General features: G+C 70.1%; 50 protein-coding genes and 1 pseudogene (2 of these 51 running past the window's edge). 21 read left to right on the top strand and 30 right to left on the bottom strand.

Annotated elements, in window-relative coordinates; translation table 11 throughout:
• The 7 genes in view from HWX76_RS19590 to treY are tightly spaced (at most 33 nt apart) and all read left to right on the top strand, a layout consistent with a single transcriptional unit that may run on beyond the window.
• Positions 1 to 3,260, top strand: partial view of a maltotransferase domain-containing protein gene (locus HWX76_RS19590; RefSeq protein ID WP_176016208.1) — the 3' portion only. Its footprint begins 133 nt before the window's first position; the window shows 3,260 of its 3,393 coding nt (coding positions 134-3,393); the start codon falls outside the window, past its left edge; it ends in the stop codon at positions 3,258 to 3,260.
• On the top strand, positions 3,260 to 6,670 hold the full coding sequence (gene treS / locus HWX76_RS19585; RefSeq protein ID WP_176016251.1) for a maltose alpha-D-glucosyltransferase: 3,411 nt from the start codon (positions 3,260 to 3,262) through the stop codon (positions 6,668 to 6,670). The genes HWX76_RS19590 and treS overlap by 1 nt, the downstream gene beginning before the upstream one ends.
• A complete protein-coding gene (glgB, locus tag HWX76_RS19580; protein ID WP_176016207.1) occupies positions 6,667 to 8,874 on the top strand; it encodes a 1,4-alpha-glucan branching protein GlgB in 2,208 nt (735 codons plus the stop codon). The genes treS and glgB overlap by 4 nt, the downstream gene beginning before the upstream one ends.
• A 33-nt stretch (positions 8,875 to 8,907) precedes the next feature.
• The gene (gene glgX / locus HWX76_RS19575) at positions 8,908 to 11,022 is read left to right on the top strand and encodes a glycogen debranching protein GlgX (RefSeq protein WP_176016206.1); all 2,115 of its coding nucleotides are present in this window, start codon (positions 8,908 to 8,910) and stop codon (positions 11,020 to 11,022) included.
• Between the two features lie 9 nt (positions 11,023 to 11,031).
• Positions 11,032 to 12,903: a malto-oligosyltrehalose trehalohydrolase gene (gene treZ, locus HWX76_RS19570; protein ID WP_176016205.1), complete on the top strand. Its 1,872-nt coding sequence runs from the start codon at positions 11,032 to 11,034 to the stop codon at positions 12,901 to 12,903.
• Complete coding sequence (malQ, locus tag HWX76_RS19565) at positions 12,900 to 15,122, top strand: 4-alpha-glucanotransferase (protein WP_176016204.1); 2,223 nt, start codon at positions 12,900 to 12,902, stop codon at positions 15,120 to 15,122. The genes treZ and malQ overlap by 4 nt, the downstream gene beginning before the upstream one ends.
• A complete protein-coding gene (gene treY / locus HWX76_RS19560) occupies positions 15,119 to 17,884 on the top strand; it encodes a malto-oligosyltrehalose synthase (protein WP_176016203.1) in 2,766 nt (921 codons plus the stop codon). The genes malQ and treY overlap by 4 nt, the downstream gene beginning before the upstream one ends.
• A 155-nt stretch (positions 17,885 to 18,039) precedes the next feature.
• On the opposite strand, the gene HWX76_RS19555 is transcribed toward treY, so the two are convergent.
• A complete protein-coding gene (locus HWX76_RS19555) occupies positions 18,040 to 18,303 on the bottom strand; it encodes a hypothetical protein (RefSeq protein ID WP_176016202.1) in 264 nt (87 codons plus the stop codon).
• 116 nt (positions 18,304 to 18,419) lie between these two features.
• On the opposite strand from HWX76_RS19555, the gene HWX76_RS19550 reads away from it, so the two are divergent.
• On the top strand, positions 18,420 to 19,667 hold the full coding sequence (locus tag HWX76_RS19550) for a phosphatidylserine decarboxylase family protein (RefSeq protein WP_176016201.1): 1,248 nt from the start codon (positions 18,420 to 18,422) through the stop codon (positions 19,665 to 19,667).
• Between the two features lie 22 nt (positions 19,668 to 19,689).
• On the opposite strand, the gene HWX76_RS19545 is transcribed toward HWX76_RS19550, so the two are convergent.
• The 5 genes from HWX76_RS19545 to HWX76_RS19525 form a co-directional block, all read right to left on the bottom strand.
• Entirely contained in the window at positions 19,690 to 19,917 is a 228-nt protein-coding gene (locus HWX76_RS19545; protein WP_050014053.1) for a hypothetical protein, read from the bottom strand.
• Positions 19,918 to 20,184: 267 nt separating this feature from the next.
• Complete coding sequence (locus HWX76_RS19540; RefSeq protein ID WP_050013972.1) at positions 20,185 to 20,514, bottom strand: DUF1488 domain-containing protein; 330 nt, start codon at positions 20,512 to 20,514, stop codon at positions 20,185 to 20,187.
• Positions 20,515 to 20,518: 4 nt separating this feature from the next.
• The gene (locus tag HWX76_RS19535; RefSeq protein ID WP_050013973.1) at positions 20,519 to 21,067 is read right to left on the bottom strand and encodes a type 1 glutamine amidotransferase domain-containing protein; all 549 of its coding nucleotides are present in this window, start codon (positions 21,065 to 21,067) and stop codon (positions 20,519 to 20,521) included.
• 275 nt (positions 21,068 to 21,342) lie between these two features.
• On the bottom strand, positions 21,343 to 21,708 hold the full coding sequence (locus HWX76_RS19530) for a DUF3022 domain-containing protein (protein WP_050013974.1): 366 nt from the start codon (positions 21,706 to 21,708) through the stop codon (positions 21,343 to 21,345).
• A gap of 85 nt (positions 21,709 to 21,793) precedes the next feature.
• Entirely contained in the window at positions 21,794 to 22,270 is a 477-nt protein-coding gene (locus tag HWX76_RS19525; protein WP_176016200.1) for a hypothetical protein, read from the bottom strand.
• A gap of 158 nt (positions 22,271 to 22,428) precedes the next feature.
• On the opposite strand from HWX76_RS19525, the gene HWX76_RS19520 reads away from it, so the two are divergent.
• Positions 22,429 to 22,791, top strand: coding sequence for a DUF3175 domain-containing protein (locus HWX76_RS19520; protein WP_050013976.1), 363 nt, complete (start codon positions 22,429 to 22,431; stop codon positions 22,789 to 22,791).
• A 42-nt stretch (positions 22,792 to 22,833) separates the two neighbouring features.
• A complete protein-coding gene (locus HWX76_RS19515; protein WP_089490344.1) occupies positions 22,834 to 24,156 on the top strand; it encodes a cation:proton antiporter in 1,323 nt (440 codons plus the stop codon).
• 4 nt (positions 24,157 to 24,160) lie between these two features.
• Here the strand turns inward: HWX76_RS19515 and ligD are convergent, their stop codons facing one another.
• From ligD to HWX76_RS19455, 12 genes and pseudogenes are all read right to left on the bottom strand, one after another.
• A complete protein-coding gene (ligD, locus tag HWX76_RS19510; RefSeq protein WP_176016199.1) occupies positions 24,161 to 26,971 on the bottom strand; it encodes a DNA ligase D in 2,811 nt (936 codons plus the stop codon).
• A gap of 57 nt (positions 26,972 to 27,028) precedes the next feature.
• Positions 27,029 to 28,060: a Ku protein gene (locus tag HWX76_RS19505; RefSeq protein WP_089490342.1), complete on the bottom strand. Its 1,032-nt coding sequence runs from the start codon at positions 28,058 to 28,060 to the stop codon at positions 27,029 to 27,031.
• Positions 28,061 to 28,162: 102 nt separating this feature from the next.
• Positions 28,163 to 30,274, bottom strand: coding sequence for a catalase HPII (gene katE, locus HWX76_RS19500; protein ID WP_124638208.1), 2,112 nt, complete (start codon positions 30,272 to 30,274; stop codon positions 28,163 to 28,165).
• Positions 30,275 to 30,406: 132 nt separating this feature from the next.
• Positions 30,407 to 30,793 carry a DUF3022 domain-containing protein gene (locus tag HWX76_RS19495; protein ID WP_089490340.1) on the bottom strand — a complete coding sequence of 129 codons (387 nt, stop codon included), beginning with the start codon at positions 30,791 to 30,793 and terminating at the stop codon, positions 30,407 to 30,409.
• The gene (locus HWX76_RS19490; RefSeq protein ID WP_006498332.1) at positions 30,790 to 30,951 is read right to left on the bottom strand and encodes a DUF1328 family protein; all 162 of its coding nucleotides are present in this window, start codon (positions 30,949 to 30,951) and stop codon (positions 30,790 to 30,792) included. The genes HWX76_RS19495 and HWX76_RS19490 overlap by 4 nt, the downstream gene beginning before the upstream one ends.
• Positions 30,952 to 30,997: 46 nt before the next feature.
• On the bottom strand, positions 30,998 to 31,186 hold the full coding sequence (locus HWX76_RS19485; RefSeq protein ID WP_089490339.1) for a DUF3008 family protein: 189 nt from the start codon (positions 31,184 to 31,186) through the stop codon (positions 30,998 to 31,000).
• A 71-nt stretch (positions 31,187 to 31,257) separates the two neighbouring features.
• Positions 31,258 to 32,691, bottom strand: coding sequence for an RNA polymerase factor sigma-54 (locus HWX76_RS19480; protein WP_176016198.1), 1,434 nt, complete (start codon positions 32,689 to 32,691; stop codon positions 31,258 to 31,260).
• A 229-nt stretch (positions 32,692 to 32,920) separates the two neighbouring features.
• Positions 32,921 to 33,430 (bottom strand): annotated as a pseudogene (locus tag HWX76_RS19475) (DUF892 family protein).
• Positions 33,431 to 33,481: 51 nt separating this feature from the next.
• Positions 33,482 to 33,787 (bottom strand): hypothetical protein, encoded by a 306-nt coding sequence (locus HWX76_RS19470; RefSeq protein WP_089490337.1) that lies wholly within the window; start codon positions 33,785 to 33,787, stop codon positions 33,482 to 33,484.
• A gap of 53 nt (positions 33,788 to 33,840) precedes the next feature.
• Entirely contained in the window at positions 33,841 to 34,152 is a 312-nt protein-coding gene (locus HWX76_RS19465) for a hypothetical protein (RefSeq protein WP_089490336.1), read from the bottom strand.
• A complete protein-coding gene (locus HWX76_RS19460; protein ID WP_124555907.1) occupies positions 34,149 to 34,397 on the bottom strand; it encodes a hypothetical protein in 249 nt (82 codons plus the stop codon). The genes HWX76_RS19465 and HWX76_RS19460 overlap by 4 nt, the downstream gene beginning before the upstream one ends.
• Positions 34,398 to 34,589: 192 nt before the next feature.
• Entirely contained in the window at positions 34,590 to 34,895 is a 306-nt protein-coding gene (locus HWX76_RS19455) for a hypothetical protein (protein ID WP_027805702.1), read from the bottom strand.
• Between the two features lie 167 nt (positions 34,896 to 35,062).
• On the opposite strand from HWX76_RS19455, the gene HWX76_RS19450 reads away from it, so the two are divergent.
• The 3 genes from HWX76_RS19450 (at position 35,063) to HWX76_RS19440 (ending at position 36,410) form a co-directional block, all read left to right on the top strand.
• Positions 35,063 to 35,317 carry a hypothetical protein gene (locus HWX76_RS19450; protein ID WP_089490335.1) on the top strand — a complete coding sequence of 85 codons (255 nt, stop codon included), beginning with the start codon at positions 35,063 to 35,065 and terminating at the stop codon, positions 35,315 to 35,317.
• A gap of 87 nt (positions 35,318 to 35,404) precedes the next feature.
• A complete protein-coding gene (locus HWX76_RS19445) occupies positions 35,405 to 35,836 on the top strand; it encodes a CBS domain-containing protein (protein WP_050013987.1) in 432 nt (143 codons plus the stop codon).
• A 91-nt stretch (positions 35,837 to 35,927) separates the two neighbouring features.
• Entirely contained in the window at positions 35,928 to 36,410 is a 483-nt protein-coding gene (locus HWX76_RS19440) for a PRC-barrel domain-containing protein (RefSeq protein WP_124631014.1), read from the top strand.
• Positions 36,411 to 36,540: 130 nt separating this feature from the next.
• Here HWX76_RS19440 and HWX76_RS19435 read toward each other — a convergent pair whose 3' ends face one another.
• Positions 36,541 to 37,020: a response regulator gene (locus HWX76_RS19435; RefSeq protein WP_089490333.1), complete on the bottom strand. Its 480-nt coding sequence runs from the start codon at positions 37,018 to 37,020 to the stop codon at positions 36,541 to 36,543.
• Between the two features lie 233 nt (positions 37,021 to 37,253).
• Between HWX76_RS19435 and HWX76_RS19430 the strand changes: the two genes are divergently transcribed.
• Together HWX76_RS19430 and HWX76_RS19425 are read left to right on the top strand one after the other, a co-directional pair.
• The gene (locus tag HWX76_RS19430; protein WP_176016197.1) at positions 37,254 to 37,949 is read left to right on the top strand and encodes a UdgX family uracil-DNA binding protein; all 696 of its coding nucleotides are present in this window, start codon (positions 37,254 to 37,256) and stop codon (positions 37,947 to 37,949) included.
• The gene (locus HWX76_RS19425) at positions 37,946 to 39,250 is read left to right on the top strand and encodes a divalent metal cation transporter (RefSeq protein ID WP_176016196.1); all 1,305 of its coding nucleotides are present in this window, start codon (positions 37,946 to 37,948) and stop codon (positions 39,248 to 39,250) included. Before HWX76_RS19430 ends, HWX76_RS19425 begins: the two co-directional genes overlap by 4 nt.
• 94 nt (positions 39,251 to 39,344) lie before the next feature.
• On the opposite strand, the gene HWX76_RS19420 is transcribed toward HWX76_RS19425, so the two are convergent.
• The 7 genes from HWX76_RS19420 to HWX76_RS19390 form a co-directional block, all read right to left on the bottom strand.
• Positions 39,345 to 39,956 (bottom strand): DUF892 family protein, encoded by a 612-nt coding sequence (locus tag HWX76_RS19420; RefSeq protein ID WP_050013992.1) that lies wholly within the window; start codon positions 39,954 to 39,956, stop codon positions 39,345 to 39,347.
• Between the two features lie 58 nt (positions 39,957 to 40,014).
• On the bottom strand, positions 40,015 to 40,629 hold the full coding sequence (locus HWX76_RS19415) for a DUF4142 domain-containing protein (protein ID WP_124555912.1): 615 nt from the start codon (positions 40,627 to 40,629) through the stop codon (positions 40,015 to 40,017).
• A gap of 33 nt (positions 40,630 to 40,662) precedes the next feature.
• Positions 40,663 to 41,520, bottom strand: coding sequence for an SDR family oxidoreductase (locus HWX76_RS19410; protein ID WP_124638216.1), 858 nt, complete (start codon positions 41,518 to 41,520; stop codon positions 40,663 to 40,665).
• 128 nt (positions 41,521 to 41,648) lie between these two features.
• Positions 41,649 to 42,215 carry a hypothetical protein gene (locus HWX76_RS19405; RefSeq protein ID WP_050013995.1) on the bottom strand — a complete coding sequence of 189 codons (567 nt, stop codon included), beginning with the start codon at positions 42,213 to 42,215 and terminating at the stop codon, positions 41,649 to 41,651.
• 61 nt (positions 42,216 to 42,276) lie between these two features.
• A complete protein-coding gene (locus HWX76_RS19400) occupies positions 42,277 to 42,576 on the bottom strand; it encodes a DUF2795 domain-containing protein (protein WP_089490329.1) in 300 nt (99 codons plus the stop codon).
• Between the two features lie 27 nt (positions 42,577 to 42,603).
• Positions 42,604 to 43,632, bottom strand: coding sequence for an SDR family oxidoreductase (locus HWX76_RS19395; protein WP_050013996.1), 1,029 nt, complete (start codon positions 43,630 to 43,632; stop codon positions 42,604 to 42,606).
• A 30-nt stretch (positions 43,633 to 43,662) separates the two neighbouring features.
• Positions 43,663 to 44,064 (bottom strand): BON domain-containing protein, encoded by a 402-nt coding sequence (locus HWX76_RS19390; protein ID WP_176016195.1) that lies wholly within the window; start codon positions 44,062 to 44,064, stop codon positions 43,663 to 43,665.
• A gap of 244 nt (positions 44,065 to 44,308) precedes the next feature.
• Between HWX76_RS19390 and HWX76_RS19385 the strand changes: the two genes are divergently transcribed.
• Together HWX76_RS19385 and HWX76_RS19380 are read left to right on the top strand one after the other, a co-directional pair.
• Positions 44,309 to 45,628: a glycosyltransferase family 1 protein gene (locus HWX76_RS19385; protein WP_050013998.1), complete on the top strand. Its 1,320-nt coding sequence runs from the start codon at positions 44,309 to 44,311 to the stop codon at positions 45,626 to 45,628.
• A complete protein-coding gene (locus tag HWX76_RS19380; protein WP_089490328.1) occupies positions 45,628 to 46,674 on the top strand; it encodes a UDP-glucuronic acid decarboxylase family protein in 1,047 nt (348 codons plus the stop codon). Before HWX76_RS19385 ends, HWX76_RS19380 begins: the two co-directional genes overlap by 1 nt.
• 51 nt (positions 46,675 to 46,725) lie before the next feature.
• Here the strand turns inward: HWX76_RS19380 and HWX76_RS19375 are convergent, their stop codons facing one another.
• Positions 46,726 to 49,032, bottom strand: a complete 2,307-nt coding sequence (locus HWX76_RS19375; RefSeq protein WP_176016194.1) for an ATP-binding protein — start codon at positions 49,030 to 49,032, stop codon at positions 46,726 to 46,728.
• 131 nt (positions 49,033 to 49,163) lie between these two features.
• On the opposite strand from HWX76_RS19375, the gene HWX76_RS19370 reads away from it, so the two are divergent.
• Both HWX76_RS19370 and HWX76_RS19365 read left to right on the top strand, forming a co-directional pair.
• A complete protein-coding gene (locus HWX76_RS19370; protein WP_050014001.1) occupies positions 49,164 to 49,859 on the top strand; it encodes a PIG-L family deacetylase in 696 nt (231 codons plus the stop codon).
• Positions 49,838 to 50,761, top strand: a complete 924-nt coding sequence (locus HWX76_RS19365) for a glycosyltransferase (protein WP_176016193.1) — start codon at positions 49,838 to 49,840, stop codon at positions 50,759 to 50,761. Before HWX76_RS19370 ends, HWX76_RS19365 begins: the two co-directional genes overlap by 22 nt.
• A 17-nt stretch (positions 50,762 to 50,778) precedes the next feature.
• On the opposite strand, the gene HWX76_RS19360 is transcribed toward HWX76_RS19365, so the two are convergent.
• Positions 50,779 to 52,146 (bottom strand): sigma-54 dependent transcriptional regulator, encoded by a 1,368-nt coding sequence (locus HWX76_RS19360; protein ID WP_050014003.1) that lies wholly within the window; start codon positions 52,144 to 52,146, stop codon positions 50,779 to 50,781.
• Between the two features lie 344 nt (positions 52,147 to 52,490).
• Between HWX76_RS19360 and HWX76_RS19355 the strand changes: the two genes are divergently transcribed.
• Positions 52,491 to 53,528: a sigma-54 dependent transcriptional regulator gene (locus tag HWX76_RS19355; RefSeq protein WP_176016192.1), complete on the top strand. Its 1,038-nt coding sequence runs from the start codon at positions 52,491 to 52,493 to the stop codon at positions 53,526 to 53,528.
• A 24-nt stretch (positions 53,529 to 53,552) separates the two neighbouring features.
• Here HWX76_RS19355 and HWX76_RS19350 read toward each other — a convergent pair whose 3' ends face one another.
• Both HWX76_RS19350 and HWX76_RS19345 read right to left on the bottom strand, forming a co-directional pair.
• Positions 53,553 to 54,503, bottom strand: coding sequence for a glycosyltransferase family 4 protein (locus HWX76_RS19350; RefSeq protein ID WP_050014005.1), 951 nt, complete (start codon positions 54,501 to 54,503; stop codon positions 53,553 to 53,555).
• Positions 54,493 to 55,581 (bottom strand): glycosyltransferase family 9 protein, encoded by a 1,089-nt coding sequence (locus tag HWX76_RS19345; RefSeq protein ID WP_176016250.1) that lies wholly within the window; start codon positions 55,579 to 55,581, stop codon positions 54,493 to 54,495. Before HWX76_RS19345 ends, HWX76_RS19350 begins: the two co-directional genes overlap by 11 nt.
• A gap of 89 nt (positions 55,582 to 55,670) precedes the next feature.
• Here HWX76_RS19345 and HWX76_RS19340 point away from each other — a divergent pair, with 89 nt between their 5' ends.
• A protein-coding gene (locus HWX76_RS19340) for an RNA-guided endonuclease TnpB family protein (protein WP_176016191.1) crosses the window boundary here: on the top strand, positions 55,671 to 56,719 show its 5' portion. 4 nt of this gene lie beyond the right edge of the window; only the first 1,049 of its 1,053 coding nucleotides appear in the window; its start codon is at positions 55,671 to 55,673; its stop codon lies off the right edge, out of view.

The following is a 56,719-nucleotide window of genomic DNA, read 5'->3' as shown; positions in this document are numbered from 1 at the left end:
TCTGGGCCGCGAGCGTCGCCGGCTTTCCGCGCCACGTCGCCGACTTCCGGCGGCCGGCCCAGTCGTTCGCGACACGCGCGAGCGCGCTCGAAACCTTCTCGCGCCTCGCGCACCTGGCGAAGGGTCATGGGCTGCGCGTGCTGCTCGAAGTCGTCCCCGATCGCATCGCGCGCGAGAACCCGCTGCGCGCCGAGCATCCGGACTGGTACGTCGAGCGCGCGTACGACGACGCGTTGATCGACCCGCGCGGCGCCGCGCATGCGCTCGACATCGCGCATGCGAACCCCGGCGACGAAGCGGTGCGCGACGCGCTGTCGGCATGGTGGTGCGCGCATCTCGCGACGTTCGCCGACGCGGGCGCGGCCGGCTTCCTGATCGACGCGCCGCATCATCTGCCGGCCGACTGGTGGCCCGGCTGGCGCGCGGCGCTGCGCCGGGCGCGCCCGGACGTCGCGGTGCTCGCGGGCGTACCCGGCCATGCGCGCGACGCGCTCGCGCAGCTCGAAGCGGCCGGGTTCGACGCGGTGTTTTCATCGGTGCGCTGGTGGGACCTGCGCGCGCCGTGGTTCGCGGACGAACACCGGCTGCTGCGACGCATCGGCGCGCCGATCGCGTTTCCCGATGCGCCCGACGGCCCGCGTCTCGCCGACGACTGGCCAGACGCGCCGGACGACACCGTCGCCCGCGCGTATCGCCGCGCGCTGTGGACAGCGGCGGCCGTCGGCACCGGCTGGCTCGTGCCGATGGGTTTCGAGCGCGGCGTGACGGTGCCGCTGATGGCGCGCGACGCGGATGCCGCGCGCTACCGCGCCGCATTCGAGCACGCCCGTTTCGACCTGTCGGGCGCGCTCGCCGATGCGAACGCATGGCGCCGCGCGACGCCCGTCGCCGCGGCGCGCGGCGAGATCGTGCAACTGAGCGCGCCGGGCGCGGGCGCGACCGCGCTGCTGCGCGGCACCGGGCCGTCGCTCGAACACGACGACGCGGCATTGCTGATCGCATTGAATCCCGATCTCGACGCACCCGCCACGGTCGACCCCGCGACGATCCTGCCCGGCGTGCCGGGCGGCTTCACGCGCGTCGCCACGCAGGCCGGCGCGCACACGCAGCCGCCGGCCGCGCTCGAGTCGTTCACGCTCGCGCCCGGCGCGTATGCGTTGCTGCATGCATGGCGCGCGCCGCCCGTCACGACGCGCGCCGATGCCGCCCGCGAGCGCACCGCACTGTCGGCGGCGCTCGCGGCCGACCGGATCGCGATCGAGCGCGTCGAACCGTCGGTCGACGACGGCCGCTTCGCGATCAAGCGCGTGATCGGCGAGCCGCTCGTCGTGAGCGCATCGATCTTCGCCGACGGGCACGCGCATCTGGCGGCCGTGCTGCAGTGGCGCGCCGCGGGCGACGACGAATGGCGCGAAGTGCCGTTCGAAGCCGAGCCGAACGATCGCTGGCACGCGTGCGTCACGCTCGATCGGCTCGGTCGCCATGAATTCCGCGTGGTCGCATGGCGCGACGACTGGGCGTCGCTCGTCACCGACATCGCGAAGAAGCGCGCGGCCGGCCAGGACGTGACGCTGGAGGTGCGCGAAGCGCAACTGCTGCTCGCGACCGCGCTGAAGCTCGCCGAGCCGGCCGACCCGCGCGCGGTCACGCGGATGAAACAGTTCGTCGCGGAACTCAAGGACGCGTCGCCCGACGACCGCCTCGCGCTGATCGGCGGGCCCGCGCTCGCCGATGCATTCGCGGCGCTGCGCTACCGCCCGTTCGTCACGCACGACGCGACGATCTACCCGGTCGACGTCGAACGCCGCAAGGCGCGCTTCTCGAGCTGGTACGAGATGTTTCCGCGCTCGGCCAGCGACGATCCGCACCGGCACGGCACGTTCGACGACGTGATCGCGCATTTGCCGCGCATCCGCGACATGGGTTTCGACGTGCTGTATTTCCCGCCGATCCACCCGATCGGCACGTCCGCGCGCAAGGGCCGCAACAACAGCCTGACCGCCGGCCCCGACGACGTCGGCAGCCCGTACGCGATCGGCTCGCCCGACGGTGGCCACACGGCCGTGCATCCGCAGCTCGGCACGCTCGACTCGTTCCGTGTGCTGGTCGACGCCGCGCGCGGGCACGGGCTCGAGATCGCGCTCGATTTCGCGATCCAGTGCTCGCCCGATCACCCGTGGCTCGCCGCGCATCCCGGCTGGTTCGCGTGGCGGCCCGACGGCTCGCTGCGCTTCGCGGAAAATCCGCCGAAGCGCTACCAGGACATCGTGAACCCCGATTTCTACGCGCCGGACGCGCTGCCCGACCTGTGGCTCGCGCTGCGCGACGCGGTGCTGTTCTGGGTCGATGCGGGCGTGCGGATCTTCCGCGTCGACAACCCGCACACGAAGCCGCTGCCGTTCTGGGCGTGGATGATCGACGACGTGCGCGGCCGGCATCCGGACGTCGTGTTCCTGTCCGAAGCGTTCACGCGGCCGGGGATGATGTATCGCCTCGCGAAAGTCGGCTTCTCGCAGTCGTACACGTACTTCACGTGGCGCGAGTCGAAGCGCGACTTCATCGACTACTTGACCGAGCTGACGGCCGGGCCCGCGCGCGAATTCTTCCGGCCGAACTTCTTCGTCAACACGCCCGACATCAACCCGCGCCACCTGCAAAACGCGCCGCGCTCGCAGTTCGTGATCCGCGCGGCGCTCGCGGCGACGCTGGCCGGCTCGTGGGGCCTGTACTCGGGCTTCGAGCTCGGCGAATCGGCGCCGCTGCCGGACAGCGAGGAATACGCGGATGCCGAGAAATACGAGCTGCGCGCGCGCGACTGGAGCAAGGCCGCGCATATCGGCACGGAAATCGCGCGGCTGAACCGCGCGCGCCGCGATCACCCCGCACTGCAGACGCATCTCGGTCTCACGTTCGTCGACGCCGACAACGACTCGGTGCTCGTGTTCATGAAGGCGACGCCCGCGTTCGACAGCGTGGTAATCGTCGCGATCAGTCTCGACCCGTGGCATCCGCAGGCCGCGAACTTCACGCTCGATGCGGCGCTGTGGCGCGGCCTCGGGCTGGCCGACGGCGAACCGCTCGATGCGCTCGAACAGGACGCCGCGCACGCGCAAACCTGGCGCGGCCATCGCCAGTACGTGTCGCTCGATCCGCACGTGCGGCCGTACGCAATCTGGCGGCTCGCGCCGTCTCCGGGCGCCGCGCGGGCGGCCGCGCCCGAACCGGATCCCGCCCGCCGCCCTTCGGGAGCGCATGCATGATGAAACGCGAAGATTCCCTCGACGACGTGCGCCGCGCGCAATTCCCGTCGCTCGCGCCGGCCGGCACGCCGCGCCGGCGCCGCGCGCGCCGCCGCGAACCCGCGCTCTGTGCGGACGATCCGCTGTGGTACAAGGACGCGATCATCTACCAGGTGCACGTGAAGTCGTTCTTCGACTCGAACAACGACGGCATCGGCGATTTCCCCGGCCTGATCGCGAAGCTCGACTACATCGCCGAACTTGGCGTCGACACGATCTGGCTGCTGCCGTTCTATCCGTCGCCGCGCCGCGACGACGGCTACGACATCGCCGACTACCGCGACGTGCATCCCGACTACGGCACGCTGGCCGACGTGCGGCGCTTCATCCGCGAAGCGCATGCGCGCGGCATTCGCGTGATCGCCGAGCTCGTGATCAACCACACGTCGGACCAGCACCCGTGGTTCCAGCGCGCGCGCCGCGCGAAGCCGGGCTCCGCGCATCGCGACTACTACGTGTGGTCCGACACCGACACGAAATACGCGGGCACGCGGATCATCTTTCTGGATACCGAAACGTCGAACTGGACGCACGATCCGGTGGCCGGCCAGTACTACTGGCACCGCTTCTATTCGCACCAGCCGGACCTGAACTTCGACAACCCGGCCGTCGTGCGCGAGGTGATCCAGGTGATGCGCTTCTGGCTCGATCTCGGCATCGACGGGCTGCGGCTCGACGCGGTGCCGTACCTGGTCGAGCGCGAAGGCACCAACAACGAGAACCTGCCGGAGACGCACGCGATCCTGAAGCGGATCCGCGCGACGATCGACGCCGAGTATCCGAACCGGATGCTGCTCGCGGAAGCTAACCAGTGGCCGGAAGACGTGCAGGAATACTTCGGCAACGAGGACGAATGCCACATGGCGTTCCACTTCCCGCTGATGCCGCGCATCTACATGTCGATCGCAAGCGAGGATCGCTTCCCGATCCTCGACATCATGCGGCAGACGCCGGCGCTCGCGCCGAGCAACCAGTGGGCGGTGTTCCTGCGCAACCACGACGAGCTGACGCTCGAGATGGTCACCGATTCGGAACGCGACCTGCTGTGGCAAACCTATGCGAGCGACCGCCGCGCGCGGCTGAACCTCGGCATCCGGCGCCGGCTCGCGCCGCTGATGGAGCGCGACCGGCGCCGCATCGAGCTGATCAATTCGCTGCTGCTGTCGATGCCCGGCACGCCGGTGATCTACTACGGCGACGAGCTCGGGATGGGCGACAACATCCACCTCGGCGATCGCGACGGCGTGCGCACGCCGATGCAGTGGTCGTCGGACCGCAACGGCGGCTTCTCGCGCGCCGATCCCGAACTGCTGGTGCTGCCGCCGGTGATGGGCTCGCTGTACGGCTATGACGCGATCAACGTCGAGGCGCAGACGCGCGACCCGCATTCGCTGCTGAACTGGACGCGGCGCATCCTCGCGACGCGCCGCGCGTCGCAGGCGTTCGGGCGCGGCACGATCCGCTTCCTGCGCCCGGACAACCGCAAGGTGCTCGCGTACCTGCGCGAGCTGGACGGCCACGAGCCGGTGCTGTGCGTCGCGAACCTGTCGCGCGCGTCGCAGGCCGTCGAACTCGACCTGTCCGAATTCGCGGGCCGCGTGCCGATCGAGATGACGTCCGATTCGCCGTTCCCGCCGATCGGCCAGCTCCCGTATCTCCTCACCTTCCCGCCGTACGGGTTCCTGTGGTTCGTGCTCGCCGAGCATGGCCGCGAGCCGTCGTGGCGGCAGCCGCATGCGGAGCCGCTGCCCGAATACGTGACGCTCGTGATGCGGCGCGGCGATACGCGGCCGGACGTCTCGCAACTGCATGCGCTCGCGCACGACGCGCTCGCGTCGTGGCTCGCGCGGCGGCGCTGGTTCGCATCGAAGGATCGCAAGATCGGCGACGCGTGGCTGAACGTCGTCACCCCGATTCCGGACGAGCCGTTCCAGTACGCGGAGGCGTGGGTGTCCGCAAGCGACGGCCGCGTCGAACGCTACGTGGTGCCGCTCGCGGCCGCGTGGGGCGGCGAGACGTCCCATCCGCTGTTCGCGCAACTGGCGCTCGCGCGCGTGCGGCGCGGCCATACGGTCGGCTACCTGACCGACGCGTTCGCGCTGCCGGCGTTCGCGCGCGGCATGCTGCGCAAGCTGCGCGACGGCGCGACGGTGGCGATGTCCGACGGCGGCCGGCTCACCTTTCTGCCGGAAGACGCGCTCGCCGGGCTCGACCCGGGCGACGACGCGGAAGTGCGCTGGCTCGCGGCCGAGCAGAGCAACAGCTCGCTCGTGATCGGCGACGCGATCGTGCTGAAGCTGGTGCGCAAGGTCGCGCACGGCATTCATCCGGAAGCCGAAATGAGCCGGCACCTGACGCGCATCGGCTATGCGAACACCGCGACGCTGGCCGGCGAAGTCGTGCACGTCGATCCGGACGGCACGCCGCATACGGTCGCGATCCTGCAGCGCTATGTCGACAACCAGGGCGACGCGTGGACGCGTTCGTTCGATTTCCTGCGGCGCGCGATCGACGAGCTCGCGCTGCCGGCCGCTGACGAAGGCGAGGCCGCCGAAACGGACGAGGAGCCCGACGCGCTGCTCGGCTACGCGGCGTTCGCGGGCATCATCGGCACGCGGCTCGGCCAGTTGCACGTGGCGCTCGCGCAGCCGTCCGACGATCCGGCGTTCGCGCCGGAGCGCGCGACGCCCGATCACGTCGACGGCTGGTGCGTGGACGCGATCGCGTCGTTCGAGCGCGCGCTCGACGTGCTGCGCACGCGGCTCGAGGCGCTCGATCCGGCCACCCGTGCGTCGGCCGACGCGCTGCTCGCGTCGCGCGACGCGGCCGTCGAGGCGCTCGGCGAACTCGTGCCGCGCACGCTCGACGCGCAATGCACGCGGATTCACGGCGATTTCCATCTGGGCCAGGTGCTCGACGTGCAGGGCGACGCGCTGCTGATCGACTTCGAAGGCGAACCGGCGCGCGCGCTCGAACGGCGTCGCGCGAAATCGCATCCGCTGCGCGACGTGGCCGGCCTGCTGCGCTCGCTGTCGTACGTGAGCGCGACCGCGCAGTTCGCGATCGAAAAAGCGCCGCCGCAGGCGGCCGGCCGCAAGCGCGCGCTGTTCGACCGCTTCGGGCAGGCCGCGGCCGACCGCTTCGTCGAATGCTATCGCGCGGCCGCCGACCACGCGCCCGCGCGCTTCGTCGATCCGCACTACGCGGACCGCCTGCTGGCGCTGTTCCTGATCGACAAGGCGTCGTACGAGCTGTGCTACGAAGCCTCGAACCGGCCCGACTGGCTGAGCGTGCCGGTCGGCGGGCTCGCGGCGCTGGTCGACCGGCTGCTCGGCGACGGCGTGCTGCCCGACGACGGAGGACACCCATGACCGACATGCTGTTCGAACGCGCCGATATCGATGCGCTGCTCGCCGGCCGCCACCCCGACCCGTTCGCGTGCCTCGGCCCGCACGAACAGGCTGACCAGGTCGTCGTGCGGGCACTGCTGCCCGGCGCCGAGCGCGTGCGTGCGCTGTCGCCGGACGGCGCCGAACTCGGCGCGCTCGCGTGCGTCGATCGCGCCGGCTGCTTCGCGGGGACGATCGCGCGCGACGGCGGCTCGCCACACTATTTGCTCGCGATCGACTGGCCGAACGCGCATCAGGTGACCGACGACGCATACGCGTTCGGCACGCTGCTCGACGAAGCGGCGCTCGCGCGCTTCTCGGCCGGCGACCCGGAAGCCGTGCTCGACTGCCTCGGCGCGACACCGGTGCGCATCGACGATACCGACGGCGTGCGTTTCGCGGTGTGGGCGCCGAACGCGCAGCGCGTATCGGTGGTCGGCGATTTCAATGCATGGGACGGGCGCCGCCATCCGATGCGGCTGCGGCGACCGTCCGGCGTGTGGGAGCTGTTCGTGCCGGGCATCGGCCCGGGCGAACGCTACAAGTACGAACTGCGCGCACCCGACGGGCGCGTGCTGCCGCACAAGGCCGATCCGTGCGCGCGGGCGACCGAGGCGCCGCCGCGCACGGCGTCGGTGGTCGCGGACGTCGCGGCGCTCCACGCGTTCGCGTGGCACGACGACGGCTGGATGCACGCGCGGCCGCGCAACGATCGCTACCGCGTGCCGTGGTCGATCTACGAGGTGCATCCGGAATCGTGGCTGCGCATCCCCGAACAGATGGAACGCAGCGCGACGTGGGACGAACTCGCCGAGCGCCTGATTCCGTACGTGAAGGGGATGGGCTTCACGCACGTCGAGTTCATGCCGATCGCCGAATACCCGTTCGGCGGCTCGTGGGGCTACCAGCCGCTCGCGCAGTTCGCGCCGTCCGCGCGCTTCGGGCCGGTCGACGGCTTCGCGCGCTTCGTCGATCGCGCGCACGCGGCCGGCATCGGCGTGCTCGTCGACTGGGTGCCCGCGCATTTTCCGAACGATGCGCACGGGCTCGCGCAATTCGACGGCAGCGCGCTGTACGAGCATGCCGATCCGCGCGAGGGGATGCATCCCGACTGGAACACCTGCGTGTTCAACGTCGGGCGCACCGAGGTCAGCGCGTTCCTGGTCGCATCGGCGCTCGCGTGGGCGCGCCGCTATCACGTCGACGGCATCCGCGTCGACGCGGTCGCGTCGATGCTGTACCGCGACTATTCGCGCAAGGCAGGCGAATGGGTGCCGAACGTGTACGGCGGCCGCGAGAACCTCGAATCGGTCGCGTTCCTGCGCCGGCTGAACGACACGCTGCACGGCGACGCCGCGCCGGCCGGCGTCGTCACCGTCGCGGAGGAATCGACCGCGTGGCCGGGCGTCACCGCGCCGACCGCCGACGGCGGGCTCGGCTTCGACTTCAAGTGGAACATGGGCTGGATGCACGACACGCTCGCGTATCTGCACGAAGACCCGATCCACCGCCGCTATCACCACGACCGGATGACGTTCGGGCTCGTATACGCGTTCTCCGAACGCTTCGTGCTGCCGCTGTCGCACGACGAGGTCGTGCACGGCAAGGGCTCGCTCGTCGCGAAGATGCCCGGCGACGCGTGGCAGCGGCTCGCGACGCTGCGCGCGTATTTCGGCTTCATGTGGGCGCATCCCGGCAAGAAGCTGCTGTTCATGGGCAGCGAATTCGCGCAATGGGCGGAGTTCGCGCACGATGCGACGCCGCATTGGGACTTGCTCGACGCGCCCGCGCATCGCGGCGTGCAGCGGCTGGTGCGGGATCTCAATCGCGCGTATGCGGCCGAACCGGCGCTGCATGCGCTCGACTGCCACGCGGCCGGGTTCTCCTGGCTGATCGGCGACGACCGCGACAACAGCGTGTTCGCGTTCGCGCGCCGTGACGATGCGGGGCATCTGGTCGTCGCCGTCTGCAACTTCACGCCCGTGCCGCGCGCCGGTTATCGGCTCGGGCTGCCCGCGCCCGGTCATTGGCGGGAACTGATGAATACCGATGCCGCGTCGTACGGCGGCACCAACGCCGGCAACGACGGCGCCGTATGGGCCGAGGCCGTGCCCGCGCACGGCGAGGCGTGGTCGGCGAGCTTGCGCCTGCCGCCTCTCGCCACGCTGTGGTTGACCCCCGCCTGATCACTCACCTCCCCGACACGGAGATCAACCCCCATGCCGACCGCCCTGCCCGACCGTCTCGAACCCGGCCGCAGCTATCCGCTCGGCGCAACCTGGGACGGCCTCGGGACCAACTTCGCGGTGTTTTCCGCGCACGCGCACCGGATTCAGCTGTGCGTGTTCGATCCGACCGGCCGCAAGGAACTCGCGCGCCTCGATCTGCCCGAATGCACCGACGAGGTGTGGCACGGCTATCTGCCGAACGCGCATCCGGGCACCGTGTACGGGTTCCGCGCGGACGGCCCGTACCAGCCGCAGCACGGCCACCGCTTCAATCCGACCAAGCTGCTGCTCGACCCGTACGCGCGCAAGCTGGTCGGCCAGTTCCGCTGGTCGGACGCGCTGTTCGGCTATCGCGTGCATTCGAACCGGGCCGACCTGTCGATGGACCGCCGCGATTCGGCGCCCGCGATGCCGAAAGCCGTGGTCGTCGACGAAGCGTTCGACTGGAGCACCGACCGCCGACCGAACGTGCCGTGGCGCAGCACCGTGATCTACGAGACCCACGTGCGCGGCGCGTCGATGCGCCGCGCCGGGCTGCGCCCGCCGGAGCGCGGCACGTTCGCGTCGCTCGCGCATCCGGCGTTCGTCGATCACCTGCTGTCGATCGGCGTGACGACGGTCGAGCTGCTGCCGATCCATGCGTTCCTGCAGCAGCGCGAGCTCGTGAAACGCGGGCTGCGCAACTACTGGGGCTACGACACGGCCGCGTTCTTCGCGCCGGAGCCGTCGTATCTGACGACGCGGCGGCTCGACGAAATGCGCATCGCGGTGCGCCAGTTGCACGCGGCCGGCATCGAAGTCGTGCTCGACGTCGTCTACAACCACACGTGCGAAGGCAACCAGCTCGGGCCCACGCTGTCGTGGCGCGGCCTCGACAACGCGAGCTATTACCGGCTGCTGCCCGACGATCCGCGTTACCACGTCGACGAAACCGGCTGCGGCAACACGCTGAACCTGTCGCATCCGCGCGTCGTGCAGATGGTGATGGATTCGCTGCGCTACTGGGCGACCGCGTTCAACGTCGACGGCTTCCGCTTCGATCTCGGCGTGACGCTCGGCCGCGAGGATCACGGCTTCGAACCCGGCGCGGGATTCTTCGACGCGTTGCGGCAGGACCCGGTGCTCGCGCAGCGCAAGCTGATCACCGAGCCGTGGGATCTCGGCCCCGGCGGCTATCAGCTCGGCCGCCACCCGCCCGGCTTCGCCGAATGGAACGACCGGTTTCGCGACACCGTGCGGCGCTTCTGGCGCGGCGACGCGGGGCAGCGCCCGGAACTGGCCGCGCGCCTGTCGGGCTCGGCCGACCTGTTCAATCACGCGCGGCGCCGCACGTGGGCGTCGGTCAATTTCGTCACCGCGCACGACGGCTTCACGCTGGCCGACCTCGTGTCGTATGCGGGCAAGCACAACGACGCGAACGGCGAGGACAACCGCGACGGCCGCGACGACAACTGCAGCGCGAACTGGGGCGTCGAAGGGCCGACCGACGACGCGAAGATCCGCGACGTGCGCTCGCGCGTCGCGCGCTCGATGCTCGCGACGCTGTTTACCGCGCTCGGCACGCCGATGCTCGTGGCCGGCGACGAATTCGGCCGCACGCAGCGCGGCAACAACAACGCGTATTGCCAGGATAACGAACTGTCGTGGCTCGACTGGGACCTGGCGCACAGCGACGAAGGCGTACAGACGACGCGCTTCGTGTCGCGGCTCGCCGCGCTGCGGCGCATGTATCCGGTGATGTCGTCGCCGCGCTATCCGAACGGCGACCGCGACGGCGCGCCCGGCATGCGCGAGATCGGCTGGTTCGACGAACGCGGCGACGCGCTGACCGTCCCCGCGTGGGAAGACGGCGAACGCCGCGCGCTGACGATGCGGCGCGTCGGCACCGGCCGCACCGGACGCACCGAGGCGTTGCTCGTGATGCTGAACGCATCGGCCGAGACCATCACGTTCCTGCCGCCCGCGCCCGTGCTCGATTACCGGATCCTGCTCGACACCGCGACGCCCGACTCGGGCCCGCGCTCGTGGCCGGACGCCGGGCTCGACGTCGCCGCGCATGCGGCCGTGATCGCGGTCGCGGCCGTGCCACCCGACCTGTCTTCGTGAGGAGCCGCCATGACGTCCCGTTCCGCCCATTCGCCCGGCACGCACGCATACGCGTCGTCGTTCGGCGCGACCTGCCTCGATGCGGACCGCACGCGCTTCCGGCTGTGGGCGCCCGCGAGCCGCACGGCCGCCGTCGAACTGCAGGACGCGGGCGGCCGCGCGCTGCCGATGGCGCCGGCCGGCGACGGCTGGTTCGAGACGATCGCGCCGTGCGGCCCCGGCACGCTGTACCGCTACCTGCTCGACGACGCGCTCGCGGTGGCCGATCCCGCGTCGCGCTTCCAGCCGTATGACGTGCTGGGCCCGAGCCAGGTCGTCGATCCGGCCGCGTACCGCTGGCGTCACGACGCGTGGCGCGGCCGTCCGTGGCGCGAGACGGTGCTCTACGAGCTGCATGTCGGCGCATGCGGCGGCTACGCGGCCGTCGAGCGGCGGCTGCCGGCGATCGCCGAACTCGGCGTGACCGCGGTCGAGCTGATGCCCGTCAATGCGTTCCCCGGCGCGCGCAACTGGGGCTACGACGGCGTGCTGCCGTTCGCGCCCGACGCGTCGTACGGGCGGCCCGAGGAACTGAAATCGCTGATCGACACCGCGCACGGGCTCGGGCTGCAAGTGTTCCTCGACGTCGTGTACAACCACTTCGGCCCCGAAGGCAACCTGCTGCCGCGCTACGCGCCCGACTTCTTCCGCGCGGACCGGCAGACCGCGTGGGGGCCGGCGATCGACTTCTCCCGCCCGCAGACGAGCGCGTTCTTCATCGACAACGCGCTGTACTGGCTCGACGAATACCGTTTCGACGGGCTGCGCATCGACGCCGCGCACGCGATCGACGACGACGCGTGGCTGCGCGAACTCGCGCGCCGCGTGCGCGCGCACACGGGCGACGCGCGCCACGTGCATCTCGTGCTGGAGAACGAGCGCAATACCGCGAGCCTGCTCGGCCCCGGCGGCTTCGACGCGCAATGGAACGACGACTTCCACAACAGCGCGCACGTGCTGCTGACCGGCGAGCGCGACGGTTACTACCGCGCATACGCGGATGCGCCGCTGCGTCATTTCGCGCGCACGCTCGGCGAAGGCTTCGCGTATCAGGGCGAACCGTCGCCGCTGCACGACGGCGCCGCGCGCGGCGAGCCGAGCGCGCACCTGCCGCCGACCGCGTTCGTCGCGTTCCTGCAGAACCACGACCAGATCGGCAACCGCGCGTTCGGCGAACGGCTGCGCGCGCTCGCGAACGACGACGCGGTGCGCGCGGCCACCGCGCTGATGCTGCTCGCGCCGTCGATTCCGCTGCTGTTCATGGGCGAGGAAGACGGCAGCACGCAGCCGTTCCAGTTCTTCACCGACTATCGCGGCGCGCTCGCCGACGCGGTGCGCGAAGGGCGGCGCCGCGAATTCGCCGCGTTTCCCGCATTCGCCGACGCCGCGCATCGCGACGCGATTCCCGACCCGAACGACATCGCGACGTTCGTGCGCTCGTCGTCGCACCATCCGCCCGACGAGTCGTGGCCCGACGCGGCCGCGTGGCGGCGCTTCTACCGCAGCGCGCTGGCCGTGCGCGCGGCGCTCGTGACGCCGCACCTGGCCGATGCGCGCGCGCTCGGCGTCGACCTGCTCGCGGGCGACGGCGACCCGCCCGCGCTGGTCGCGCGCTGGCGCCTCGGCGACGGCAGCACGCTGACGATCGCGCTGAATCTCGGCTCGCACGACGCGACGCTGCCCGCGCTGCCGGTCGGCAAGATCGTGTTCGAGACGCCGCCGCGTGCGCGCGACCGGCTGCCCGGCGGGCACGTGCCGCCGCGCGCGTGCATCGCGTGGCGCGACGGCGCGGTCAACCACGATGCGCGGCAGCACCGCGCGAACGGACGGAGCCCGTCATGACGACCGACGTCCCGATCGCCGCGCTCGCCCGGGCGGCCGGCCTGGAACCCGACTGGACCGACTCGGGCGGCGTCGCGCGACGCGTGGACGACGATGCGCTCGTCGCGCTCGTCGATGCGCTCGGCTGGCCGTGCGGCACCGCGATCCAGCGGGTCGACAGCGCGGCGGCGCTCGCCGATGCGAACGCGGCGCCGCCGCGCGTCGTGACCGGTGACGCCGGCCTGCCGGTGACGCTGCCCGCGACCGTCGCGGCGCCGGGCGCGCGCTTCCGGATCTCGCTCGAAACCGGCGGGCACGTGGATGGCCGCGTGGGCGGCACGGGCGAACCCGGCACGCTGCCGCCGCTCGCGATGCCCGGCTATCACGCGCTCGACATCGGCGAGCAGCGTATCGGGCTCGCGATCGCGCCGCCGCGGGCGCGACCGTTCGACGCGTTCGCCCGCGCCCACGACGCGGGCCACCGCTGGGGCATCGCGGCCCAGCTCTACAGCCTGCGCCGCACCGGCGACGACGGCGCGGGCGACTACACGGCGCTCGCGCGACTGGCCGCACAGGCCGCGCGCCACGGCGCGCAGGCGGTGGCGATCAGCCCGACGCACGCCGGCTATCCGGCGCTCCCCGCGCACGACAGCCCGTATTCGCCGTCGTCGCGACGCTGGCACAACGTCGCGTATCTCGACTGCGATGCGGTGCCGGGCGCCGATGTCGCGCGTCGGGCACCCGACGGCCCGGCCGATGCCGCGCTGATCGACTGGCCGCGCGTGCTGCCGGCGAAGCTGCGCCGTCTGCGTGCGTGCTTCGACGCATGGCGCGCCAGCGACGACCCGTCGCGCGATACGTTCCAGCGTTTTCGTGCGGCGGGCGGCGCGGCGCTCGACGCGCATGCGCGCTTCGATGCGCTGCAGGCATTCTGCATCGAGCACGGGATCGGCGCGGACTGGCGGCAGTGGCCCGCGCAATGGCGCATGCCGGGATCGGCGGAAGTCGACGCGTTCGCGCACGCGCATACCGACACGATCGCGTTCCACACGTTCCTGCAATGGTGCGCGTCGCGCGCGCTCGGCGACGCGCAGCACGCGGCGCGCGGCGCGGGGATGGCGACCGGTCTGATCGCCGATCTCGCGGTCGGCTCCGATCGGGCCGGCAGCGACGCGTGGGCGCACGGCACGACGCTGCTGCGCGGCGTGTCGCTCGGCGCGCCGCCCGACCTGTTCAATGCGGCCGGCCAGGCGTGGGGCGTGACGACGTGGACGCCCGACGCGCTGCGCGCGGACGGCTTCATGCCGTTCATCGAACTGCTGCGCGCGGCGTTCGCGCACGCGGGGGGCATCCGCATCGATCACGTGCTCGGTTTCGCGCGGATGTGGATCGTGCCGGACGGCGGCTCGCCGCGCAGCGGCGCGTACCTGCGCTATCCGCTCGACGATCTGGTGCGGCTTGTCGCGCTGGAAGCGGCGCGTCATCGCGCGATCGCGATCGGCGAGGATCTGGGCACCGTGCCGGCCGGGTTGCGCGAACGGCTCGGCGCGCAGGGTGTCGCGGGCATGCGCGTGCTGTGGTTCGAGCGCGATGCGAATGGCGCGTTCCGGCCGCCGTCCGCGTGGGATCGCGACGCGATCGCGATGACGTCGACGCACGATTTGCCGACCGTGGCCGGCTGGTGGCGCGGCGTCGATCTCGGGTGGCGGCGCGTCGCGGCCGAGGCCGAGGCCGCTAAGCGACGCGACGAAGCGCAATCGCGAGACGTCGCCGCTCCGGCGCCGGACGATGCGAGCGCGCACGATTCGGACGAGATCGTGCAAAGCATGGCGTTCGGACACGACACCGTACAGCGCCCCGATTCGAATCGCGCGACGCCCCCGCCGCCGCCCGACCTGCTCGCCGCGCATGCGGAACGCGCGACCGAGCGCGCGGCGCTGTGGCACGCGCTGCAGCACGCCGGCTGCGCGCCGGCCGGCGCCGCGGTGCCGCCGGCCGACATGCCGCCGGTGAACGCGATCCTGGCCTACGTCGCGAGCAGCCCGTCGCCGCTCGCGCTGCTGCCGCTCGAGGATCTGCTCGCGCTCGACGCGCAGCCGAACCTGCCGGGGCCGCCGTGCGGCCATCCGAACTGGCGGCAGCGGCTGCCGCGCCCGATCGACACGCTGTTCGACGCCGACGTACGCACGCGCATCGCCGCGGTCGTGCAGGCGCGCCGCGCGCGGAGGCACGGCCCATGACCCCACGCGCGACGCTGCGACTGCAGCTGCATGCGGGCTTCACGTTCGACGACGCGGCCGCGCACGCCGACTACTTCGCGCGGCTCGGCGTCAGCCACCTGTACCTGTCGCCGGTATCGACGGCCGAGCCCGGCTCGCTGCACGGCTACGACACCGTCGACCACGGCGCGCTCAGCGCGGAACGCGGCGGCGAAGCCGGTTTCATGCGGCTCGTCGACGCGCTGCGCGCACGCGGCCTCGGCATCATCATCGATATCGTGCCGAACCACATGGGCGTCGGCGGGTCGTCGAACGGCTGGTGGAACGACGTGCTCGAATGGGGGTCGGCGAGCCCGTACGCGCGCTATTTCGACATCGACTGGCATCCGCCCGACCCGGCGCTCGACGGCAAGGTGCTGTTGCCGTGCCTCGGCGCGCCGTACGGCGACGCGCTCGCGGCCGGCGACATCACGCTGCGCGCCGATCCGGCCGCGGGCCGCTTCTATATCGCATGCCCGGGGCGGCGGCTGCCGGTCGCCGCCGCCACCTACGCGGAGATCCTGCGCATCGCGAATCGCGCGGACCTGAACGCGCTCGCCGAGCGCTTCGACGTCGCGCCGATCCGCGACAGCGCGCGGCTGGCCGCCGCCCATGCGGCGCTGCGCGACCATGCGGCCGCGCACGGCCCGCATGCGCTCGATGCGGTATTGCGCGGCGCCGATCCGCGCCGCGCACGCTCGCGCGCGTGCCTGCATCACTTGCTCGAACGCCAGCACTACCGGCTCGCGTGGTGGCGCACGGCCGCCGACGAGCTGAACTGGCGGCGCTTCTTCGACATCGCGACGCTCGCGGCCGTGCGCGTCGAAGACGAGGCGGTATTCGACGCCGTGCATGCGCTGCCGCTGCGCCTGCATGCGGCCGGGCTCGTCGACGGCGTGCGCGTCGATCACGTCGACGGCCTCGCCGATCCGCGCGCGTATTGCCGTCGGCTGCACGCACGGCTCGCCGCGCAGCGCGACGCGCGGCCCTATATCGTCGTCGAGAAGATCCTCGCGCCCCGCGAAGCACTGCGCACCGACTGGGCCGTCGACGGCACCACCGGCTACGACTTCATGAACGACGTTGGCGCGCTGCTGCACGACCCGGCCGGCGCCGAACCGCTCGCCGCGCACTGGGCGGCCGTATCGGGTTCCGCGCGCACGTTCGCGCAGGAAGCGCTCGACGGCAAGCGGCGCGTGCTGATGCGCCAGCTCGCCGGCGAGCATGCGCGCGTCGCGCGGCTGCTGCACGGGATTGCGCGGGCGTCGCCCGCGACGCGCGACATCAGCCTGATCGCGATCCGGCGCGTGCTCGGCGAACTCGCGATACGGCTGCCCGTGTACCGGATGTATCCGGCGCGGGGCGCCGAACCGGCCGACGTCGACCGCCGCGTGCTCGCGCACGCGTACAACGGTGCTTACGCGACGGTCGATCCGACCGACCGCTTCGCGCTCGAGCGCGTCGCCGCGTGGCTCGGCTTGCCGGTCGTGCGCGTGCCGCGCGTGGACGCCGATGCGCTGGTCGCCGCGCGTGTCGCGTTCGCGCAGCTCACCGCGCCGCTGGCCGCGAAGGGCGTCGAGGATACGGCCAACTATCGCTACGGCCGGCTGCTGTCGCGCAACGAGGTGGGCGCCGATGCCGGCGACTTCAGCCTGTCGCGCGGCGCGTTCCATGCACGCAACCGGCGCCGCGCGCGCACCGCGCCGCACGGGCTCGTCGCGACGGCCACGCACGATCACAAGCGCGGCGAGGACGCGCGGGCGCGGCTCGCGGTGCTGAGCGAGGTGCCCGATGCGTGGCGCGCGGTGTCGCTCGACTGGTCGGCGCTGAATCAGCCGCATCGCGGCGGCGCGCACCGCGACCTCGCGTGGACGCCCGGGCCGGCCGCCGAGGCGATGCTGGTCCAGACGCTCGTCGGCTGCTGGCCGCCTGCGCTCGCCCCCGACGACGCGGCCGGCCTCGACGCGCTCGCGACGCGCGTCGTGCAATGGCAGACGAAGGCGCTGCGCGAAGCGAAGCAGTACACCGACTGGCTCGCGCCCGAGCCGGACTACGAGCAAAGCTGCGAAGCGTTCGTCCGCGCGATCCTGACGCCGCGCGGCGCGGGCGATTTTGCGCATCGGCTGCATGCGTTCGTCGCACGGATCGCGCCGGCCGGCGTCGTCAACAGCCTGACGCAAACGGCGCTGCGAATCGCGTCGCCCGGCGTACCCGATCTCTATCAAGGTAGCGAGTCATGGGATCACTCGCTCGTCGATCCGGATAACCGGCGCGACGTGCCGTTCGCGACGCTGGCGACCGAAGCGGTCGACGGGCCGGTTGCGTCGTATCTATCGACATGGCCCGATGCGCGCGTGAAGCGTGCGCTGATCGAGCGGATGCTGGCGCTGCGTGCGCAATGGCCGACGACATTTGCGGACGGCGCATACGTTCCGTTGCGGGTGCGTGGCACGCTCGCGCGGCACGCGGTGGCGTTCGCGCGCTGCGATGACGCGGCGACCGTGGTGGTGATCGCGACTCGGCTCGCGTGGCGGTTGCTCGGCGAAGCGCCTGCGTTGCCGCGGGTGGAGCCTGCGCAATGGGGCGATACGGCGGTCGTGCTGCCGCGCGCCGTCGAAGGGCCGTGGGTCGACGGGTTGAATGCGGGGGACGCGCTCGATGCGCCGGAAGGGGTGCTGGCGCTCGATCGCTGTCTGGCCGAGTTGCCTGTGGCGGTGCTGGTCGCGGGGCGGAATGGTGGTTGAAGCCGACGCCCGGTTCGTGCCAGCCGTGAGTCACCGAAATCGATTTTGTGCAAAACGTGCCGTAAATAATCGATTTTGCACACGCGTCATCGAATTTCAACCGAAACGCCCGATCGTAAGCGTCTTTGTGCAGTCGACGACGGGCGTCGGCAACCTCACGACCACTCTTCCGGCGGCATCTCGCCGCTATCGTCTTCCCACAGCGGTTTCCCCGCCTCCGCTCCACGGCTCGGCGTCACCGGCCCATTTCCGCTTGCACGACCGCCGTCGCGCTCACCGCGCCGCGTGCCGTCGCGCGGGGCCGCCGCATGCGGTCGTGCGCGCACCCGCGTCGGCGTCACGGTCCGCTGGCCGTCGCGGCGACGCTCGTCCGTCGATCCCGCATCGTTCGTCTGTCGTGCGTTCGAAGCCGTATCCATTTTTCTCTCCTGAGTCATCGAAAAAACCGGTCGCCCGAACGCAGCAATTTCGGTGCCGCGCGCCGGGCAAGCGTCTTGCTCCATCGCTTCGCCCCCTAACCGTTCCGGAGGTGACGATGACGAATCGCAACGCGCCGCCCGCCACACGCCGCCGCCTCGGCGGATGGATGGCCACCGAGGAATCGCACATGGCCGCGTTCCGCGAAAAAATGGCGAACGAAGCGCGCGCGCATGCCGGCGACCGGCTGCGCACGCCGGCCGTCCAGGAACTCGCGCGGCTGTTCGACGACAACGCGGTGCTGCGCATGAGCCTGACGCGCGCGATCGACGAAGCGCTCGAAGCGGGATACCGGCTCGGCTACGCATCGATCGGCGAGCTGATGACGGTGCTCGACCATCTGATGACCTACACGCCGCCGTTCAGCGAGGAAAGCCTGATCGTGTGCCCGCTGAACGCATTCCTCGACTGGCCGATGTGCATGCCGTCGGGTCACGCGGTGTTTCGCGACGCGTCGGTCAATGCGCAGTTGAAGCGCGTATTGAATGCGTGGTGCGACTTCCTCGGCGGCCCGCATTCGCGCGCGCATCTCGACACGTCGCCGCCCGACGGCTGGTTCTGCGACGAAGCGCGCAAGCGCCTCGGGCTGTCGCAGTTCCAGTATCGCGAAGACCAGCCGCACTGGGGCTTCGATTCGTGGAACGACTTCTTCACGCGGCGCTTTCGCGACGGCGCGCGGCCCGTCGCGGCGCCCGACGATCCGCACGTGATCGTCAGCGCGTGCGAAGCGTCGCCGTATCACACCGAAACGAACGTGAAGCTGCGCGACACGTTCTGGATCAAGTCGCAGCCGTACTCGCTGCGCGACCTCTTCACGCCCGCGTGGCTGTCGCTCGCCGAGCGCTTCGTCGGCGGCGACGTCTACCAGGCCTACCTCAGCGCGTACAACTACCATCGCTGGCATGCGCCGGTGCGCGGGGTAGTCACCCACGCGTATCGGGTGGACGGCGCCTATTACTCGGTCGCCGAAGCCGAAGGCCCGGACCCGGCCGGGCTCAACGACTCGCAGGGCTACATGACGGCGGTCGCCGCGCGCGCGGTGGTCGCGATCTCGAGCGACGATCCCGGCATCGGCACGGTGGCTGCCGTGTTCGTCGGGATGGGCGACGTGTCGTCGTGCGTGATCGAGGTCATGCCGGGGCAGCGCGTCGACAAGGGCGACGAGATCGGCTATTTCCAGTTCGGCGGCTCGACCTACTGTCTGCTGTTCGAGGCCGGCGTGATCGACCGCTTCCTGTACGCGCCGCCGTTCGAAGGCCAGCCGCCGGTCGTGCAGGTCAATGCGCCCGTCGCGATCGCGCGGTGAGCGCCGCGCGCGGCCCGGTGCGTCACGCTTCCGTGGCGTCGAACCGGGCCCCGTCCTGCCGCTGCACGCAGCGCAGGACCGACAGGCCGTCGGCAGTCAGCGCGGGCCGGTGTTGGCCGGACGCAGCGTCGCGCTCCATCACGATCAGGTGTTGTTCGACGAGCGCGACGATGTCGTCGCGGTCGATCTGGATCTGTTCCGGCGCGTGATGCGCCAGAAACAGCGCGGCAAATTCGTGTGCGGTCAGCATGCTCGTTTCCCCGTTGGCGGCGATGCGCGACGCGACACCGGCGTCGCATCGGCAGCGGCGCGAATCGTACGCCGGCGACGTTACGGGCATGCAGGGAACGTGCCAATCGGTGTTATTCGAGTGGTGGCCGTGCGATGCACGCGCCGCGCGATGCGGCACCGCACGGCGCGTTCGAGCCGCTGCAAAGTTTTCAACGGCATGTAAGGGCGGCGGGCCGCACGCGGACGGCGTAAAAGCGGGCGCAACACCTGGGGACTGCGCCGCCGCTCACGACCCCCGCGGGCCAAACAACCCAGCCCGCGCACGCCCGGCCGGCGCACGGAAATACCCGCTGTGCAGCACCACGTCGTGGTTGCCGCTCGCCAGCACGTCCGCGCACGCGGCTTCGATACGCGCACGACCGCGCTCGAACGCGTCGCGCAAATCGGCCTCCAGCGCGGAGCGCGCGCCGAAATGATCTTCCAGCGCCTCCACCGTAATCGCGCAGGCGTGCGGCACCCCGTCGACGTCGACGACGAAGCGCAACTGCAGCGCCGCGCCGTCGAACGTGGGCGGTTCGTCGGTCAGCGTCACGCGGCGTGGGGAATCGGCCGGCATCGGCTCAGGCCCTCCGCGACGCGAGGCGCTCGATCAGCGCGCCGTTGAACGCGGGCAGATCGGCCGGCTTGCGGCTCGTGATCAGGTTGCCGTCGCGCACGACTTCCTCGTCCACCCACTTGCCGCCCGCGTGACGGATGTCGTCCTGCAGGCTCGGCCAGCTCGTCATCGTCTTGCCTTCGACGAGCCCGGCCGATACCAGCAGCCAGCCGCCGTGGCAGATCGCGGCGATCGGCTTGCCGGCGCCGACGGCCGCCGTCACGAATTCGCGCGCGGCCGGCACCATCCGGATCGCATCGCCGTTGATGACGCCGCCCGGCAGCACGACCGCGTCGTAGTCGCCTTCGCGCGCATCGTCGAACGTGCGGTCGACCTTCACGCGCTCGCCCTTGTCGACGTGCCGGAAACCCTGGATCTCGCCGCGCTGCTGCGAAATCACGTCAACCTGCGCGCCTTCGGCCGCAAGCGCGCGCTGCGGTTCGACGAGCTCGGCTTCCTCGAAGCCGTCGACCGCCAGAATCGCTACCTTGCAATGATCCAGCCTGCCGCTCATGAATGCCTCCGTGGATGGGATGGGGATAGAGACAGGTCGGCACATGTCGTGCCGTTGCCTGTCGCGCAGCAATCGCCGTTCCGGCCGCGGAAGCCGCTGCCCATGTGCGTCGTCACGCCGTGCGTAGCGCGGCACAAAGGGGAACGACCCGCCATCGATGGCGGCCACCCGCGAACGGGCGGGATCGGCCGCTGCACGTCGCCGCGCCCGGCTGCAAAGATTTCAACGGGATGTAACGCAACGCCGCGGCGACGCCGCACGTCGATCCGATGCGATTACTGCAGATGACGGGCGGCGTCGAGCATCGCGTCGGTCAGTTCCACCGTCAGCGTCAGGTTTTCGCCGGTATCGGGCAATTGCTCGAGCGTCTGCTGCACGGCGTCGTGCAGCATCGCGTGCACGCGCATCCGCGCGCCTTCGTCGAGATCCGCGTAGCGTTCCATCGTCGAGCATTCGAGCGCGAGCACGACCGAATGCCGGGCCGCCTCGGGCGGCGCCTCGACGGCGTTCGCCCACGCTGCGTGGAACATGACCCTGCCCGTTTCGACGTCCACGTGGACCGTCGTGTCGAGATCGTCCATGTCGCTTGCCTCGCCGTCGATCTCGTCGTGCTCCAGGAAAATCCGGGAATTCGATTGCATGATGTCCTCCTGCGTGGTGGCGGTGCGCCCGTCCCGGGAAACCGCGCCGCCATCGCGCCGTGCCGGCCGCGCCGGCACGACACCGTCAATAACCGCTGGACCCGCCGCCCGTGCCGCCGGCCCCGCCGCCGCCCGTGCCCGTCGAGCCGGCCGAACCGCCGTTGCCGGCGCCCGTGCCGCTCGTTCCACCCGAGCCGCCCATACCGCCCGACCCGCCGGCGCCGCCAGAGCCGCCGCCGACACCGCCGCCCGCGGCGCCGCTACCGCCCTGGCCCGCGCCGTTCGGGCCGCCGCCCGGCTTCACATGGCCGGCCACCCCGCTATGCGAACGCATCCCGTGCTTCGCGCCATGCCGTTGCGTACCCGCCGGCGGAGGCGGCGCGGCCGTATTGCCGTTGGCGCTCGGCGTCGACATGTCCATCGACGGATTCGGCGCGCCAGTGCCCTCGTCCGAGCGCTGCGAATTCTGCGCCCACGCGGGCGGCGCCGCCGCGACGATCGCGACGGCCGCGCCGGCCAGCACGCGCCGCGCGACAAACTTCGATTCGAATGCTGATTTCATGGCGTTTTCTCCCTATGGGTGATCGCGTGATGGAAATTCCTGCTCCGACGTCTCAGCAAGGCCCATGCCGTCACTGGCCACGTTCGCGACGCGGCACGGGATTTGCGGCGCCTCTGTCCACACGACCTTTCTGTCACCTCATACGGAGCCCCTGCCTGATGCCTTCCGCTTCCGCCTCTGCTTCCCATGCGCACGGCAAGCGCCACACGCGCCGCCCGGGCCGCGCGCGCAGCGCCGACCCGGCCCACCGCAAGCGCTGGTCCGGCGAAGTCACGCAAAAAAGCGATGCGCTCGACATCGAGCCCGACATCTTCAAATCCGACGATCCGGCCGCGATCGCGGCGTCGCTGAAGCACTCGGCCGAGCACAGCCGTCGCCGCAAGGCGTCGCCGTTCCAGTCGGCGATGTCGATGCTGAACTTCTACGTGAACCGCGCGGGCCGCAACCTGCCGAAGACGCGCCGTACGACGCTCGAACGCGCGAAGCGGAAACTGCGCGAAGCCTTCGGCCGCAAGCCGTGACGGCTGGCGCGCCGCCCGTCTCCCTCCCTGCGATTCACACGCATGCACGAAACCCTCTGGTACCTGATCATCGGCGCCGTGCTGCTCGGCATGGGCGTCGTGACGTCGGCGCTGCGCCACCTGCCATGCAGCTCGGCCATGATTTACCTGGTGCTCGGCGTCGCGCTCGGCCCGGCCGGCGCCGGCCTGCTGCATCTCGACCTCGAACGCGACGGGCCGCTGCTGCGCGAGATCGTCGAAGTCGCGCTGCTGGTGTCGCTGTTCGCGATCGGGCTGCGGCTGCGCGTGCCGCTGTCCGACAAGCTGTGGCTCGTGCCGTGCCGTCTCGGGCTGCTCGCGATGATCGTCACCGTGCCGCTGCTCGCCGCATGCGCGGTGCTCGCGCTGGCCCTCGGCTGGGGCCCCGCGCTGCTGCTCGCGGCGATCCTCGCGCCGACCGACCCGGTGCTCGCGCACGACGTGCAGGTGCACGATCCGGGCGATCGCGACCTGGTGCGCTTCGCGTTGTCCGGCGAAGGCGGGATGAACGACGGCATCGCGCTGCCGTTCGCGCTCGCGGGGCTCGCGCTGTGCGGCGCACCGGGCGCCACGCACGGCATCCCGCCGCTGTCCGGCACGTTCGCGCTCGTCGCGCTGTGGGGCATCGCCGGTGCGGCCGCGATCGGCGGCGGGCTCGGCTGGGTCACGACGAAGACGATCGGGTGGCTGCGCACGCGCCACGGCCAGGCGCTCGGCCTCGAAGGCTTCTTCGCGCTCGCGCTGATCGTGCTGTCGTTCGGCGCCGCGCAGCTCGCGCACACGTTCGGCTTCATCGCGACGTTCGCGGCCGGCGTCGCGATGCGATGGGTCGAGCATCGCGCGAGCGGCGACCGGCCACCGCGCGAAGTGATCGGCCAGATCGACTCGGAAGACGTGGTCGCCACCGAGAAGCATCCGGACAAAGCGCATGCGTTCATGGCCGAATCGGTGCTCGGCTTCACGATCGAGCTCGAACGGATCGCCGAAGCGATCGTGATGACGATGATCGGCAGCGTGCTCGCGACGTTGCCCGGCCCGCTGCTCACGTGGGGCGCCATCGCGCTGGCCGCCGCGCTGTTCGTCGTCGTGCGTCCGCTCGCGGTGCTGGTCACGCTCACCGGCTCGCGCGCGACGCATGCGCAGCGGCGGCTGATGGCGTGGTTCGGCATTCGCGGGATCGGTTCGTTCTACTACCTGCTGTTCGCGCTCGAGCACGGGCCGTCCGACGTGGTGCGCCCCCTCGCGGCGCCGGTGCTGGCCGTGGTATCGGCTTCGGTGGTCGCGCACGGGATCTCCGCGACGCCGCTGATGAACTGGTATTACCGGCTGCAGCAGCATCGGCGCTGACGCTTCACGCACCGGCGTCGAGCCGCGCCCGCATCGCCGCGGTGATGCGCTGGCGCGTCCTCGCATAGCCTTCCCACGGGTCGCGCTTCAGCGTGTCCAGCCGCTCGTGCAGCGTATCGATCGTCCATTGCGCGCCGCCCGTCGTGTCGGGTACCTCGTCCCAGTCGAGCGGCACCGACACGCCCATGCCGGGCCGCGCCCGCACCGAATACGCGGCGATCGTGCTCGCGCCGCGCCCGTTGCGCAGATAGTCGACGAAGATCTTGCCGCGCCGGTGGCGCGGCCCCATCGTCGCGGTGAAACGGTCGGGCAGCGTGCCGGCGACGTGCTGCGCGACCGCGCGCGAAAAGTCCTTCACGTCGTCCCAGCCCGCATGCCGCGTGAGCGGCACGACGACGTGCAGCCCCTTGCCGCCGCTCGTCTTGCAGAACGACACGAGCCCCAGTTCGTCGAGCAGCCCGCGCACGAGTTGCGCGGCGTCGATCATCGTGCGCCACGGCAGCGCCGGGTCGGGATCGAGGTCGAACACGATGCGGTCCGGCCGCTCGATGTTCGACGCGTGCGCGTTCCACGTGTGCAGCTCGACCGTGCCCATCTGCGCGGCGCCGAGCAGCGCATCGACGCTGTCGATCGACAGCAGCGGCCCGTGGCCGGGATCGAGCCCTTCGTGCTGCGTGACGAACGGGATCTCGCGGCGCTCCGCGTGCTTCTGGAAGAACAGCTCGCCGGCGATGTCGCCCGGCGCGCGCACGAGCGATACGGGCCGGCCTTTCAGGTCGGCGAGCAGCCACGGCGCGACCCACTGCCAGTAACGCGCGAGATCGATCTTGCGCGTGCCGCTTTGCGGGTCGAGCACGCGCTCGGGATGCGTGATGCGCACGCGGCCGAGCGTGTCGGGGCCGGACGCGTCGCCTTCGGCGCGGGCGGCTGCACGAGAACGTGACGGGCGCTTGCGATCGGCGGTGTCGTGAGCGGCAGGCGATGCGCGCTTGCGTGTGTCGTCGTGCGGGGTCTGGCGTTGATCCATCGTCACCTCCGTTTCCGTGTGTTTCGGCATTTCGCGGACGATCTGCTCCGCCGGCTTGTCGTCGCGCAGCGCGATGAACGCGGCCTGTCGCACGATCCCGTCGCCGGTCCATTCCGCGAATTCGCATTCGGCGACGAGCGTCGGCTCGACCCAGTGCACGCGCGTGCGCGTGCGTTCGCGCGGCGGCGCATCGAACGGCATCGTGTCGCGTTCGTGCTTGCGCAGGATCGCGGCGAGACGGTCGAGCATCCGCGCGTCGAAGCCGGTGCCGACGCGGCCGACGTAGCGCAGCGGCGTCGGCCCGCGCCGCCGCTTGCCGGCCGGCGCCGGTTCGTGCACGCCGAGCAGCAGCGCGCCGAAGCCGTGCCGGCTGCCGGACGGCTCCGTAAAGCCGCCGATCACGAACTCCTGCCGACGTCGGCATTTGAGCTTGATCCACGCAGGCGAACGACCGGCGCGGTAGCGCGAGTCCGCACGCTTGCCGATCAGCCCTTCGAGGCCGGTGTCGCACGCGCTCGCGATCAGCGACGCGACGTCCTCGCCGAGATCGGGCGAAAAGCGCACGCGCGCCGGGTCGCTGTTCGCGAGCAGCGGTTCGAGCAGCGCGCGACGCGCGGTGAGCCGCGCGTCGCGCAGGTCGTAGCCGTCGAGATAAGGCAGATCGAATACGAAGAAGGTGACCGTGTCCGAGCGGTCCGCGCCGAACGCGTTCTGCAGCGCCTGGAAATCGGGCAAGCCGTTCTCGCCGAGCACGACGGCCTCGCCGTCGAGCCATGCGTCGTCGACGTCGAGCGCCGCGAGCGCGTCGCGCTGCGCGCGCAGCTTCGCGGTCCAGTCGCGGCCTTCGCGCGTCGTCAGCGTGACGCGCCGGCGAGCGCCCTTCCCCGCGATGCGCGCGAGGATCCGATAGCCGTCGAACTTCAGTTCGTAGCACCAGCCGCCGTGGGTCGGCGGCGCGTCGACCAGCGTCGCGAGTTGCGGGCCGACGCGCTCCGGCAGCGGCGCACGCACCGCGCCTTCGACCTGCGACGGATCGGCGGGGCGGGGGCTTTCGTGGCTTTCATGGCTGGCGTCACTGGCGTGGCGCGCGTCATGTCCATCGCCGGCGTCACCCGTCGATCGACCGCGCCGAGCCGCGCGCTTGCGCGCCGCGCCGTTCGACGCGCCGGCGTGCACACTCCCCGGCCGCTCGCCGACGACGTCGAATTCATCGGCGCTGCGGGCGTCGTCGTCGCGCTCCTTGATCAGCAGCCACTGCTCCTGGCGCCCTTCCTGCCGCCCGCTGCGCACGAGCGCCCAGCCGCCGTGCAGCTTCTCGCCGTCGAGCCGGAACGACAGCTTGCCGGCCCGATAGCCTTCGCGTGCCCGCGCAACGCCGCCGTCCGGCGTCCACGTGCCCTCGTCCCAGACGACGACCGACCCCGCACCGTAATGCCCGGCCGGAATCTCGCCTTCGAACGACGCGTATTCGAGCGGATGGTCCTCGACGTGCACCGCGAGCCGCTTCACCTGCGGATCGAAGCTCGGCCCCTTCGGCACGGCCCACGACTTCAGCGTGCCGTCGAGTTCGAGCCGGAAGTCGTAGTGCAGCCGGCGCGCGTGGTGCTCCTGGATCACGAAGCGCAGCGGATGGCTTGCGCGCGCGGCAGGCTTCGCCTTCGGCTTCGTGCCCGCTTTCGTGTCGCCCTTCGCATCGGCCTTCGTGCGCCGCTTCCCGTGCGCGCCTTCGGGCTCGGGCGTTGCGCCGAAATGGCGCTTGCGGCGATACGGATCGAGCTTGCCGGCCATCGCGTCACCTCGTCGGAATCGGAGTCGAAATCGAAATCGGAGTCGGCGTGATCGGCGTCACGCCGCGTGCTTGCGGCGCGCGGCGGTCTTCTTCGCCGCATGGTCGCTCGCGGCGCCGCGTTTCGCGGCGGTCTTCTTCGCCGCGGTTTGGGTTGCCGCGGTTTTCGTCGTCGTGCCTTTCGATGCGGATTTCGAAGGCGGCTTGCGGCGCGCGCCGCCCCGCGACGATGACGATGACGCCTCGTCCTCCCCTTCGTCGCGCGCTCCACGCAGATCCGCCGCCCGCGCACCGGCGCCGCCCTTCAGGCTGCGCTTCAGCAACTCGGTGAGATCGACGACGTTGCTCGCCGCGCGGCCGGTCTGCGCGGGCCGATCCTCGATCTCCTCGATCTTGCCCGCACGCACCTTGCGCTCGACCAGTTCGAGGATGTCGTCGCGAAACGTGTCGTGATATTCGTCGGGCGTCCAGGTGCCGGACATGTCGTCGATCAGCTTCTTCGCCATCCCGAGCTCGCGCGCGGTGACGCCCGCGCCCTTCGCGTCGGCGGCCGGCACCGACAGTTCGTCGAGCGGCCGCAGTTCTTCCTGCCAGCGCAGCGTGTCGAGCGCGAGTATCGGCCCGACCGGAATCAGCGCGCCCAGATGCTGGCGGTCGCGCATCACCACGAGCGCGATACCGATCTTGCCGCTGTCCTTCAGCGCGTCGCGCAGCAGCGTATAGACCTTCTCGCCCTTGCGGTCCGGCACCAGGTAGTACGGCGTGTCGAGATAGAGGAACGACACGGCGTCCTCGTCGACGAAGGTCAGGATGTCGACGGTCTGCGTCGATTCCGGGTTCGCCGCGCGGATCTCGTCGTCGGTGAGCACGACGTAGCGCTCCTTCTCGTACTCGTAGCCGCGCACGATGTCCTCGCGCGTGACTTCCTTGCCGGTGCGCTTGTTGATCTGCCGATAGCCGATCGGGTCCATCGAGCGCTTGTCGAGCATCCGGAACGACGGCTTCACGGTGCGCGTCGCCGGAAACAGCTGCACGGGCACGTGCACGAGCCCGAAGCTGATCGCGCCTTTCCATATCATCCGCGGTGCCATGCGTGTTCCTCCTTGCCGAATGCGCGCCCGCCCGAAGGCAGGCGCGCGGTACGGCGCAAACCGCTGTCGGCCGCTTCTGGCCGCTTCTGGCCGCTTTCGGCCCTATGCCGGCAGCTCCGCCGCCTGCTGTTCGCGCGCCCAGACGCGATGCTGGCCGAGGTGATCCGACAGCGTGTTCAGGACCTTGTCCATATCGACGGGCTGCCCGACGCACACGCCCTCGGCCGGGTCCGGCAGGTGCGCGGCGCTCAGCAGTTGCCGCCCGGAGCCGACGGCCGCGATCGGCTTCAGGTGCTTGAACGCCTCGCGCACGAAATGGCGGGCCTCGGCGCTATGCGCGAGATCGCGGCCATCGCCGTCGCCGCCGCCGCCGCACACGAATACCGCGTCGAACATCACCGACGGCATGCCGACCAGTGTCGCCTCCGGCACGATGCCGCCGATCGGCGCGAGCGTCGGCGCGACGATCGTCGGCACCGCGTGCGCGGCGAGCAACGCGTCGCGCACCTGCTCGACCAGCACCTGATTCACGCCGGGCGTCGCGATCAGCGCGATCTTGCGCGAGCGGATGCCGGGCTTCGCGCGGCCGATCAGGCTCAGCGCCGGCGAACGCTGCGCGACGACCGGCGTCGCGCCCGCCTGCGGCGCAGGCAGCCCGAGCCGTTCGGCGACCTGCGCGGCGAGCCCCGCGTCGAAGCGCGCGATGATCTCGTTGACCACGCGCTCGCGAATGTGCGGCTGCGTCACCTTGCCGAGCTCGAAGCAGTACGCGTCGCGGATATGCCGCTGCTCGATGTCGGTCATGCTCTGGTAGAACAGCGCGGCCTGCGAGAAATGGTCGGCAAACGATTCGCTGCGCACGCGCACCTTGTGGCCTTCGAGCGGCTCGGGCACGGTCTCGAACCCGCCGCCGGACGGCGCCGGCGGCGTCTCGCGCGGCCAGCCGCCGCTCGTCGAATTCGGCTCGTACGACGCTTGCCCGACGTTGATCGCCTGCCGATGCATCGCGTCGCGCTGGTTGTTCGCGAACGGGCACACCGGCCGGTTGATCGGAATCTCGTGGAAGTTCGGACCGCCGAGCCGGCTCAGCTGCGTGTCCGTGTACGAGAACAGCCGCCCCTGCAGCAGCGGGTCGTTCGTGAAATCGATGCCCGGCACCACGTGGCCCGGATGAAACGCGACCTGCTCGGTCTCCGCGAAAAAGTTGTCGGGGTTGCGGTTCAGCGTCATCCGGCCGATCGGCCGCACCGGCACGAGCTCTTCCGGCACGAGCTTGGTCGGATCCAGCAGGTCGAAGTCGAATTTGTCGGCATCGGCCGGGTCGATCATCTGCACGCCGAGTTCGAACGCCGGATAGTCGCCGCGCTCGATCGCGGTCCACAGGTCGCGCCGGTTGAAATCCGGGTCGTGGCCGGCGATCCGCTGCGCCTCGTCCCACAGCAGCGAATACGCGCCGCTCACGGGCCGCCAGTGGAATTTCACGAAACGCTCGACGCCGGCCGCGTTCACGAAGCGGAACGTGTGCACGCCGAAGCCGTCCATCGCGCGATAGCTGGCCGGCAGCGCACGGTCCGACATCAGCCACAGCACCATGTGCGTCGTTTCCGGCACCAGCGACACGAAATCCCAAAAGGTGTCGTGCGCGGACGCGCCGGTCGGCATCTCGTTCGGCGCCTCGGGCTTCACCGCATGCACGAAGTCGGGAAACTTGATCGCGTCCTGGATGAAGAACACCGGCATGTTGTTGCCGACGAGGTCGTAGTTGCCTTCCTCGGTATAGAACTTCACCGCGAAGCCGCGCACGTCGCGCACGGTGTCGGACGAGCCGCGCGGCCCCTGCACGGTCGAGAAGCGCACGTAGACCGGCGTTTCGGCGGCCGGGTCCTGCAGGAACGCGGCCTTCGTGTAGTCGGCCATCGGTTCGTACACGCGGAACACGCCATGCGCGGCCGAGCCGCGCGCATGCACCACCCGCTCCGGAATGCGCTCGTGATCGAAATGCGTGATCTTTTCGCGCATGATGAAGTCTTCGAGCAGCGACGGCCCGCGCGCGCCGCCGCGCAGCGTGTTCTGGTTATCGGCGATCCGCACGCCCTGGTTGGTCCGCAGCGCCTCGCCGTCGGGCCGCGCACGGTGCTCGTCGAGCTGACGCGACTTCGCGCTGTCGTGCGGTTGCGTCGGGGGCGTCTTGCCGGCGGATGGGGGAGTCGTCATCGTCAGGTATCCTCTTGGAATTCGGTAGGAAGCCGCTGCCGCACGGCGCCGCGCCGCGCCGCGGCGCGCGCGTGCGGACGGCAGGGAAAGCCGGCCCGGCGTGCCGCGAACGGCCGCGGGCCGGTGGCGGCGTCAGGGCGCGCGCAGCGCCGCGTCGAATTCCGCGGCCGTCACGTCGAGCGCGACGTTGCATTCGATCGCGGCGTCCTCGACGCGCGGCTTGTGCTCGTCCACCGCGCGCCGCGCACGATCGCACAGCTGCGTGCGCACGCGCAGCCGGTCGGCCGTGCCGAGCGTCGCGTAGCGTTCGATCACGTCCGCGTCGAACCGCATGTCGACCGTGCAGCGCCACTCGCGCGCGTCCTCGTCGGACGGCACGCGCACCCACGACACGTGGATCGTCAGCCGCCCGGACGCGTCGTCCGCATGCACGACGACGGTCGACTGCGACGGAAAACCGATCGCGAACGCGTGCTCGAGTTCCGCGACGCGCTGCGACCGGTCGGGCGTGACCGTCATCGGCGCACGACCCCCAGCAGCAACGTGACCAGGAAGATCACGACGAAGATGTAGAACAGGATCTTCGCGATCTCGGCCGCACCGGCCGCGATGCCGCCGAAGCCGAACACGGCGGCAATGATCGCGATGACGAAGAAGATGATGGCGTATCGAAGCATGGAACCCTCCTGGATGACTGCAGTCGTCACTAAACGTCGGCGCCGATCACGCATCGTGCTTGTGTTTCGGTTTGCCGTGCGTGGATGTGGAAGCCATTTTCTCGAGCTCTTTCTCGCTCATCGACTTGGCCATCGATTTCGACGGCGGCTTCAGGTCCTTCATTTTCGTGTCACCGCGCTTGGCCGACAGCGCGGCCCCGGCGGCGCGCTGCTGAGCCTGGGATTTGGCTGGCATGGTTGCGCTCCTCTCGTTGGCGCGCGAGCCGACTCGACGCGCGGCACGCGCGGGTTGGAACAATGAGGCCGTCACGCGGCGTCGCGACGCCGCAGGTCGGCCGGCGGAATCTTCATCGCCTGGCGATACTTGGTCACCGTGCGACGCGCAAGAAGAATGCCGCGGCCCGCGAGGTTCTCCGCGAGCGCGACGTCGGACAGGGGGTCGGTATGCCGCTCGGCCGCGATCATGTCGCGGATCAGCACCTTCGCGGCCGACGCCGAACACACGCCCTTGCCGGCCGCCTCGAGCTTGCGCGGGAAGAAATGCTTGAACTCGAACGTGCCGTGCGGCGTGGCCATGTACTTGTTGCCGGTCGCGCGCGAGACGGTCGATTCGTGCAGGTCGAGCTCTTCCGCGATGTCGCGCAGCACCAGCGGCTTCATCGCGATCTCGCCGTAGCGGAAGAAATCGCGCTGACGCGCGACGATGCATTCGCCCACGCGCTGGATCGTGTCGAAGCGCTTCTGCACGTTGCGGATCAGCCAGCGCGCTTCCTGCAACTGCTGGCCGAGCGGCGAATCGCGTTCGCCGCTCGACTGCGCGAACAGCGTCGCATAGCGCTCGTGCAAGCGGGCGCGCGGCAGCACGGCTGGATTGATCGTCACGATCCATTCGTCGCGCACCTGGCGCACGATCACGTCGGGCACCACGTAGTCGCCGCGCGTGCTGCCGTAGTGATTGCCGGGGCGCGGATCGAGCCCGCGCACCAGCGCGCAGGCCGCCTGCAGCGTGTGCGCGTTGCAGCCGAGGCGCCGCTGGATCTCGGCCGTCTCGCGGCGCGCGAGCCGCTCCAGATGCTCGCGTGCGAGCGCCTTCGCTTCCGCGAGCGCCGGCGTGCCGGCCGGAATCGCGTCGAGCTGCAGCACCAGGCACTCGGACAACGAGCGGGCCGCGATGCCCGGCCGGTCGAGCATCTGCACGAGCCGCAGCGCGACCGCCAGATCCTGCTCCGACAGCAGCAACGCCGGATCGGCGGCGACCAGCAGTTCGGCCAGCTCCTGACGCAGATAGCCGTCGTCGTCCAGCGCATCGATCACGAGGCGCGCGGCTTCGCGGTCGCGCCGGTTGAGCGGATAGAGTCGCAGCGCATCGTGCAGCTGCTGATGCAGCGACGGCTCGGCGGCCATCCATTCGCCCGGCGACAGGCCGTCCGCGTCGTCGCCCTGACGGCTCGTGCCGCGCGGCGCGGGCGCGGCCGTAAACGGCACCTCGCCGTCCGGCGGCCGGATGTCGTCGCGCTCGGGCGCCGCGTCGGGCGCCGCCGCTTCGGGCGGCTGCTCGGGGGTCGCCGCCGCAGTTTCGTCGTCGCTCTGGCCGTCTTCCAGAAACGGGTTCATGTCGAGCGCCTGGCGCAATTCCTGTTGAAACTCGAGCGAGGACAACTGAAGCAGTCGCAGCGACTGCTGGAGCCTCGGCGTAAGTGCCAGATGCTGTCGCATCTGCAGCGCAAGCGAGACGGGCATCGAAAGCCTCCTGACGTGGGGTTCGCGGGTTCGCGGTATGTCTTCTCCCGGACGTCATGCAGCTTCCATGCCAGTCGCGCGAAGCGCGCTGCGACGCGGCTCTCGCCGGTTCGCGCCCCGTTTCGCCGCGTGCGAGAGCCGCTTTTTTACAAGCCGGGGGCAAGTTAGGGGGCACGTATTTCGCTCGCGGGAGACGACGCACGCCGGAAGCGGCTCGGCGGCCGCGCGGCTATCGTTTCGCGTCGATGCGGTCGACCGCCGAACGGTCGAGAAACGCGGTCGTCAACTCGGGCAGATGGCGCAGCAGCCACGCAGCCATGTCGCGCTCCTGCTGCAGGATCCGCTCGCAACACGCGCGGATTTCGTCTTCGCCCGCAGCTTGCGCGGCCGCGACGAGCGCCGTGTAGGCGGCGGTCTCGAGCTGCGAGAACGCGTAAGCGGCGAGCGCCGTCTTCACGACTTCGTCGTCCGCGAGCATGCCGCTCGCGACCTGCCCGTACGCGGCGACGCGCGCGGCGAGATCCTTGGTCGCCTACGGCGACGTGCCGAGCCGCATCAGGCACGCTTCGACGAGCGCCTGCTGGCCGAGCGTGGCGTCGAGATGCAGCCGCAGCCGGTCCTGCAGTTGAGGATAGTGGTCGACCCGCTTCATCTGCGCATCGATCATCGTCTCGGCCTGGCGCTCCATCGCGTACGCATCGCGCAGCCAGTCCTCCAGGTGCTCATGCTGATTCGCCATCGCGTTCCTCCGGCCGCATCGCGGTGCGGCATGCCGTGACGCGGCGTGTCGTCAGTACTGCATCGGCGGCGGCGTGCCCGGCAGCGGCCGGTCGCTCTGCGTGCCGTTCGGGCCCGGCGGCGGCACGTCTGCCGGTACGTCGACGGTCGTGCCCGGCGGCATCGTGTTGCCCGGCGACGGACGCGTGTCGTAGCGCGTGTTCGCGTCCGGCATCGTCGTGGTCGACTGCGCGCCGCGCCCGTCGGGCGGCGCGGGCGGCGCCGCATGCGTGCCGTACGGGCCGCTGGCCGGTTGCGTGCATGCGCCCAGCGCGCACGCCGCGGCGAACGCACAGGCTATCGTCTGGATCGTGTTCATCGAGTCCTCCTCCCTGGAATCGACGGCTCCGGGCTACACCGTGGCGGCACGGCTCAGAGCCGGTTGAAATGGAAATCGCCCGCGTACGCGGTCGGTGCGCGGCGCGCCATCATCGTGTCGAATTCGGCCGCGACGCGCGTGAGCGTGCCGCGTTGCCGGTCGATGTCGGCCCGTTCGAGCGCGCCGAACGCATCGGCGTCGAACGTCACGGTCAGCGACGCCGGATGGCCGTCGACGCGAAAGCCGATATGCAATGCGCCGGCCGGGTGCTCCTCGACGTGGAACGGCATCGCGCGCGCCTCGAAATGGCGGCCGAGCGTTTCGGCGAGGTCGCGCAGCATGCCGGGTTTCACGCGGATGCTCATTGCAGTCCCTCCCTTCGTCTCGGCGGCATCGCGCCCGCCGGCCGTGCACGCACCGGGGGCTCCGGCGACGGCGGATCGCGTTCCGGCGGCGCATGCCCCGGCGGATCGCCCTCCGGTTCCCGGTACGGTTCGGGCATGTCCGGCGGCACGTCGTCGGGATCGGGCGGCGCAGGGTCCGGCTCGATGTCGGGCAACGGCGGTTCGGGCCGTTGCAGCCACTGCGCAGATTCGTGTGTCATCGGCATTCATTCCCTCGTTGCGGGTTCGGGTCGGGATCGGCGCGACGCGCCGCGTACCGAAGATTCGCAAGCCGCGTGCCATCCGTTCGGGTGGCCGCACGCGGGGGGTCCGGCGGGGATCGATACGCAGTCGCGCGGTCCGGCGCGGCTCGCCGTGCCTTCGCTACACCGCTCGCTGCAAATCTTGCAAGCACGCCGCTACGCGTCGTACGCGGCCATCACGAGCCACAGCTCGCGGCCGTCGTCGCGCACGCGCGCAGCAAGCGCATACGGATCCGACGGCTCGCACGCGCGCTGCAGCGCGAAGCGCGCGGGTTCGGTCGCGCCGAACGTCTCGTCGCCGAGCGGCCGCACGTCGGCCTTGCCTTCGAACATCCGGCGCTCGGGCCGGTAGATCAGCGGTTCGTGTTTCCACGTATCGAAATGGCTTTTCACCGAATCGAATCCGCCGCCGCATACATTGATTTCGTAGCGCACCCCTGGTCGTCGTTTCGGAATCGTCATCGTGCCTCCCGCTCGATGTGCGCGCAGCAGACACCCTGTTGCGCCGTGTCGTCATGGTCGTCGTCGTGGTCGTCGCTGTCGCAGCGGCAAGTCGCGTGCCGTGCGTGCGGAGCGGGAACGCGGGTTGCGCCAGAGGCGGCTCCTCGTCACCCATACGGAGCACCGCCATGAAGGATTCGACCCGGCACGGCCAAGACGCACCGGCGCGCGAGCGGCAGCCCGACCCGCACCCCCCGCTGAAGGACCAGGACCACACGCGCACGCGCCATTCGGAGCGCCATATCGACAAGCAGCTCGAGGACACGTTTCCGGCCAGCGACCCGCCCGCGACCGGCGGCGTCACGCGCATCGAGCCCGACACGCCGCCCGGCACGCACGACGGCGGGCCGTGGGAGGACAAGCGCAAACGCGACGACAAGTGACGAGACGAGCCGCGTGCACGGCACGCGGTTTGCTGGATCGCAACAGCCGCATCGGCACATTGCTTCAACACCCGCAAGGAGAATTTCATGCATCGCGTCAACGAAATCATGTCGCAGGACGTCGTGCGGATCGCCCCGACCGACTCGATCCGTCACGCCGCCCAACTGATGGAGCGCTACGACATCGGCGCGCTGCCCGTGTGCGACAACAACCGGCTGATCGGGATGGTGACGGACCGCGACCTCGCAGTGCGCGCGATCTCGGCCGGCAAGCCGCCGGAGACGCGAATCCACGAGGTCGCATCCGGCCCGATCGAATGGTGCTTCGACGACGATCCGCTGGACGAGATCCAGCACTACATGGCCGACGCGCAACTGCGCCGGCTGCCCGTCGTCGATCACGACAAGCGACTGGTCGGCATGCTGTCGCTCGCCGACATCGCGACGCGCACGGCCAGCCCCGAGCGCGACGACGTCGCGAACACGCTGGAAGGCGTGTCGCAACCGAAGCAGACGTGACGGAGCGATTCCCGCTTCGCCTCGACAACCCGCGCGACCCGCAGGGCCCGCCCCCGGGCACGGTCGCGCCCCACGCAGCCAGGAGGAAACCATGCAGACTTCCGATCAAGGTCAGACCCGCATCATCGGCAAGGGCGCCGCGACGGCGGCCGGCCCCGGCCCCGACGTGATGGCGGCCGATACGCTGGAAGGCGACAAGGTCTACACGACCGACGGCGACGATGTCGGCAAGATCAAGGACATCATGCTCGACGTGCGCTCGGGCCGCATCGCGTACGCGGTGCTGTCGAGCGGCGGCATCCTCGGCATCGGCGACAAGCTGCACGCGATCCCGTGGAACGCGCTGACGCTGGACACCGAACGCAAGTGCTTCCTGCTGTCGGTTTCGTCCGAGCGGATTCGCAATGCGCCGGGGTTCGACAAGGACCACTGGCCGGCGATGGCCGACCCGCAATGGGCCGAGCCGCTGCACGAGTTCTACGGGAGCACGCCGTACTGGAGTGCCGGCGACGAACTCGGGCTGACCGACCCGACCGAGGATCTCGACGATCCGCGCACGCGCGGCCGTCACTGACCGTCCCGTGACGCGCGTCGGTTCGCCGGCGCCTGCGTTCCGCATTCGTTCGACACGCCCCGCTCGCGCGGGGCGTTTTTTTGTCCTCGCGCCGCGGCGCGGGCGGCGCGTCCGGCACCCGCCAGCCTTTTTACAAGGAGCGTGTAACGTCCTCGTCCGGCGTCACGGCGCCGCCGCTCGCCGATTCGAGGTAGCCCAGCAGCCGGTGCGGCGTCAGCGGCTTCGCGCAGTGCGCGTCGAAGCCGGCTTCCTTCGCCCGTTCGCAATCGCGCCGCGACGCGAGCCCGCTGCACGCGACCAGCAGCATGTCCGACGTTTGCGGATCGCCGCGCAGCCGCGCCGCGAGCTGCAACCCGTCGAGGCCCGGCATCGCGATGTCGAGCACGACCGCGAATGGCTGCCAGTCGCGCGCGACGTCGCACACGGCGAACGGATCGTCGGCGACGCGGCACTCGAAGCCGCGCGCCTCCAGCAGCAGGCGCAGCGCATCCGCCGCATCGCGATAGTCGTCGACGACCAGCACGCGGCGCGGACGGCGCGGCACGCTGTCGGGTGCGCGCCACAGCAGCACGTCGTCGGCGGCCGGATCGTCGCCGGGGTCGGGTTGCATCGTGCTTCTCCTGTCGTTGGACCGGCTTGCCCCGCAAGGCGCGCGCCCATACCGACTGCATGCGGCATGCCGGTTGCTGCATCTTTCGCATCGTCGACCCAGGAGTCCTTCATGCGCGCGATGCGGCTTCAAGCGTCCGGTTTGCGTCCCTCTGCGCGTGCGACCGCGCGCGCGCCGGCATGTTCCGCGCGATCGCGGCGCGCCGCTGTTTCGGCCTGCGCCGGAGGCGCCGCATGACCCGCAAGGCACCCGACCGTCCGAAGTCGACGTCGACGCCGAAACCGACGCCGACGGCGACGCCAACCGACGACGATGCGCCGGCCACGCTCGACGCGTGCCGCCGCTGCGCGCTGTGGGAACACGCGACGCAACCGGTGCCGGGTGCCGGCCCCGTCGACGCGCCGATCATGCTGGTCGGCGAGCAGCCGGGCGACCAGGAGGACCGCACGGGCCTGCCGTTCGTCGGCGCGGCCGGCCGCATGCTCGACCGCGCACTCGACGACGCCGGGATCGAACGCTCGCACGTCTACCTGACGAACGCGGTCAAGCATTTCAAATGGGAACCGCGCGGCAAGCGGCGGCTGCACAAGACGCCGGCGCAGCGCGAAGTGGCCGCGTGCCATTACTGGCTCGAGCGCGAGCTCGAAGCCGTCCAGCCGCGCGTGGTGGTCGCGCTCGGCGCGACGGCGCTGCGCGCGGTGCTGCAGGACAACGACGCGACGCTGGAGCGCACGCGCGCGCCGGTGCGCACCGCCGACGGCCGGCTCGTCGTCGCGACCTATCACCCGTCGTACGTGCTGCGCACGCGCGGCGCCGATTCCCGCGAACACGCGTACCGCACGCTGGTCGATGCGTTGCGCACCGCGTCGCGCCTCGCACGCGAGCGGCGGCACGGCGGCGCTCGCCCGTCGCACGGGGACGCCGGATGAGCGGACTGGACGAAGACGCGCGGCCGGCAGCCGACGCGCCGCCGACCGCCGCGAAACCGTGGTATCGGCGGCTCGGCCCCGGCCTGCTCGCGGGCGCGTCCGACGCCGATCCGAGCAACGTCGCCGTCTACGCGCAGGCCGGCAGCCAGTTCGGTTTCAACATGCTGTGGATGATCGTCGTCACGCTGCCGATGATGGTCGCCGTGCAACTCGCGGCGGCGTTCATCGGGCGACGCAATCGCGAAGGGCTCGTGGCCGGCATCCGCGAACACTTCTCCGATCGCCTCGCGAAGACGCTGATCGTGATGGTCGTGATCGTCAACGTCGTGAACGTCGGCGCCGATCTCGCGGCGATGGGCGATGCGACGGCGCTCGTCGTCGGCGGCCGCAGCTACTGGTATGCGCCGCTCTACGGCCTGGCGTCGCTCGCGCTGCAGGTGCTGCTGTCGTATGAGCGCTACGCGCGCTGGCTCAAATGGATGACGCTCGGCCTGCTCGCGTACGTGATCGAACTCGGCTTCGTGCACGTCGACTGGAGCAACCTGCTGCATGCGATCGCGCTGCCGCACATTTCGTTCACGCACGACTATGCGACGACCGCGGTCGCGGTGCTCGGCACGACGCTGAGCCCCTATCTGTTCGTGTGGCAGGCCGCGCTCGAGGTCGAGGAAACTCAGGCGGAGCGCCGCAACGGCGATGCGTCGTGCGCACCGGGCGCGCGCCGCGAGACCGAGCAGCGCGTCACGTTCGATACGTGGAGCGGCATGATCGTCACCAACGCGGTGTCGTTCTGCATCATGGTGATCGGCGCGGCCGTGTTCTTCGCGCACGGCCGGCACGACATCGGCAGCACCGCGCAGGCCGCCGAGGCGCTGCGGCCGATCGCCGGCGAAGCCGCGTTCCTGGTGTTCGCGTTCGGCATCGTCGGCTGCGGGCTGCTCGCGATTCCGGCATTCGCGGGCAGCGCCGCCTACGGTTGCGCGGAAGCGTGGCGGTTCCGCGAAGGGCTGAACGAGCCGGTGCGGCGCGCGCCCGCGTTCTACACGGTGCTCGCGCTGTGCGTGATCGTCGGCATCGCGATCTGCTTCAGTCCGATCGACCCGATCCGCGCGCTGTACTGGAGCGCCGTGCTCAACGGCGTCGCGGCGGTGCCGATGCTCGTGTTCGTGATGCTGCTGTCGCAGAAGTGCGATGCGGCCGGCCAGCCCGGCAGCGGCCCGGTATCGAAACTGCTGGGTTGGCTGGCGGTCGCGCTGATGGCGGTGTCGGTGATGACGATGATCGTCGACGTGCTGACGTGATGAATCGCAGCGGGGGGCGTGCAGACGGTTGCGTACGCAACCTGATTGGCCTGCAGGCGGGCGGCCGCGCCGCGCGACACCGCCCGCCCGGGCATTACATCATCTTGCCGCGCGAGCGCTCGGCACGCGCCGCATCGGCGGCGGACTCCACCTTCTTCACTTCTTCCGGCGGCGGCAGCACCGCCTTGAAGCCCATCGACTCGATCCACATCTCACGCGCCCAGCCACGCGTGTGATATAGGTGATGATCCTCGTCGGCCTCCACCTCGTCGTGCGCGGCCTTCAGCGCCTTCGCGGCGTCGCTGTCGGGCAGTTGGTCGGCCGCATAGCCGATCAGCTCCCAGTTCAGGTGGTCCTTGGTTTCGGCCAGCACCACGCACTCGGCCGCGACGACCTGCGCGACGGCCGGATCGGCCTGCTTCTTCGCCTGCTCGATCACCCGCACCAGCGACTCGCCGGTCGCCGCCACCGCGGCGCGCCCCGGCGATTGCGCGTCGGGATCGAGGCCGAGCGTGGCGAATACCTTGCGCAGCACCTCCTGGTGATGCATCGTCTCGCGATGGTACTTCTCCCATTCCTTGTGCAGGTCCTCGTCGGTCGCGCACTGGAGCGCGGCCTCGTAGATCTTCGCGCCGCCAAGCTCGGTTTCGTATGCCTGGCAGAGCAGTTCGAGGATACCTTCGTGCTTCGATTGCCGTTGGGCCATGACTGCTTCTCCGAAAAAGCGGGCCGCACGTGCGGCCCAGGGTGGAACCGGGCGCGCGTTATTGCGCGCCCACCTTGCGTGCGAGCGTCTGCGCCATGCTCAGGTGATGCTTGAGCGTCGGCAGCGTGGACTTCGCGAATGCGCGCAGCTGCGCGTCCTTGCCGTCGCGCGCTTCGTCTTCGAACAACGCAATCGCCTTCTTGTGCGCGTCGGGGCCGGCCGCCGCGAGATACGCGGTATCGAAGTCGTGCCCGCTCTTGCCGCGCAGCGCCTCGACGTCCGGATCCGAGATCTGGTCGACCTGCGGCTTCATGCCCTTGCGCGCGGCGAGTTCGGTGAGCTTCGCGTTCGCCTTGCCGTGATCCGCGACCATCCGTTTCGCGAACGCCCGCACGTCCGCCGACTGCGCCTGCTTCAGCGCGAGCTGGCTCGCCTGCACTTCCGCCTTGCCGGCCATCGCGGCCTTGTCGACGAACTCCGCGTCGACGCCCTTCGGCGCTTTGGCGATGCCGGGGTCGCCTGCGCCGCCCGCGCCCGACGACGGGTTGATCACGCCGCCCGGCACGTGCGAATTCGACGCGGGCGGCTCGCTCGGCATCTGCGCGCGGGCGAGCCCCGATACGGCGAGCACGCCGGCGGCGAACGCCGCGATCGTCCAGTGGGGTTGTCTCATTGCTTTCTCCTTGTGCTTGCGTGGAAACGGCCATCAGCCGCCGACGATCGAGCCTCCGTTCGGATGCAGTGTCTGCCCGGTCATGTAACTCGCGCCTTCCGACGCGAGCAGCACGTAGCAGCCGATCAGTTCGTCCGGCTGGCCCGGCCGCTTGAGCGGCACGTTCGAGCCGAATTTCGCGACCTGCTCGGGCGTGAACGTCGACGGAATCAGCGGCGTCCAGATCGGCCCCGGCGCGACCGCGTTCACGCGGATGTCGCGTTCGGCCAGCTCGATCGACAGCGACCGCGTGAATGCGACGATCGCGCCCTTGGTCGCCGAGTAGTCGGGCAGTTTCGGGCTGCCGTGATACGCGGTGACCGACGCGGTGTTGACGATGCGGCCGCCCTGCTTCATGTGCGGCAGCGCGGCCTGCGTGCAGAAGAACATCCCGTACACGTTCGTACGGAACGTGCGTTCGAGCTGCTCCTCGGACACGTCCTCGATGCCCGGCTGCGGATGCTGCTCGCCCGCATTGTTGACGAGCACGTCGAGCCGGCCGAGCCGCTCGACCGTGCGCGCGATCGCGTCGCGCGCCTGCTTGCGATCGCCGACGTCGCAGGCGATCGCCTCGCAGCGCCGGCCGGCCTGCTCGATCAATCGCTTCGTATGCGCGGCGTCGTCGGATTCCTTCAGGTAGACGATCGCGACGTCCGCGCCCTCCTTCGCGAAACCGATCGCGACGGCGCGGCCGATCCCGCTGTCGCCGCCCGTCACCAGCGCGACCTTGCCCGCGAGCTTGCCGCTGCCGACGTAGTCGGCCGCTTCGTCGCGCGGCTTCGGCTGCATGTCGCGTTCGGTGCCCGGCTGCTGCGCCTGTTTCTGCGGCGGTGGAGTCTGTGCGGTGGTCATGGATTCCTCCTTGAACGGATGCCGCCGATGCTGCGCAAGCGGCGTGCCACGTGCCGCGCACGCCGGCCCGCACGCGGCGGCCGGGGGGTGGCGGTTGGCGTTGCAAGCGTCTGGAAAAAAGGGCGTATTCAGCGCGGGACGCGGGACGCGGCTTCGTCGGGCCGGCGTACCGGATCGAAATCGCGCCATTCGCCGTCCCGCCAGTCGCCTTCGACGCGCTCGATCGACTTCGCGCCGGTCGCGCGCAGCACGTCTTCGGCGGCCGTTGCGGTGTCGGGCGTCACGCGCGCGGCGAGGATCACGCCCGTTTCGCTCTGCGCGAGCGTGCCCTTGCCTTCGGCCTGCTCGCCGCGCATCCGGCCGAGCGCGCCGCCGAATGCGCCGAGATACGCGCCGGCCAGCGCGGCGGCGGCCGGCACGAACCAGTAGCGCAAGCCGAGCGCATACACGATCAATCCGATCACGACGCCGATCAGCAGCCCACGCATCGCGCCGACCATCGCGCCGCGCCCGCCCGGCTTCGCCGCCGTGTCGGCGTACACGTCGCCGCCGATCGGGAAGCGCGCGTGCTGGCCGCCGGGGTTCAGGAAGAAGATCGACACGTCGTCGGGCCCGAATGCGCGCTCGTAGAGGTGACGCGCCCCACCTTCCGCTTCATCGAACGTCGTGAAACGGCCTGCGACGATCATCGCCATGGTCGTGCTCCTCATGATGGGTGCGCCGCGCGCGCACGCACGCGGCGCGACGGGGCGACGCTTACATCAGCCGCCCGAGTTCCTTCGATACCGATGCCGGCGTGTCGTATTCGCGCTCGGGAATCTGGCGCAGCATGTCGAGCACCTCACGGTCCGCATGCGAGCGTTCCGCGCACTGCACGACGTCCGACTTGCTCGCCGGATAGTCCATCCCCTTCAGCGCCTTCTGCACGTCGACCGGGCTCGGCGGCTTGCCGTGGCCGGACTGATGGCCGCCCTTGTCGTGGTCCTGCTGCGTGCGCTCGCCTTCGTGCGCGCGCGAGTGGCTGTATTCGTGGCCCGTATGTTGTCGGGATGTCATGAAAGCCTCCTTGGAAAATGAACGAAATCACGCGGACGACCGGCGCGCCCGCGCGAATGCGGCAAACACCAGCGCCGCCGCGCCGAGCGCGACCGCGCCGGCGACCTTCGGGCGCTGCACCACCGAGTTGTACGCACAGCTGCGCAGCACCGGCCCTTCCATGCCTTCGCGCTCGTGCAGCGCATGGCGCGAGTCGTACAGCGCGTTGTCGTCGCGCGGCCGCGCGGGCCGCACCGTGCGCTGGCCGCGCGAGAACAGCGTGGCCGCGACGCGATCGAACAGCCGCGGCGCGTGATACGCGCTCGCCGACGTGAACTTGGCCGCGCCGCCGACGAACAGCGTGCGGCGCGGATGCGCGGCCGCGAACAGGACCGCGTCGGCGACCAGATCGGGGTCGTAGATCGGCGGCGGCAGCTTCGCCTCGACGTTCATGTAGTTTTTCGCGTGCATCACGAACATCGTGTCCATCGCGGCCGGCTTGATCAGCGTGACGGACACCGGCAGGTGATCGGCTTCCATCTCGAGCCGCAGCGAATCGGTGAAGCCCTTCACCGCGTGCTTCGACGCGACGTACGCGCTTTGCAGCGGCAGCGGCGCGTCGGACGCCTCGCTGCCCATGTTGATGATGGCGCCGCCGTGGAAATCGCTCTTGCGCCGGAAATGGTCGGCCGCGACGAGCGAGCCGTGCACGACGCCCCAGTAGTTGGTGTCGAACAGCCGGCGCTGATCCTCGAGCGGCACCTGGGCGGCCGTGCCGAAGATCGACACGCCCGCGTTGTTCACCCAGGTGTCGAAGCCGCCGTACGTGTCGGCCGCCGCCGCGGCCGCGCGCTGCAGATCCTCGATGTTGCCGACGTCGCCGGCGACCGGCACCGCGAGCCCGCCGTGCTGGCGGATTTCCTCGCACAGCGTGTTCAGCGCGTCCTCGTTGCGCGCGAACAGCACGAGCTTCGCGCCGCGCCGTGCCGCCTTGCGCGCGGTGACGAGACCGATGCCGCTCGTCGCGCCGGTGATCACGATCGCCTGTTCGCCGACCGGTTTGAGCATGCAGTTCATCACTGGACTCCTGTTACGGTCGCGTCGCGATTATTTAGGCCGGATGGTCAACTGGTCGCGCACGTCCTGCACGCCGTCGATCTGCTTCACGACGCTGACGGCCTGCGTGCGCTGCTGCTCGTCGGGCACGCTGCCGGTGAGCGTCACGGTGCCGTGCCGCGTCTTCACGTGGATGTCGCCGGTCGACAGGCCGCTCGTGCCGGTCAGCTCGGCCTTCGCCTTGGTGGTGATCGTCGCGTCGCGGATCTTCGTGCCGGTGCTCGAATGCGACGACGTCGACGACGATGCAGTGCCGTCGTCGCTGGCGGCGACCGCGTTCGGCGCGACCACCAAGCACGCGGTGGCCGCGGCGATCGCGACCGCCATGCCGGTGCGCAGCGCGCGCTGACGACGGATGCGCGGCGGCTGGGCTTGCAGCTGGAATACCTTCATCGTGACCTCCTTTTCATCGGGCCGGGCGAACCGGCGAGTGAGCGGAAGTCGCGCAAATCGCGTGCCGCGCCGCGTGCGCCGCATGCCTGCGCGCCATCGCGATCAGACGCCCTTTCATCCAACGCGTTGTAATTTTTTCGGCACAGGGAGAAGCGGTTTTCCCCGCCATGCGGCGGGCATGCCGATTGCCGAGGGACCGATAACGGCGGCCCGTGTGCGCGGCCCCGATATCGGGAGCAATACCATGCAGAGAATCGCGTTGATCAGTGAACATGCATCGCCGCTGGGCGTGATCGGCGGCGTCGATGCCGGCGGTCAGAACATCTATGTCGCGAACGTCGCGAAGCAGCTCGCGGAGCGCGGCCTCGACGTCGACGTCTACACGCGCTGCGACAATCCCCATTTGCCGGAAGTGGTGTCGATCGGCGCGCGCATGCGTGTGATCCACGTGCCGGCCGGGCCGCCGACCGACGTGCCCAAGGAGCGGCTGCTGCCGTACATGGGCGCATTCGCGCAATACATGATCGCGCGCATGCGGCGCGAGCCCGACCCCGTCGACGTGATGCACGCGAACTTCTTCATGTCCGGCGAAGCCGGGCTGCGCGTGAAAAAAGCGCTCGGCATCCCGCTCGTCACGACGTTCCATGCGCTCGGGCGCGTGCGGCGGCTGCACCAGGGCACGGCCGACGGCTTCCCCGACGCGCGCTTCGCGATCGAGGACACGCTCGCGCGCCGCTCGGACCGCCTGATCGCCGAATGCCCGCAGGATGCGCTCGACCTGACGACGCACTATCGCGCCGATACCGCGCGCATCGAGATCGTGCCGTGCGGCTTCGATGCGCGGGAATTCCGGCCGGTGCCGCGCGTCGATGCGCGCGCGCGGCTGGGCTGGCCGCAGGACGCATTCGTCATACTGCAACTGGGCCGCCTCGTGCCGCGCAAGGGCATCGACACGGTGATCGACGCGCTCGCGCGCATGCCGCGGGATCCGCAACGGCCGACGCACCTGTACGTCGTCGGCGGCAGCCAGCCGACGCCCGACCCCGCGCGCGATCCGGAACTCGCGCGGCTCGCCGCCTTCGCGCACGAACTCGGGATCGCGAACCGCGTGACCTTCGTCGGCCGGCGCGATCGCGACGCGCTGCACCTGTACTACAGCGCGGCCGACGTGTTCGTGACGACGCCGTGGTACGAGCCGTTCGGCATCACGCCGGTCGAGGCGATGGCCTGCGCGGCGCCGGTGATCGGCAGCGACGTCGGCGGCATCCGCACGACGGTCGACGACGGCACCACCGGCTATCTCGTGCCGCCGCGCGACCCGGCCGCGCTGGCCGCGCGCCTCGTGCAACTGCGGGCGCAGCCGGACCTGTGCGCGGCGCTCGGCCGCGCCGGCTACCTGCGCGCGCATCGCTTCTACACGTGGCAAGGCGTCGCCGACCGCCTCGTCGACATCTACCGCGACGTCGCCCACGCGCAGCGCGCCGGCACGTCGGCCGGCACCGGCCGGCGCACGCCGGTCGCCACCACGCGAGGCGTGCTCGCACACCGCAAGGAGAATACGTAATGAAGGGCTACGATCGAAAACGCGTGCTCGTCACCGGCGGCGCCGGCTTTCTGGGTTCGCATCTGTGCGAGCGCCTGGTGACGGACGGGCACGACGTGCTGTGCGTCGACAATTTCTACACGGGCGCGAAGGACAACATCGCGCACCTGCTCGATGCGCCGAACTTCGAGCTGATGCGGCACGACGTGACGTTTCCGCTCTACGTCGAAGTCGACGAGATCTACAACCTCGCGTGTCCGGCGTCGCCCGTCCACTACCAGCGCGACCCCGTGCAGACGACGAAGACCAGCGTGCACGGCGCGATCAACCTGCTCGGTCTCGCGAAACGCGTGAAGGCGCGGATTTTACAGGCGTCGACGAGCGAGGTGTACGGCGACCCCGACGTCCACCCGCAGGACGAGCACTATTGCGGCCGGGTCAATCCGACCGGCATTCGCGCGTGCTACGACGAAGGCAAGCGCTGCGCGGAAACGCTGTTCTCGGACTATCACCGCCAGTACGGCGTCGACGTGCGGATCGCGCGGATCTTCAATACCTACGGGCCGCGCATGCATCCGGCCGACGGGCGCGTGGTGTCGAACTTCGTCACGCAGGCGCTCGCGGAACAGCCGCTGACCGTCTATGGCGACGGCAAGCAGACGCGCTCGTTCTGCTACGTGGACGACATGATCGACGCGCTGATCCGGCTGATGGACGAACCGGGCGACGCGAGCGAGCCGGTCAATCTCGGCAGCGACGTCGAGATCGCGATGATCGACGTCGCGCGCGAAGTCGTGCGGATCGTCGGCGCGAACGTGCCGATCGAGTTCCGGCCGCTGCCGTCCGACGATCCGCGCCAGCGGCGGCCGAATCTGGCCGCCGCGCAGAAGCGGCTCGGCTGGCGCGCGACGACGACGTTCGCGAACGGGCTCGCGCACACCGCGCGCTACTTCATTCAACGCCAGGTCACGCACCACGCGCCCGGCGACCTGGTGCGCAGCACGCGCATCGCGTCGCATCTGCTCGCGCAGGTCCACACGCAGAACCGGCCGGCGCCGACCACTTGACGCGACCCGACGCGACCGACACGACCTGACGCCGCCGCGACGCGCCGCGCGTCAGCCGTCGCGTTTCGTCACGTGCGCGATCTTGTACGCCAGTTCGCGCACGTCGACCGGCTTGCACAGGTAGCCGTCGAAACCGGCCTCCAGCGCACGGCGTTCGTCGGCGAGGCCCGCGTGCGCGGTGACGGCCAGCACGCGCACGTCGGGCGGGCCGCCGTCGCCGTTCAGCGCGCCGCGCCGCAATGCGTCCAGCAGCCAGAAGCCGTCGCCGTCGGGCATCGCGAGATCGGACAGGACGACCGTCGGGCGGATATCGGCCATCATCGCGATCGCCTCGCGGCCGGACGACGCGATCGCGACGGCCGCGCCGAACGTGGTCAGCGCGGCCGTGAGGCTCGCCCGCGTGGTCGCATCGTCGTCGACGATCAGGATGCGGTGCGTGTCGAGCACGAGCGCGTCGCGCCGGCCGCCGGCCTGCGCGATGCTCCACGCCATCGCACCGCCCGGCTGCCAGCCGGCCGGCAGCGTCACCGTGAACGTCGTGCCGCGATCGCGGCCCGCGCTCGCGACGCTCACGCGGCCGCCGTGCAGCTCCGCGATGTGCCGCACGATCGACAGGCCGAGGCCGAGCCCTCGCCGCGGCGACGCGGGCGAATCGTCCGCGCGGCGGAACATGTCGAACACGTACGGCGCGAATTCCGTCGCGATGCCCTGCCCCGTATCGACGACGGTCAACACCGCATGCTTGTCGTCGCGTGCGAGCGCGACCGTCACGCTGCCGCCGGTCGGCGTGAATTTCAATGCATTCGAGATGAGGTTCGACAGCATCTGGCGCAACCGCTCGGCGTCGCCGGACACGATGCACGCGGACGCGTCGCAGTCGAATTCGAGCAGGATGCCGGCCGACGACGCGGCGGTCTGGAACGTGCCCACCTGGTCGGAGAACAGCCGCACGACGTCGACCGGCGTCGCATCGAGCCGCAGCTTGCCGGTCGCGAGCGACGACGCGTCGAGGATGTCGCCGACCATCCGCGTGAGCGAGCGCGCGCTGCGATCGATCGCGTCGATCGCCTGATGCTGCAACGCGTGGTCGCCCGTGTTGCGCAGCACCTCGATCCACCCGTAGATCACGTTCAGCGGCGTGCGCAGTTCGTGCGATACCGTGGCCAGCAGCTCGTCCTTCAGCCGGTTCGACGTGTCGGCCTGGTCGCGCTCGTCGCGCGCACCCTGCAACGAACGCTGCGCCCGCAGGTCGCGGCGGCGCTGCGCACCGGTTTCGCGCAGCGTCAGCGACAGCGCGACCCACGCCCGCGCATCGCCGTGCACCGGGCATGCCGATACCGTCGCCCGAAAACGTCGGCCGTCGCGTCGCACGCACAACAGTTCGAGCGGCCCGATCGGCTCCTGCATCGTGTCGAACGACTCGACGAGCGGGTTGAGCCGCAACCAGCGCCGCGCGATCAGCGTGTCGAACCGGCGGCCGCGCGCGTCGTCCTCGTCGTAACCGAAGATCCGTTGCGCCGCCGCGTTCCAGCTGGCGATGCGGCCGCTCGCGTCGATCCCGACGATCGCGTCCGGCAACGCATCGACGACCGCATGCTGAAGCCGCGACGCGTCGACGCGCGCGCGCTCCGCACCGGCCTCGCGCAGCAGCAGCACCGCGCCGTCGACGTTGCCGTCCCCATCGCCGATCGGCGACGCGACCGCGACGATCGGCACCGGATCGCCGCTGCCGGCCTGCAGCCAGTGCCGGTCGGACGTCGCGTCGGCGCCGCCCAGCGCGTGGTCGAGCGGCGTGGTCTGCACGCGGCGGCCTTCGCGATCGACGAGCCGCAGCACGTCGCGCACGGGCCGGCCGATCGCATCGTCCGGCCGGCAGCCGACGAGTTCGGCCGCGGCCGCGTTGACATAGGTGAGCCGCCCGTTCGGATCGGTCGCGATCACGCCGTGCGGCAGCGCGCGCAGCACGGCTTCGAGCTGCCGGCGCGCAGACGCCTCGCGTCGGCGCGCGCGATCGTTCGTGAGCCGCGTGTGATGCAGCAGCGACGCGACCGCGCATACCAGCGCGCCGATCAGCATGAACGTGCCCAGTTGCACGAGCCGGTCGGGCAGCGGCGCCGTATAGGCGGCCGGGTCGGACAGGAACAGCGTCCAGACGAGCAGCCCGCTGACCACCGTCGACACGATGCCGAACACGAACGACGTCGCCCATGCGGCGCCGGCGAGCAGCGGGTAATACAGCACGAACGGCAGATTCACGCCGCCGAACCGGATCGCGAGCGTCTGCAGCACGGTCGCGATCGCGACCAGCATCACGGCCGTTGCGTAATTTCCGGCCTGCGGCCGTGCAATTTCGATCATTGGACATGCTCCTGTGCGGACAGTCGACGGCGGCCGGCGGGGGCGCCGCGAGTGGGCACGACACATGCTGACCCGCATGTTGGCCGATGCGCACCGGCGGCCCAGCCGCTCACGATGGAGATCTTCACGCCATGCCCGATCCGACACGCTGGCTCGTCGTCTCGCCGCATCTCGACGATGCCGTCTTCAGTTGCGGGCAACTGCTCGCGCAGGCGCCCGGCTCGATCGTCGTCACGGTCTTTGCGGGGGTGCCGCCGCCCGGCACGCCCGCGCCGCCGTGGGATCGCCGCGCGGGGTTTCGCCACGCCGACGAAGCCATGCGCGCGCGCCGCGACGAAGACCGCCGCGCGCTCGCGCTGCTCGACGCACGCCCCGTGTGGCTCGACTTCCTCGACGATCAGTACGGCGTGCCGGCCACGTCGACCGCGATCGCGGCGCGCGTGGCCGACGTGATCGACGCGCACCCCGGCTTCGGCGTGCTCGCGCCGGCCGGCCTGTTCCACCGCGATCATCTGCAGGTGCAGGAAGCCATGCTGTGGCTGCTGCGTGACGACGATGCGTCGCACATCTGGCGCTTCTACGAGGACGTGCCCTATCGCCGCATCGAAAGGCTGATGGCCACGCGCGTGAGCGGCTGGCGCGAACGCGGCTGGATCGCGCATCCGGTCGCCGCGCCGGCCGGCAGCAAGACGGACGGCGTCGCCGCGAAAGCCGCCGCCGTCGATGCGTATGCCAGCCAGGTGACGCTGCTCGAGCCTCATATGCGCGCCGCGCTCCGCGAACCCGAAACGATCTGGCGACTCGAATGCGACGTCCCGTCCGTGTAACGCCCGCGCGCGCCGCGCTGCCGCCGGCCGAGCCGCGCGTGACGGCCGTCGTGCTGACCTGCCGACGCACCGCCGAACTCGCACGCACGCTCGACCACCTTTGCGCGCTGCCGGACCGGCCGGCGATCGTCGTCGTCGACAACGGAGCCGACGCCGAGACGGCCATGCTGATCCGCGAGCGCTTTCCGTATGTCGCGCTCGTGCATGCGCCGGGCAACCTCGGCGCGGCCGGCCGCAATCTCGGCGTCGACGTCGCCCGCACGCGCTACGTCGCGTTCTGCGACGACGACACGTGGTGGGCGCCCGGCTCGATCGCCGAAGCCGCGAACCTGCTCGACGCGTATCCGCACGTCGCGGCCGTCACCGCGCGCGTGCTGGTCGGCCCCGGCGAGCGCGAAGACCCGACCTGCCGACTGATGGCCGACAGCCCGCTCGACGCGCCCGTCGCGCTGCCGGGCAGGCCGATTCTCGGGCTGCTGGCCGGCGCGACCGCGTTCCGGCGCGACGCGTTCGTGCACGCGGGCGGCTACCACCCGCGCTACTTTCTCGGCGGCGAGGAAGCGCTGCTCGCGCTCGACCTGACTCGCGCGGGGCACTGGCTCGTGTATGCGCAGCGCCTCACCGTCCATCACTACCCGTCGACGCAGCGCGACCGGCCCACGCGCGAGCGCACCGCCGCCCGCAACGCGGTGTGGACCGCGTGGCTCAGATGGCCGGCCGCCGCCGCGTGCCTGCATACGGTGCGCATGCTGCCGCTGCTGCGCCGTGAACGCGCGATCGTGCGCACGTTCGCCGGGCTGCCGTGGATCCTGCGCGAACGACGCGCGATCCCGCCGCACGTCGAACGCATGCGTCGCCGCCTCGAGCGCGACCCGCGCCGCGAGGCCGGAACCGAAACATGAACGCGAGCGTAGCGGCATCAGGAATCGGGCTTTTCCGCTTCGTCTTCCAGTTGCGCGAGCCGGTTGTAGATCGTCTTCAGGCTGACGTCGAGCACCTCGGCCGCCTGCGCCTTCACGCCGCCGCATTGCGCGATCGTGCCGAGGATCAGCTTGCGATCGACTTCCTCGAGCGGCGTGCCGAACGGCACCGTCACGCGATCCTCGTGCGAATCGACCATGCTCGACAGTTCGTCCATGATCGGCGGCGGCAGCGTGTCGATCACGTCGGCATCGGTGAAGATGCTCGCGCGCTGCACGAAGTTGCGCAGCTCGCGCACGTTGCCGGGCCATTCGTAGGTTTTCAGCGCTTCGCGCGCGGCTGGCGAGAAGCGCAGATTGCGGCCGCTCTCCTCGTTGTAGCGCTGCAGGAACGCATCGGCGAGCATCGGGATGTCGTCGCCGCGTTCGCGCAGCGACGGCAGCGGGATCGGGAACACGTTGATCCGGTGGAACAGGTCGGGCCGCAGCTTGCCGTCGGCCATCGCGGCTTCCGGGTCGCGGTTCGTCGCGGCGACGATGCGAACGTCGACGTCGATCTCGCGCGTCGAGCCGAGCCGCGTGACGCGCCCGGTTTCCAGCACGCGCAGCAGCTTGACCTGCGATTCGACCGGCATTTCGGTGATTTCGTCGAGAAACAGCGTGCCGCCGTCCGCGCGTTCGAAGAAGCCCTTGTGCTGGCGTTCCGCGCCGGTGAAGCTGCCGCGGTCGTGGCCGAACATCTCGCTCTCGACCAGGTTCGCGGCGATCGCGCCGCAGTTGACCGCGAGGAACGGCCCGCGGCGGCGCAGGCTGAGGTCGTGCACCGTCTGCGCGGCGAGCTCCTTGCCGGTGCCCGATTCGCCGGTGAGCAGCACCGACGCTTCGGTACGCGCGACGCGACCGATCGCGTCGTACACGGCCTGCATCGCGGGCGAGCTGCCGAGCATGCGGCCGAAGCGGCCGAGGCGCTGCAGCTCCGAACGCAGCTCCGCGATTTCCTCGTGCAGCGCGCTCGTGCGCGGCACGCGCGCGAAGATGCTGTTCAGCCGCTGCATGTTCAGCGGTTTCACCAGATAGTCGGTCGCGCCGCGCCGCAACGCATCGATCGCGGTTTCGAGGCTCGCGTGGCCGGTGGTCAACACCATTTCGCAATGCGCGCGCTTGGGCAGCGCGTCGAACAGATCCATCCCGTTGCCGTCGGGCAGCACGAGGTCGCACAGCACGAGATCGGGGGTATGCGTCGAGACGAGCGTGCGCGCTTCTTCAAGCGTCGCGGCCGTATCGCACGTCAACTGCTGCGTGCGTGCGAGCGTGGCGAGCATCGTTCGCGTGTCGGCGTCGTCTTCGACGATCAGGACGTAAGGCATCGAGGCTCCTGTTAATGCGGCCCGGCACATGCGTCGGCCGGTACCGCGACACGTGCAGCGTCATGCACGTCACAAAGGCCTCGACGGCATCTTCAACGCTGCACACGAACGGACAGACAAGCTGCCCTGCACTGAAAACGCGTGCTTAGCAGTATAGAAGAATGGTGTCGCGCATTCGTCGTTCATCGAATAAATCTATCTGTCTGCGCAAACCGCATTGCCAGATTCAATGTCGGTGAAGCTATATAAAAGGTATCCTGAATACGTAAAAAACGACGTATGCCACGTCACTTTTTACCTGGTCACCACCCATTCGGTCAAAACTTCCCAACCGGTCATACTCCATGTCGAAATCCGACGATGACGGCACGCGACTGTTCGGCCGTTCGAGAACCATTCAGGATCTGCTACTGAAAGTGTCGCGCGTCGCCGCCACCCGCGTGAGTGTGCTGGTGGTTGGCGAAAGCGGAGCGGGCAAGGATATCGTCGCCCGCCTCATTCACGATATGAGCCCGCGCCGGCGCGGCCCGTTCGTGCCCGTCAATTGCGGCGCGATTCCGAAAGACATCGCGGAGTCGCATTTGTTCGGTCACGAAAAAGGCAGCTTCACGGGCGCCGTTGCACAACATGTGGGCATGTTCGAAGCCGCGCGCGGCGGCACGCTGTTTCTCGACGAAATCGCCGAGATGCCCCTCGAATTGCAGGTCAAGCTGCTGCGCACGCTCGAAACCAACACGATCGTGCGCGTGGGCGGCCACGACGCGATTCCGCTCGACGTGCGGATCGTCGCGGCCACGCATCACGATCCGGTCGAGGCCATGCGCAACGACACGCTGCGCGAAGACCTGTTCTACCGGATCGCGCCGATCGCGCTGCACGTGCCCGCGCTCAGGCAGCGCGAGGACGACGTCGGCGACATCGCGCTGCAGATCGTCGAACGGCTGAACGCGCGGCACCGCACGAGGAAGCGCCTGTCGACGCAGGCGATGAAGGCGCTGCGCGCCTACACGTGGCCCGGCAACGTGCGCGAACTGCGCAATGCGCTGGAGCGCGCGTTCATCCTCGCCGACGAGCAGATCGAACTGCAATTGCCGCGCCGCCCGCCGCCGCGCGAGGAAGTGCGTCACAACGCGATGACGCTGCATATCGGCACGACGCTCGCGCATACGCAGCAGCGCTTCATCGTCGCGTCGCTGCGGCATTTCAACGGCGACAAGCCGCGCACCGCGAAAGCGCTCGGCATCAGCCTGAAAACGCTGTACAACCGCCTCGCGCTGCTGCCCGAAAGCGAGCGCAATGCGGCCAGCGGCAACGCGCCGGCGGCGGCGACTGCGTCGAACGGCAACAGCACGCCGAGCTCGCCGCCCGCGCCGCCTCCGTGAGCGCGGCGGCCCAAGCCGCCGCCGTCACGCCGTCACGTCCCGCAGCGCGGCGTCCCAGTCGCGCGCGAAGCGCTCGATGCCGAATCGCTCGCACGCGTCGCGTTTGGCCGCCGCGCCCCACTCGCGCGCGAGTTCCTGATCGCGGATCAGCGTCCGCATCGCGTCGATCAGCACGGCCGGCCGCGTATCGGCCACGCCGTTGCTGCCGGTCTTCACGAGTTGCGCCATCTCGGTCGTCGCGAGCGCGACGATCGGCAGCCCGATCATCATCGCCTCGATCACCGCGAGCCCGAGGCTCGTGTAGCGAATCGGATTGAAGAAGAACCGGTAGTGCGACAGGAACTGCGGCAGCGCCGGGTTCGGCACTTCGCCGATCCCGCCGAGTTCGGTCGAGCCCATCCCGACCAGGTCGATCGGCACGCTGTGCCGCACGACCTCGAACAGGTCCGCGCCGAGGCGCCGGCCGCGGCGCGCGAGGTTGTTCACGACGGCCACGCCCTTCGGCAGCGTGCCGCGATACTCGACGCCTTCCGGCACCAGCACGCCGTGCTCGATCACGCGCGTCGGCGTCACGCCGTTGTCCCACATCAGCGCGTTGAACGGCGTCACGTGCACCAGCAACACGTTCGGGTCCTGCACCGGATGCAGCGTGTCGGTCGGATGCTCGCGCGGCGGATCGTGCTCGACAAACAGCGTCGGCAGCGCGCGCTGCGCTTCGCTCAGCAGCCGCAGGCGGTCGTGCTGGTAGTGCTTCACGTGCTGATACAGCACGCAGTCGAATTCGGTGTCGCGCACGCACTCGGCCGGCACCTCGTGCACGTTGTCGCCCCACGGCAGGTGGCCGACGCGGCCCGCATAGCCGGGCGGATGCTGCGGCTTCGTCACGATGTAGAAATCGTGCGGCGCCTGCGACAGGTAATACAGATAATTGCCATGCACGTGCCAGGTCAGCACGCGCAACCGCTTAACAGACATGACGTCTCTCCTCCGCGAGCAGTTCGCCCGCCCGGTCCATCACGTCGCCGACGCCGATCGCGGTCGCGCACTCGTGCCCGTACGGGCAGGTATCGAACATGCACGGCCGGCACGCCGGGTAGTTCGCGAGCACGCGATGACGTTCGGCGTCGAGCGGCGCCCAGCGGGCCGTATCGCTGCCGCACGCGACGACGATGCTCGGCGTGCCGAGCGCCGCCGCGACATGCGATACGCCCGTGTCGTTGCACAACAGCAGCCGCGCGCGGGCGATCAGCGCGGCCAGCGCGCCGAGCGGCGTGCGGCCGCACAGGTTCACGCACGGCCGCCCGAGGTGCTCGGCGAACGCGCTCGCGAGCCCCAGTTCCGCGCGCGTGCCGGTCAGCACGATCTGCCAGCCGTCGTCCGCGAGCTGCCGCGCGGCGAGCGCGAAGCGTTCGACGGGCCAGCGCCGCGACGCCATCCGCGCGCCGGGATGAACGATCACGTAGCGGCCGGGATCGAGCGCATGTTCGTCGCAGAGCACGTGCCACAGCGCGTAGTCGAGGCCGCCGAGCGGAAATTCGAGGTAGTCGCCCCAGTCCGCATAGCCGAGCTTGCGCGTGAGCGCCAGATAGCGCGCCACCTCCGGTTCGTCGTCGCGCCAGACCAGCGCGCAGTCGAGCGTGGTCGTGCCGCCGTCGGCCGGCACGAAGCCGGCCGTGCGCGTCGCGCCGAGCGACGCGACGATCGCGTTCGTGTGCACGCCGCTGCCGTGCAGCTGGATCGCGAGATCGAAGTCGCGCGCGCGGCATTCGGCGATGAACGCTTCGCGCGTGGCCGCGTCGGGTTCGGGCTGCTCGGCGAGGCCCGGCGCGCCCGGGAACGCGATGAAGCTGTCGATGTAATCGGAAAATCGCGACGCGAACTCGCGCGCCCACGGCAGGCCGATCAGCGTGATGCGCGCATCGGGTTCGCCGCGCCGCAGCGCGCGCAGCGCGGGCACCGCGCACAGCATGTCGCCGAGCTGCAAAGCGCGGAATACCGCGATCCGCTTCGGGCCGCGCGAGCCGTCGGAATCGACGCTGGGATCGAGCTTCATCAGTTGCTCCGAGAAACCCCGTCCTTCAGGACGGAGAGGAAAGGCATGCTGTTGACAGGCAGCTTCTTCCACGGGTTAGGATCACCTGCATGATTCTTGTCTATCGCTACCGGGTGAAGTCGCTCAACGGACTGCTCAACAAGCAGAGCCGTGCGGTGAACTACGTCTGGAACTTCTGCAATGACACGCAGAAGCACGCGCTGAAGTGGGGCAAGAAGTGGCCGACGGGATTCGACCTGAACGTGCTGACGACGGGGAGCAGCAAGGAACTCGGTATTCACTCCGGCACGGTCAACGCGACGTGCGAGCAGTACGCGAAGTCGCGCAGTCAGCACCGTCGGTCGTACCTGCGCTATCGCGGCAGGAAGTCGCTCGGCTGGGTGCCGCTGAAGGGCCGAGACCTGAAGCGCGAGGGCGAAGCGTTCCGCTTTGCCGGCAACACCTTTCGCGTGTTCAACAGTCGACCGCTTCCCGAAGGCAAGATCAAGGACGGGACCAACTTTGCGCAGGATGCACGCGGCAACTGGTTCTTGAACATAGCGATCGAGATGCCGGATGTTCAGGCTCGCCCGATCCGTTCCGGTGTGGGCATCGATCTCGGCCTGAAAGACTTCGCCACACTTTCGACCGGCGAGAAGCTGCCTAACGACCGGTTCGGTCGATGCGCGGCCGAGAAACTCGCGAAAGCGCAACGGGCGCGAAAGCACAAGCGGCATATCGCGAAGCTGCACGCCAAGGTCGCGAATGCGCGTGCCGATTTCCAACACAAGCTCGCGCTCGATCTGGTGCGGCGTTTCGATTACATCGCGGTCGGCAACGTGTCGGCCGCGACGCTCGCCAGAACCAGGATGGCGAAGAGCGTCTACGACGCATCCTGGTCGTCTTTCCGAAACAAGCTCCGCTACAAAGCGATCGCGCACGGGGCCACGTTCGAGGAAGTGGACGAAAGCGGTTCGACCCAGTCCTGTTCGGCGTGCGGGTCGAAAGACAGCACGACGCGGCCGAAAGGTATCGCGGGACTGCGAATAAGAGAGTGGGCCTGTAGTGACTGTGGTGTCGAACATGATCGAGATACCAACGCTGCGTTGAACATTCTCCGATGCGGACGTGCATCGCCAGGTGTGGGAATCCTCTCCCT

The sequence above is a fragment of the Burkholderia sp. BCC0398 genome, assembly GCF_902833245.1.
GTDB classification, from domain to species: Bacteria; Pseudomonadota; Gammaproteobacteria; order Burkholderiales; family Burkholderiaceae; genus Burkholderia; species Burkholderia sola.
The sequence above is the reverse complement of the archived record's forward strand: the minus strand, read 5'-3'. Positions and strand labels throughout refer to the sequence as shown.

Bases quoted from the DNA above. Each gene is read 5' to 3' on its own strand.
- treS (WP_176016251.1), top strand. From the start codon at position 3,260: ATGAAACGCGAAGATTCCCTCGACGACGTGCGCCGCGCGCAATTCCCG.
- glgB (WP_176016207.1), top strand. From the start codon at position 6,667: ATGACCGACATGCTGTTCGAACGCGCCGATATCGATGCGCTGCTCGCC.
- glgX (WP_176016206.1), top strand. From the start codon at position 8,908: ATGCCGACCGCCCTGCCCGACCGTCTCGAACCCGGCCGCAGCTATCCG.
- treZ (WP_176016205.1), top strand. From the start codon at position 11,032: ATGACGTCCCGTTCCGCCCATTCGCCCGGCACGCACGCATACGCGTCG.
- malQ (WP_176016204.1), top strand. From the start codon at position 12,900: ATGACGACCGACGTCCCGATCGCCGCGCTCGCCCGGGCGGCCGGCCTG.
- treY (WP_176016203.1), top strand. From the start codon at position 15,119: ATGACCCCACGCGCGACGCTGCGACTGCAGCTGCATGCGGGCTTCACG.
- HWX76_RS19555 (WP_176016202.1), bottom strand. From the start codon at position 18,303: ATGGATACGGCTTCGAACGCACGACAGACGAACGATGCGGGATCGACG.
- HWX76_RS19550 (WP_176016201.1), top strand. From the start codon at position 18,420: ATGACGAATCGCAACGCGCCGCCCGCCACACGCCGCCGCCTCGGCGGA.
- HWX76_RS19545 (WP_050014053.1), bottom strand. From the start codon at position 19,917: ATGCTGACCGCACACGAATTTGCCGCGCTGTTTCTGGCGCATCACGCG.
- HWX76_RS19540 (WP_050013972.1), bottom strand. From the start codon at position 20,514: ATGCCGGCCGATTCCCCACGCCGCGTGACGCTGACCGACGAACCGCCC.
- HWX76_RS19535 (WP_050013973.1), bottom strand. From the start codon at position 21,067: ATGAGCGGCAGGCTGGATCATTGCAAGGTAGCGATTCTGGCGGTCGAC.
- HWX76_RS19530 (WP_050013974.1), bottom strand. From the start codon at position 21,708: ATGCAATCGAATTCCCGGATTTTCCTGGAGCACGACGAGATCGACGGC.
- HWX76_RS19525 (WP_176016200.1), bottom strand. From the start codon at position 22,270: ATGAAATCAGCATTCGAATCGAAGTTTGTCGCGCGGCGCGTGCTGGCC.
- HWX76_RS19520 (WP_050013976.1), top strand. From the start codon at position 22,429: ATGCCTTCCGCTTCCGCCTCTGCTTCCCATGCGCACGGCAAGCGCCAC.
- HWX76_RS19515 (WP_089490344.1), top strand. From the start codon at position 22,834: ATGCACGAAACCCTCTGGTACCTGATCATCGGCGCCGTGCTGCTCGGC.
- ligD (WP_176016199.1), bottom strand. From the start codon at position 26,971: ATGGCCGGCAAGCTCGATCCGTATCGCCGCAAGCGCCATTTCGGCGCA.
- HWX76_RS19505 (WP_089490342.1), bottom strand. From the start codon at position 28,060: ATGGCACCGCGGATGATATGGAAAGGCGCGATCAGCTTCGGGCTCGTG.
- katE (WP_124638208.1), bottom strand. From the start codon at position 30,274: ATGACGACTCCCCCATCCGCCGGCAAGACGCCCCCGACGCAACCGCAC.
- HWX76_RS19495 (WP_089490340.1), bottom strand. From the start codon at position 30,793: ATGACGGTCACGCCCGACCGGTCGCAGCGCGTCGCGGAACTCGAGCAC.
- HWX76_RS19490 (WP_006498332.1), bottom strand. From the start codon at position 30,951: ATGCTTCGATACGCCATCATCTTCTTCGTCATCGCGATCATTGCCGCC.
- HWX76_RS19485 (WP_089490339.1), bottom strand. From the start codon at position 31,186: ATGCCAGCCAAATCCCAGGCTCAGCAGCGCGCCGCCGGGGCCGCGCTG.
- HWX76_RS19480 (WP_176016198.1), bottom strand. From the start codon at position 32,691: ATGCCCGTCTCGCTTGCGCTGCAGATGCGACAGCATCTGGCACTTACG.
- HWX76_RS19470 (WP_089490337.1), bottom strand. From the start codon at position 33,787: ATGAACACGATCCAGACGATAGCCTGTGCGTTCGCCGCGGCGTGCGCG.
- HWX76_RS19465 (WP_089490336.1), bottom strand. From the start codon at position 34,152: ATGAGCATCCGCGTGAAACCCGGCATGCTGCGCGACCTCGCCGAAACG.
- HWX76_RS19460 (WP_124555907.1), bottom strand. From the start codon at position 34,397: ATGCCGATGACACACGAATCTGCGCAGTGGCTGCAACGGCCCGAACCG.
- HWX76_RS19455 (WP_027805702.1), bottom strand. From the start codon at position 34,895: ATGACGATTCCGAAACGACGACCAGGGGTGCGCTACGAAATCAATGTA.
- HWX76_RS19450 (WP_089490335.1), top strand. From the start codon at position 35,063: ATGAAGGATTCGACCCGGCACGGCCAAGACGCACCGGCGCGCGAGCGG.
- HWX76_RS19445 (WP_050013987.1), top strand. From the start codon at position 35,405: ATGCATCGCGTCAACGAAATCATGTCGCAGGACGTCGTGCGGATCGCC.
- HWX76_RS19440 (WP_124631014.1), top strand. From the start codon at position 35,928: ATGCAGACTTCCGATCAAGGTCAGACCCGCATCATCGGCAAGGGCGCC.
- HWX76_RS19435 (WP_089490333.1), bottom strand. From the start codon at position 37,020: ATGCAACCCGACCCCGGCGACGATCCGGCCGCCGACGACGTGCTGCTG.
- HWX76_RS19430 (WP_176016197.1), top strand. From the start codon at position 37,254: ATGACCCGCAAGGCACCCGACCGTCCGAAGTCGACGTCGACGCCGAAA.
- HWX76_RS19425 (WP_176016196.1), top strand. From the start codon at position 37,946: ATGAGCGGACTGGACGAAGACGCGCGGCCGGCAGCCGACGCGCCGCCG.
- HWX76_RS19420 (WP_050013992.1), bottom strand. From the start codon at position 39,956: ATGGCCCAACGGCAATCGAAGCACGAAGGTATCCTCGAACTGCTCTGC.
- HWX76_RS19415 (WP_124555912.1), bottom strand. From the start codon at position 40,629: ATGAGACAACCCCACTGGACGATCGCGGCGTTCGCCGCCGGCGTGCTC.
- HWX76_RS19410 (WP_124638216.1), bottom strand. From the start codon at position 41,520: ATGACCACCGCACAGACTCCACCGCCGCAGAAACAGGCGCAGCAGCCG.
- HWX76_RS19405 (WP_050013995.1), bottom strand. From the start codon at position 42,215: ATGGCGATGATCGTCGCAGGCCGTTTCACGACGTTCGATGAAGCGGAA.
- HWX76_RS19400 (WP_089490329.1), bottom strand. From the start codon at position 42,576: ATGACATCCCGACAACATACGGGCCACGAATACAGCCACTCGCGCGCG.
- HWX76_RS19395 (WP_050013996.1), bottom strand. From the start codon at position 43,632: ATGAACTGCATGCTCAAACCGGTCGGCGAACAGGCGATCGTGATCACC.
- HWX76_RS19390 (WP_176016195.1), bottom strand. From the start codon at position 44,064: ATGAAGGTATTCCAGCTGCAAGCCCAGCCGCCGCGCATCCGTCGTCAG.
- HWX76_RS19385 (WP_050013998.1), top strand. From the start codon at position 44,309: ATGCAGAGAATCGCGTTGATCAGTGAACATGCATCGCCGCTGGGCGTG.
- HWX76_RS19380 (WP_089490328.1), top strand. From the start codon at position 45,628: ATGAAGGGCTACGATCGAAAACGCGTGCTCGTCACCGGCGGCGCCGGC.
- HWX76_RS19375 (WP_176016194.1), bottom strand. From the start codon at position 49,032: ATGATCGAAATTGCACGGCCGCAGGCCGGAAATTACGCAACGGCCGTG.
- HWX76_RS19370 (WP_050014001.1), top strand. From the start codon at position 49,164: ATGCCCGATCCGACACGCTGGCTCGTCGTCTCGCCGCATCTCGACGAT.
- HWX76_RS19365 (WP_176016193.1), top strand. From the start codon at position 49,838: ATGCGACGTCCCGTCCGTGTAACGCCCGCGCGCGCCGCGCTGCCGCCG.
- HWX76_RS19360 (WP_050014003.1), bottom strand. From the start codon at position 52,146: ATGCCTTACGTCCTGATCGTCGAAGACGACGCCGACACGCGAACGATG.
- HWX76_RS19355 (WP_176016192.1), top strand. From the start codon at position 52,491: ATGTCGAAATCCGACGATGACGGCACGCGACTGTTCGGCCGTTCGAGA.
- HWX76_RS19350 (WP_050014005.1), bottom strand. From the start codon at position 54,503: ATGTCTGTTAAGCGGTTGCGCGTGCTGACCTGGCACGTGCATGGCAAT.
- HWX76_RS19345 (WP_176016250.1), bottom strand. From the start codon at position 55,581: ATGAAGCTCGATCCCAGCGTCGATTCCGACGGCTCGCGCGGCCCGAAG.